The organism is Dissulfuribacter thermophilus (assembly GCF_001687335.1).
In the GTDB taxonomy this organism is placed as follows: Bacteria; Desulfobacterota; Dissulfuribacteria; order Dissulfuribacterales; family Dissulfuribacteraceae; genus Dissulfuribacter; species Dissulfuribacter thermophilus.
The window spans coordinates 1-57,671 of sequence record NZ_MAGO01000011.1 but is presented as its reverse complement, the minus strand read 5'-3'; the positions used below and the strand labels follow the sequence as shown (position 1 = coordinate 57,671).

General features: G+C 44.2%; 48 protein-coding genes, 2 tRNA genes, 1 pseudogene and 1 CRISPR repeat array (1 of these 52 running past the window's edge). Of the genes and pseudogenes, 26 read left to right on the top strand and 25 right to left on the bottom strand.

The annotated features are described in order from the left end of the window. From DBT_RS09740 to DBT_RS12240, 3 genes are all read right to left on the bottom strand, one after another. Nucleotides 1-509, bottom strand: the 5' end (the start) of a protein-coding gene (locus DBT_RS09740) for an Rne/Rng family ribonuclease (RefSeq protein WP_067619856.1). It extends 1,012 nt beyond the left edge of the window; the window shows 509 of its 1,521 coding nt (coding positions 1-509); its start codon is at nt 507-509; its stop codon lies beyond the left edge, outside the window. A gap of 106 nt (nt 510-615) precedes the next feature. After that, nucleotides 616-2,772 carry a DNA translocase FtsK gene (locus DBT_RS09735; protein WP_067619853.1) on the bottom strand — a complete coding sequence of 719 codons (2,157 nt, stop codon included), beginning with the start codon at nt 2,770-2,772 and terminating at the stop codon, nt 616-618. Then, nucleotides 2,759-3,112, bottom strand: a complete 354-nt coding sequence (locus DBT_RS12240) for a hypothetical protein (protein WP_161939960.1) — start codon at nt 3,110-3,112, stop codon at nt 2,759-2,761. The genes DBT_RS09735 and DBT_RS12240 overlap by 14 nt, the downstream gene beginning before the upstream one ends. A 315-nt stretch (nt 3,113-3,427) precedes the next feature. Here DBT_RS12240 and DBT_RS09725 point away from each other — a divergent pair, with 315 nt between their 5' ends. Next, a complete protein-coding gene (locus DBT_RS09725) occupies nt 3,428-4,180 on the top strand; it encodes an ATP-binding protein (RefSeq protein ID WP_067619847.1) in 753 nt (250 codons plus the stop codon). A gap of 34 nt (nt 4,181-4,214) precedes the next feature. Further along, nucleotides 4,215-5,012, top strand: a complete 798-nt coding sequence (folE2, locus tag DBT_RS09720) for a GTP cyclohydrolase FolE2 (protein ID WP_067619844.1) — start codon at nt 4,215-4,217, stop codon at nt 5,010-5,012. Between the two features lie 74 nt (nt 5,013-5,086). Here the strand turns inward: folE2 and cobT are convergent, their stop codons facing one another. Beyond that, nucleotides 5,087-6,151, bottom strand: coding sequence for a nicotinate-nucleotide--dimethylbenzimidazole phosphoribosyltransferase (cobT, locus tag DBT_RS09715; RefSeq protein WP_083186754.1), 1,065 nt, complete (start codon nt 6,149-6,151; stop codon nt 5,087-5,089). Between the two features lies 1 nt (nt 6,152). Next, nucleotides 6,153-6,689: a bifunctional adenosylcobinamide kinase/adenosylcobinamide-phosphate guanylyltransferase gene (cobU, locus tag DBT_RS09710; RefSeq protein ID WP_067619841.1), complete on the bottom strand. Its 537-nt coding sequence runs from the start codon at nt 6,687-6,689 to the stop codon at nt 6,153-6,155. A 202-nt stretch (nt 6,690-6,891) separates the two neighbouring features. Between cobU and DBT_RS09705 the strand changes: the two genes are divergently transcribed. From DBT_RS09705 to pheA, 10 genes are all read left to right on the top strand, one after another. Beyond that, nucleotides 6,892-6,966, top strand: a tRNA-Val gene (locus DBT_RS09705). A gap of 129 nt (nt 6,967-7,095) precedes the next feature. Next, the gene (thrS, locus tag DBT_RS09700) at nt 7,096-9,054 is read left to right on the top strand and encodes a threonine--tRNA ligase (RefSeq protein ID WP_083186753.1); all 1,959 of its coding nucleotides are present in this window, start codon (nt 7,096-7,098) and stop codon (nt 9,052-9,054) included. A 50-nt stretch (nt 9,055-9,104) separates the two neighbouring features. Next, the gene (gene infC / locus DBT_RS09695; RefSeq protein WP_279614886.1) at nt 9,105-9,608 is read left to right on the top strand and encodes a translation initiation factor IF-3; all 504 of its coding nucleotides are present in this window, start codon (nt 9,105-9,107) and stop codon (nt 9,606-9,608) included. 36 nt (nt 9,609-9,644) lie between these two features. Further along, on the top strand, nt 9,645-9,839 hold the full coding sequence (rpmI, locus tag DBT_RS09690; protein ID WP_067619835.1) for a 50S ribosomal protein L35: 195 nt from the start codon (nt 9,645-9,647) through the stop codon (nt 9,837-9,839). Between the two features lie 41 nt (nt 9,840-9,880). Beyond that, nucleotides 9,881-10,231, top strand: coding sequence for a 50S ribosomal protein L20 (gene rplT / locus DBT_RS09685; protein WP_067619832.1), 351 nt, complete (start codon nt 9,881-9,883; stop codon nt 10,229-10,231). 15 nt (nt 10,232-10,246) lie between these two features. After that, nucleotides 10,247-11,257 (top strand): phenylalanine--tRNA ligase subunit alpha, encoded by a 1,011-nt coding sequence (gene pheS / locus DBT_RS09680; protein WP_067619829.1) that lies wholly within the window; start codon nt 10,247-10,249, stop codon nt 11,255-11,257. 1 nt (nt 11,258) lies between these two features. Further along, a complete protein-coding gene (gene pheT / locus DBT_RS09675; protein ID WP_067619826.1) occupies nt 11,259-13,700 on the top strand; it encodes a phenylalanine--tRNA ligase subunit beta in 2,442 nt (813 codons plus the stop codon). 5 nt (nt 13,701-13,705) lie between these two features. Continuing rightward, nucleotides 13,706-13,981 carry an HU family DNA-binding protein gene (locus DBT_RS09670; protein WP_067619823.1) on the top strand — a complete coding sequence of 92 codons (276 nt, stop codon included), beginning with the start codon at nt 13,706-13,708 and terminating at the stop codon, nt 13,979-13,981. Beyond that, nucleotides 13,953-14,258 carry a MerR family transcriptional regulator gene (locus DBT_RS09665; RefSeq protein WP_067619820.1) on the top strand — a complete coding sequence of 102 codons (306 nt, stop codon included), beginning with the start codon at nt 13,953-13,955 and terminating at the stop codon, nt 14,256-14,258. Before DBT_RS09670 ends, DBT_RS09665 begins: the two co-directional genes overlap by 29 nt. 147 nt (nt 14,259-14,405) lie before the next feature. Beyond that, the gene (gene pheA / locus DBT_RS09660) at nt 14,406-15,494 is read left to right on the top strand and encodes a prephenate dehydratase (RefSeq protein ID WP_067619817.1); all 1,089 of its coding nucleotides are present in this window, start codon (nt 14,406-14,408) and stop codon (nt 15,492-15,494) included. A gap of 112 nt (nt 15,495-15,606) precedes the next feature. Here the strand turns inward: pheA and DBT_RS09655 are convergent, their stop codons facing one another. Then, on the bottom strand, nt 15,607-16,329 hold the full coding sequence (locus DBT_RS09655; RefSeq protein ID WP_067619814.1) for a tetratricopeptide repeat protein: 723 nt from the start codon (nt 16,327-16,329) through the stop codon (nt 15,607-15,609). Nucleotides 16,330-16,352: 23 nt separating this feature from the next. Then, entirely contained in the window at nt 16,353-16,820 is a 468-nt protein-coding gene (locus DBT_RS09650; RefSeq protein ID WP_067619811.1) for a flavin reductase family protein, read from the bottom strand. Nucleotides 16,821-17,105: 285 nt separating this feature from the next. Between DBT_RS09650 and DBT_RS09645 the strand changes: the two genes are divergently transcribed. The 3 genes from DBT_RS09645 to queA all read left to right on the top strand — a co-directional run bounded on the left by DBT_RS09645 (nt 17,106) and on the right by queA (nt 18,929). Further along, nucleotides 17,106-17,182: transfer RNA gene (locus DBT_RS09645), tRNA-Met, on the top strand. Between the two features lie 485 nt (nt 17,183-17,667). Continuing rightward, nucleotides 17,668-17,868, top strand: a complete 201-nt coding sequence (locus DBT_RS09640) for a DUF2065 domain-containing protein (protein WP_067619808.1) — start codon at nt 17,668-17,670, stop codon at nt 17,866-17,868. Continuing rightward, entirely contained in the window at nt 17,868-18,929 is a 1,062-nt protein-coding gene (queA, locus tag DBT_RS09635; protein ID WP_244155350.1) for a tRNA preQ1(34) S-adenosylmethionine ribosyltransferase-isomerase QueA, read from the top strand. Before DBT_RS09640 ends, queA begins: the two co-directional genes overlap by 1 nt. A gap of 7 nt (nt 18,930-18,936) precedes the next feature. Here the strand turns inward: queA and DBT_RS09630 are convergent, their stop codons facing one another. Beyond that, nucleotides 18,937-19,512, bottom strand: coding sequence for a DUF6657 family protein (locus tag DBT_RS09630; RefSeq protein ID WP_067619802.1), 576 nt, complete (start codon nt 19,510-19,512; stop codon nt 18,937-18,939). Between the two features lie 456 nt (nt 19,513-19,968). Between DBT_RS09630 and DBT_RS09625 the strand changes: the two genes are divergently transcribed. Then, nucleotides 19,969-21,582 (top strand): bifunctional aminoglycoside phosphotransferase/ATP-binding protein, encoded by a 1,614-nt coding sequence (locus DBT_RS09625; protein WP_067619799.1) that lies wholly within the window; start codon nt 19,969-19,971, stop codon nt 21,580-21,582. Here the strand turns inward: DBT_RS09625 and DBT_RS09620 are convergent. The 3 genes from DBT_RS09620 to DBT_RS09610 all read right to left on the bottom strand — a co-directional run bounded on the left by DBT_RS09620 (nt 21,538) and on the right by DBT_RS09610 (nt 25,741). Continuing rightward, complete coding sequence (locus tag DBT_RS09620) at nt 21,538-23,736, bottom strand: heavy metal translocating P-type ATPase (RefSeq protein ID WP_067619796.1); 2,199 nt, start codon at nt 23,734-23,736, stop codon at nt 21,538-21,540. The genes DBT_RS09625 and DBT_RS09620 overlap by 45 nt on opposite strands. A gap of 136 nt (nt 23,737-23,872) precedes the next feature. Further along, nucleotides 23,873-24,073, bottom strand: coding sequence for a heavy-metal-associated domain-containing protein (locus tag DBT_RS09615; RefSeq protein WP_067619793.1), 201 nt, complete (start codon nt 24,071-24,073; stop codon nt 23,873-23,875). 87 nt (nt 24,074-24,160) lie between these two features. Then, the gene (locus tag DBT_RS09610) at nt 24,161-25,741 is read right to left on the bottom strand and encodes a glycogen synthase (protein WP_244155349.1); all 1,581 of its coding nucleotides are present in this window, start codon (nt 25,739-25,741) and stop codon (nt 24,161-24,163) included. Between the two features lie 404 nt (nt 25,742-26,145). Here DBT_RS09610 and DBT_RS09605 point away from each other — a divergent pair, with 404 nt between their 5' ends. Then, nucleotides 26,146-26,751: a class I SAM-dependent methyltransferase gene (locus tag DBT_RS09605; protein ID WP_067619789.1), complete on the top strand. Its 606-nt coding sequence runs from the start codon at nt 26,146-26,148 to the stop codon at nt 26,749-26,751. Here DBT_RS09605 and DBT_RS09600 read toward each other — a convergent pair. Beyond that, nucleotides 26,735-27,397, bottom strand: coding sequence for a nitroreductase (locus tag DBT_RS09600; protein ID WP_067619788.1), 663 nt, complete (start codon nt 27,395-27,397; stop codon nt 26,735-26,737). The two genes, DBT_RS09605 and DBT_RS09600, sit on opposite strands and share 17 nt — an antisense overlap. A 584-nt stretch (nt 27,398-27,981) precedes the next feature. Here DBT_RS09600 and DBT_RS09595 point away from each other — a divergent pair. The 9 genes from DBT_RS09595 to csm6 all read left to right on the top strand — a co-directional run bounded on the left by DBT_RS09595 (nt 27,982) and on the right by csm6 (nt 41,732). After that, on the top strand, nt 27,982-31,050 hold the full coding sequence (locus DBT_RS09595; RefSeq protein ID WP_067619785.1) for a CoB--CoM heterodisulfide reductase iron-sulfur subunit A family protein: 3,069 nt from the start codon (nt 27,982-27,984) through the stop codon (nt 31,048-31,050). Further along, entirely contained in the window at nt 31,043-31,657 is a 615-nt protein-coding gene (locus DBT_RS09590; protein WP_067619782.1) for a hydrogenase iron-sulfur subunit, read from the top strand. The genes DBT_RS09595 and DBT_RS09590 overlap by 8 nt, the downstream gene beginning before the upstream one ends. Beyond that, nucleotides 31,657-35,775 (top strand): formate dehydrogenase subunit alpha, encoded by a 4,119-nt coding sequence (gene fdhF, locus DBT_RS09585; protein ID WP_083186752.1) that lies wholly within the window; start codon nt 31,657-31,659, stop codon nt 35,773-35,775. The genes DBT_RS09590 and fdhF overlap by 1 nt, the downstream gene beginning before the upstream one ends. A gap of 127 nt (nt 35,776-35,902) precedes the next feature. Then, nucleotides 35,903-37,888, top strand: coding sequence for a selenocysteine-specific translation elongation factor (gene selB / locus DBT_RS09580; RefSeq protein WP_067619779.1), 1,986 nt, complete (start codon nt 35,903-35,905; stop codon nt 37,886-37,888). A 196-nt stretch (nt 37,889-38,084) separates the two neighbouring features. Next, nucleotides 38,085-38,249 (top strand): hypothetical protein, encoded by a 165-nt coding sequence (locus tag DBT_RS12135; RefSeq protein WP_153304064.1) that lies wholly within the window; start codon nt 38,085-38,087, stop codon nt 38,247-38,249. Nucleotides 38,250-38,353: 104 nt separating this feature from the next. Continuing rightward, on the top strand, nt 38,354-38,929 hold the full coding sequence (locus DBT_RS09575; protein WP_067619775.1) for a hypothetical protein: 576 nt from the start codon (nt 38,354-38,356) through the stop codon (nt 38,927-38,929). Nucleotides 38,930-39,074: 145 nt separating this feature from the next. Continuing rightward, nucleotides 39,075-39,224, top strand: a complete 150-nt coding sequence (locus DBT_RS12130) for a hypothetical protein (protein ID WP_153304063.1) — start codon at nt 39,075-39,077, stop codon at nt 39,222-39,224. A 2-nt stretch (nt 39,225-39,226) separates the two neighbouring features. Next, nucleotides 39,227-40,351: a putative CRISPR-associated protein gene (locus DBT_RS09570; RefSeq protein ID WP_067619772.1), complete on the top strand. Its 1,125-nt coding sequence runs from the start codon at nt 39,227-39,229 to the stop codon at nt 40,349-40,351. 244 nt (nt 40,352-40,595) lie between these two features. Further along, nucleotides 40,596-41,732, top strand: a complete 1,137-nt coding sequence (gene csm6 / locus DBT_RS09565; protein ID WP_067619768.1) for a CRISPR-associated ring nuclease Csm6 — start codon at nt 40,596-40,598, stop codon at nt 41,730-41,732. A gap of 326 nt (nt 41,733-42,058) precedes the next feature. Further along, nucleotides 42,059-43,165: a CRISPR direct-repeat array (repeat unit 36 nt; unit sequence GTGCTCAACGCCTTGCGGCATCGGAGATCAAATCAG). Between the two features lie 723 nt (nt 43,166-43,888). On the opposite strand, the gene cas2 is transcribed toward csm6, so the two are convergent. The 13 genes and pseudogenes from cas2 to DBT_RS09510 all read right to left on the bottom strand — a co-directional run. After that, on the bottom strand, nt 43,889-44,182 hold the full coding sequence (cas2, locus tag DBT_RS09560) for a CRISPR-associated endonuclease Cas2 (RefSeq protein WP_067619765.1): 294 nt from the start codon (nt 44,180-44,182) through the stop codon (nt 43,889-43,891). A gap of 19 nt (nt 44,183-44,201) precedes the next feature. Then, nucleotides 44,202-45,941 carry a type I-MYXAN CRISPR-associated endonuclease Cas1 gene (cas1, locus tag DBT_RS09555; protein WP_083186751.1) on the bottom strand — a complete coding sequence of 580 codons (1,740 nt, stop codon included), beginning with the start codon at nt 45,939-45,941 and terminating at the stop codon, nt 44,202-44,204. Nucleotides 45,942-45,952: 11 nt separating this feature from the next. Next, nucleotides 45,953-46,636 (bottom strand): type I-MYXAN CRISPR-associated protein Cas5/Cmx5/DevS, encoded by a 684-nt coding sequence (gene cas5 / locus DBT_RS09550; RefSeq protein ID WP_067619762.1) that lies wholly within the window; start codon nt 46,634-46,636, stop codon nt 45,953-45,955. A 2-nt stretch (nt 46,637-46,638) separates the two neighbouring features. Continuing rightward, the gene (locus tag DBT_RS09545; protein ID WP_067619760.1) at nt 46,639-47,577 is read right to left on the bottom strand and encodes a type I-B CRISPR-associated protein Cas7/Cst2/DevR; all 939 of its coding nucleotides are present in this window, start codon (nt 47,575-47,577) and stop codon (nt 46,639-46,641) included. Beyond that, entirely contained in the window at nt 47,578-49,266 is a 1,689-nt protein-coding gene (gene cmx8, locus DBT_RS09540) for a type I-MYXAN CRISPR-associated protein Cmx8 (RefSeq protein ID WP_067619757.1), read from the bottom strand. Further along, entirely contained in the window at nt 49,263-51,560 is a 2,298-nt protein-coding gene (locus DBT_RS09535; RefSeq protein WP_067619754.1) for a CRISPR-associated helicase/endonuclease Cas3, read from the bottom strand. Before DBT_RS09535 ends, cmx8 begins: the two co-directional genes overlap by 4 nt. After that, entirely contained in the window at nt 51,550-52,152 is a 603-nt protein-coding gene (cas6, locus tag DBT_RS09530) for a type I-MYXAN CRISPR-associated protein Cas6/Cmx6 (protein ID WP_067619751.1), read from the bottom strand. The genes DBT_RS09535 and cas6 overlap by 11 nt, the downstream gene beginning before the upstream one ends. Continuing rightward, a complete protein-coding gene (locus DBT_RS09525) occupies nt 52,118-52,531 on the bottom strand; it encodes a hypothetical protein (protein WP_141674276.1) in 414 nt (137 codons plus the stop codon). Before DBT_RS09525 ends, cas6 begins: the two co-directional genes overlap by 35 nt. Next, nucleotides 52,492-52,794 carry a hypothetical protein gene (locus DBT_RS11985; RefSeq protein WP_141674275.1) on the bottom strand — a complete coding sequence of 101 codons (303 nt, stop codon included), beginning with the start codon at nt 52,792-52,794 and terminating at the stop codon, nt 52,492-52,494. The genes DBT_RS09525 and DBT_RS11985 overlap by 40 nt, the downstream gene beginning before the upstream one ends. Before the next feature lie 31 nt (nt 52,795-52,825). Beyond that, complete coding sequence (csx2, locus tag DBT_RS09520) at nt 52,826-54,127, bottom strand: TIGR02221 family CRISPR-associated protein (protein WP_067619745.1); 1,302 nt, start codon at nt 54,125-54,127, stop codon at nt 52,826-52,828. 689 nt (nt 54,128-54,816) lie between these two features. Then, nucleotides 54,817-54,921 (bottom strand): annotated as a pseudogene (locus tag DBT_RS12540) (IS110 family transposase); the annotation flags it as partial. A gap of 362 nt (nt 54,922-55,283) precedes the next feature. Further along, the gene (locus tag DBT_RS09515) at nt 55,284-56,756 is read right to left on the bottom strand and encodes a response regulator (protein WP_083186749.1); all 1,473 of its coding nucleotides are present in this window, start codon (nt 56,754-56,756) and stop codon (nt 55,284-55,286) included. A gap of 19 nt (nt 56,757-56,775) precedes the next feature. Next, nucleotides 56,776-57,671 (bottom strand): sensor histidine kinase (locus DBT_RS09510; protein ID WP_244155348.1); only part of this gene is annotated, 896 nt, incomplete at its 5' end.

Sequence of the window (57,671 nt, the reverse complement as noted above, 5' to 3'; positions counted from 1 at the left end):
AGACGTTTTCGTTCTTTTTCATCCTTGATACGCCTAGACACACCCACATGGTTCATTGTAGGCATGAGTACCAGGTAGCGACCAGGCAAGGAAATGTGAGATGTCACCCTAGCCCCTTTGGTGCCTAGAGGGCCTTTTGAGACCTGTACGAGTATTTCCTGGCCATTGTGGAGGAGGTCTTCGATTCTGAAGGGCGGGGCTTCGTAATGAAGAGGGTGCTCTTCGTCTTCTGCTTCAAAGTCGTAGTCCGTGCGCCCAAGCATCATCTCAAATTCTGGGAGGTGATCGTAGATATCTGTAACATAAAGGAATGCAGTACGCTGAAGGCCGATTTCTACAAAGGCAGCCTGCATCCCTGGTAGCACTCTTACAACCTTTCCCTTGTAAATATTTCCGACAAATCCCCTTTCTGCCTCACGCTCAACATGAAACTCTACTACTGTGCCATTTTCCAATAGTGCGACTCTGGTCTCCCAGGGCTCAACATTTATTATAAGTTCACTTGCCATTACTTCTTAGCACTCCGTACCATGAAATTCCAAATCCAAAATCACTGACAATTTTTAAAGCGCGATCTTAAACAATTTTCACAATAGGATAATTGTCTGATTGTACTCAATCTTCATAGCCCCTAACCAGCACCTGTCGTCTTCCCATTGAGTCTGCCGGGCTTACTATGCCATCCCTTTCCATCTGTTCGATCATCCTGGCGGCCCTATTGTAGCCCACTCTGAGTCTCCTTTGTATCATGGAGATTGAGGCTTGACCAGACTGCGTAACCAAATCGATTGCCTGGTCGTAGAGTTCGTCGGAATAATCGCTATTTGAGGAATTTTTCCCACTGGTGGATTCTTCGTCTTCAATTTGGGTAACACTCATATCGTATTCAGGACTGCCCTGTTTCCTCCAAAAATCCGTTATCTCCTTGATTTCAGACTCTGAGCAGAATGCACCATGTATCCTTTCAAGGGTGGAGGTAGCTGGAGGCAAGAACAGCATGTCTCCCATTCCAAGCAGTCGTTCAGCACCTGTTGTATCGAGGATAGTCCTTGAATCCACCTTGGACGAGACCTTGAAGGAAAGGCGTGCGGGGAAATTGGCCTTAATTAATCCTGTTAAAACGTCCACACTGGGCCTTTGGGTAGCCACAATCAGATGTATTCCAGCTGCCCTGGCCATCTGGGCAAGGCGGGCAATGGCAGACTCTACCTCTTTAGAGGATACCATCATGAGGTCTGCAAGCTCATCTATTATGATGACCAGATAGGGGAGGGGCTGAGGGCCTTCTTCAGAGTCATTCGCTTTTATCTTTGAGTTGTAGTTTTCTATATTTCTAGCCCCAAGGGACTCCAGGAGCCCATACCTACGTTCCATTTCCTGTACTGCCCAACGAAGGGCCTTGGTGGCCTCTTTGGGTTCGCTGACAACTGGGTGAAGGAGGTGTGGGATACCGTCATAAAGTGATAACTCTATCCTTTTGGGATCTATCATGAGGAGTCTGAGTTTTTGGGGGACGTGTTTATAGAGAAGACTACAGATCATGGAATTTAGCCCCACGCTTTTTCCAGTGCCTGTTGCCCCTGCAATCAAAAGGTGAGGCATTTTCGCAAGGTCTGTCAGGACTGGTTCGCCCACCACGTCCTTTCCCAGGGCAAGGGGGAGCTTCCATGTTTTGCGCCTAAATAGATCAGTATCCAATATTTCTTTTAAGTACACCACCTGTCTTTTTTGATTGGCAAGTTCGATCCCTATAACTGACTTTCCTGGTATTGGAGCTACAATGCGAACGCTGTGAGACTTTAGGGCAAGGGCGATATCGTCTTGAAGCGAGGTAACCTTGTTTATCTTGACCCCTGGTGCAGGGCTATATTCATACATGGTAACCACTGGGCCAGGGCATATTTCAACTACTTTGCCTGCCACTCCAAAATCCAAGAGTTTCTGTTCAAGGGCCTGTGCATTCTGGTAATAGGATTCTTCGTCAACCTTTACCTCATATTCTGGCGGGTCCTGTAAAAGGTCGAGTGGTGGAAGGGAATACGTCCCCTCAACTTTAGGCTGTATTTCGAAATCAATTGCCTTGTTTTTCTCATCCTCTTTTTTCGTCTTCTTTTTCGTCAAGGATCGTGGTTCTGCTATCTTGGGCAATTCCGCTTTTGTTTGAGACTGAGCCAAGCTATTTGCTTCTTTGGAGTTAGTGCGTCTTGCCCCTGTCCTGGTTGGTTTCAAGTCAAGGACAGCATCCCTTTTTCTTTTTAAGAGCGCAGGGATCATTGATAGATCTAGGTTGGTCCCAAGCATAATACCCGATAAAATCAGTACCAGCGCTATGAGGATGACGCCTCCGATGCCGAACCACTGCAATACGATTTTCTGGCAATAGAATCCAAATAGGCCGCCAGCTCCTGTGCTCCCTGATCCGAAGAAAGTTAAAATCATGGACAGACCTAAAATGACAAGGGCCGTTCCAATGCCCAAATAAATCTTTGATGGGAAAAGTTTTTGAAAAAAGCTATATTCACTCAGGGCAACGAAACATAATAAAACGGGAACCAGCCAGGCAACGCCTCCAAAAAAAGTCAATAAAAAATCTGCAATATTGGCACCCACTGGTCCCATGATATTTTTTGATGGGCCAAGGGGATAGCTTACTAAGACTGGATCTGTGGGGGAATAGGTCCCTAATGATAGCCCAATAAATATAGAAAGAGATATGAGGAAAAGGGTTACTAATCCCCTTTTGGTTGGGTTTTCTTGATTATTTTTGGGCATTTATTTGTTTTTCAAAGCATGACCAATTAAATTTTTGGGCCACCTCAAGAAGTTCATCTGCATTCATATTGGTCCCAAGGAAACTGAGAATGGCCCCTGGAAGTTCCTTTTTTTCGGGTTTTAGGGCAATGCTAACTGTACTCTCGTTGGCGACTTTGTCGTCAATAATAGTCACGGTCTTCCCGTTGATGTTCTTGACCTTGATTGAGCTTTCCTTGGTTTCCATCTGGAATTTTCCGTTTATGTCCATATCCTTTTGGGTCCCGGCAATTCCGCCAAGCATAAAGCTCACCTGGATCTGTCTTCCTTTTTGGGCATATATTCTAGTGGCAGTCACCATATTAAGCCCTCCAAAATTCATGCTCATGCCTTCAATTTTGTCGGGTTCCCAGCCAGGCAAGGGTCTAAAACACTTTTTGTAATGTTCGAGATCTTGGCAAAAAACGCTAGGTGTCCACACGAGATTCAAAAAGGAGACAATAGAAAAAACTATGCATATGTATTTCCAGGTGCTGGACTTGATAATTTTCTCAAAGTTAATCATAGTGTTCACCTCAAGGGTAATTATTATTATGAATGGGATATGATTAAATAATTTATCGTCTGAGGCCCTTTTCGTAAAGGGATACAATTTTTCTTTTAGGAGCAAAAAAATATGAAGATCGCCATTTCTGGTAAAGGTGGTGTAGGCAAGAGTACAATTAGTTCAATTATAATTGAGACTTTTGCTGAGATGGGGAAAAAGGTCCTTGCCATAGATTCGGATCCAAGTCCACATTTGGCTAGGCTACTAGGTTTTGAGCACACTGAACGCATAACCCCTATAGCTGAGATGAACGAGCTTTTGGCCGAACGGAGCGAACGCCAAGGGGCATTTTATAATCTGAATCCCAAAGTAGACGATCTCCCAGAGAAGTTCATGCTGGAACGCGATAACATAAAACTCATGGTTGTCGGGGCCATACAAAAAGGTGGTGGGGGATGTGCCTGTGCAGAGAACGCAGTATTGAGAAATTTAGTAAATTCGCTCTTACTCAATCCGCAAGAGGTTATTGTGATGGATATGGAGGCTGGGGTCGAACACCTTGGAAGGGGAACCATACAGAGCGTGGATCACCTGTTGACAGTAGTTCAGCCCTACAAGGGAAGCATTGAAACAGCACGGAAGATAAAGAAACTCGCAGATGATCTTGGGATAAAGACGCTAAAGGTTATAGGGAATCAGGTTGCAGGCAGAGAAGATGAAGACTTTATTGAGCAGGAACTTGGAATGAGGCCTTTTTTTAGTATTCCCTTTTCACCAGAGATTAGGTCGGCTGAGCGCAAGGGGTTAAGAGTCTATTCCTACGTGCCTGATACGATAAAGAACATAATAAAGAATGCCTTAAGCACATTGCAGAAAAGCTAATGTACAAAGATTGATCATTATTTGGGTAGACAGAATGGAAGACAAATTTTTGGAACTAAAAGACGTACAGAGCCTACCAGATTTTAGGAATATTCCCTTGAACAGGGTGGGTATTAAAAACATCCGTTACCCCATAACGGTACTCGATAAACAAAAGGGGCGCCAACAGACAGTGGCCAACATAAATATGTACGTTAATCTGCCTCATCAATTCAAAGGCACCCACATGAGCAGGTTTGTAGAGATTCTGAATGAATACAGGGGAAATATCAGCGTCAAGACGTTTCACAAGATATTAAATGAAATGAAGAGGCGTCTTTCAAGTGATGAGGCCCATCTTGAAGTAGAATTTCCTTATTTTATTGAAAAACGCGCCCCAGTAACCGGAACACCTGGGCTTATGGAATATTGGTGTGGGCTTCATGGTACCCTTACCGAACACCTAGACATGGTACTTGTAGCCAAGGTACCCGTAACTACTGTATGCCCTTGTTCCAAGGAGATCTCAGAATTTGGGGCACATAATCAGCGTGGAGAGGTTAGGGTATGGGTGAGATTTAATGAATTCTTATGGCTTGAAGATCTCATCCAATGTGTAGAAAAATCCGCCTCTTGCCAGGTCTTTTCAATTCTAAAAAGGCCTGATGAAAAGTACGTTACAGAATACGCCTATACAAATCCAATGTTTGTAGAAGACGTAGTTAGAAACGTATATATAGGGCTCAAGGAGTTGAATGGAGTGTCTTGGTTTCACATAGAGGCGGAAAATTTTGAATCAATCCACAATCATTCAGCCTACGCCTGCACTACGTATTCGAGTACTGAAGATTGAAAACGGTTGGTATGGACCACAATGGCGGCGGCCGCCCTCATGGTGAATGAGAGCGGCTCCGCTCAAGTTTTCCCCTAGACTTCGTTCCCTGGGCTTACCTTTGCCCCTGAGAATGTGGCCATTTCAGTGTAAATCTTTATAGCGGCATCGATGATGGTCATTGCAAGGGCAGCACCTGTCCCCTCTCCAAGCCTGAGGTCCATATCGAGTAACGGTTTTAGTCCCAGGTGCTCTAATTGTATTCTGTGTCCCTGCTCCACTGACATGTGGGAGGCAAACATGTATTGAACACTTGTGGGGCAGAGGGTGTGAGCTATTAAGGCCCCTGCAGTGCTGATAAAGCCATCTACGACAACTGGCACTTTTTTAGCTGCGCATCCAAGGATGAGACCTGCGATACCTGCAATTTCATGCCCTCCAACCTTTGAAAGGACATCTATCCCATCGCATGGATTAGGTTGATTGATATTTATGGCCTGTTCAATGATCTGGATCTTCTTGTTCAGCGCATCGGAATCGATGCCAGTTCCTCTTCCGGTCACACAAGCAGGGCTCTTGCCAGTTATGACAGCAGTAATGGCACTAGCCGGGGTCGTATTGCCAATGCCCATTTCGCCTGTGGCAAGGAGTCCGTAGCCCCTTTGAATGGCGTCAAAGGCGATCTCTATCCCGTTTAAGATGCCCTCTACAGCCTGTTGTCGTGTCATTGCAGGGCCTTTGATCATATTTTTTGTGCCGTAATCCACCTTTTTTATAATGAGGTCCTGGTTTTTCTCAAAATCATAATCCACGCCCGCATCAACAACGTGGACGTTTGCCCCTGCATGTCTTGCGAGTACGTTTATACCAGCGCCTCCCCTGAGAAAGTTGTATACCATCTGATATGTGACCTCTTTGGGAAAGGCACTAATTCCTTCCTCTGTAACCCCATGATCCCCTGCAAACACAAAAACCGCCTTTTGGGGGATCTTTGGCCATGAAGCACCTGTTATGAGAATGTATTTTTGGGCAAGCTCTTCAAGCCTTCCAAGGCTTCCCTTTGGTTTGGTTAGGTCGTCCAGATGGGCCTGAATTTCTGCTTCCCTTTTGGTATCAACTGGCTCTATTGTATCCAAAATGACTTTAAGCCTGTTTTCCAACTTACTCTCCTCCTTTGAGTTTCATGCTAAGTCCTGCTATAACGACGTAGACTTCATCTGCTATTTTTGCAATACCTTGATTTAATCTTCCAAGGAGTTCTCTATATTTTCTGGCAACTGAGTTGCCTGGGACTATACCAAGACCTACTTCATTAGTGACGATCACTACATTTTGTTGGGCATCTCTAAGCCATTTATACAGCTCATTGAAATATTCTTCCTCTTTTCCACCGCGCCTTTCTATTAGGTTTGAGGTCCAAAGCGTAAGGCAATCTATGAGGACTACACCATAGTTTTTGTCCAACTTTTGGAGTTTCGTTACGATTTCTACAGGTTCTTCCAGGGTGTCCCAGTTGTCTCCCCTTTCTGCCTGGTGAAGTTTGATTTTTTGGGCCATTTCGTCATCGCGCGCTTCACCAGTGGCAACGTAGAGGCCTTGGGCGTTTTGCATCAACGACCTTCCGATGTCCAGGGAAAATGCAGTTTTTCCGCTTCTTGCTCCGCCTATTATTAAGATTTTTTTGTTCGTAATAGTCATGAGAAGGCTTTTACACTAATTGAGGATTAGGGGCAATAGGGGGCTCAAAAGAGTTTTGAGTGTTGAGTTTTGAGTTTTGAGTTGAAGGAACAAAAGAGTTTTGAGCGTCACTCATCACTCAAAACTCAAAACTCTTAATTTGCTCCTCTTGACAAATAAAACTAATCCTGTTATCAACAGGTCTCTACAAAAAACACGGTGTAGGCGCGTAGCTCAGGGGGAGAGCGCTACCTTGACGCGGTAGAAGTCGGCGGTTCGATCCCGCCCGCGCCTACCAGTTTAGAATTTGAGGATTGGAATCATTAAATGACAATAATCCATAAGGCAATAAAAAAGGATTATTATTCAGACGGAGTCCAGCGCCCTTTCTTTGTCCTTAGGGCAAAAGTCTCTTAATATTCCCAAGATGGAAAAATCGTATATTTCAGTTCAAGTTAATGGAGAAGAGCCGAAGAGTTTAAGTGTTGCCAAGGGTACAAGTGCCTTTGAGTGTCTTGTTGAGGCAATTGGAAAGTCAAAGGCCAAAAAGGCCCTGTTTGTGGAGATTGATGGTGAGCTTCGAGATCTTTCCTCGCCCATAGAGGAGGATGTTGAGCTCGAGCCCGTATTTTATGGAGATGAACGGGCCCTAGAGCACTTTAGACATTCGTGTGCTCATCTTTTGGCTCAGGCAGTAAAAGAGCTTTTCCCTGATGCAAAGCTTGCCATTGGTCCTGCCACTGATTCCGGGTTTTATTACGACTTTGACTGTGAAAGGGCCTTTACCCCAGAGGATTTAAAAGAGATTGAAAAGCGCATGAAGGCCCTGGCAAAAAGGGCCATTGTCATCAATCGCAAGGTATTGGGGATCGACGAAGCGATTGAATTTTTTAAGGACCGTGGAGAGGATTACAAGGTTGAGCTCCTTCAGGAATTGAAAGAGCAGGGTGAGAGTCAGGTTTCGATTTATGAGCAGAATGAGTTTGTAGACCTCTGTCGTGGTCCCCACGTTCCTCACACTGGTCATATCAAGGTGTTCAAGCTCACAAGTCTGGCCGGTGCCTATTGGCGTGGTGATGAGAAAAATCCAATGCTGCAGAGGGTCTATGGCACTGCCTTTTTCTCTAAAGAAGAATTAAAGGAATATCTAGATAGGCTGGAAGAGGCCAAGAAGAGAGATCACAGGAAGCTTGGAAAGGAGTTGGAGCTCTTTTCTATCTCCGACGAGATTGGTCCTGGCTTAATTCTGTGGCACCCAAAGGGTGCACTGATGAGAAAGCTTATTGAGGATTTTTGGAGAAACGAGCACCTATCTAGAGGCTATGAGCTCCTCTTTACTCCTCACATCGCCCGTAGAGACCTTTGGAAGACCAGTGGACACCTGGATTTCTATGCAGAAAACATGTATTCGCCCATGGAAATTGATGGGGTGACCTACCAGATTAAACCCATGAATTGTCCATTTCATATTGCCTTGTACAACTCGAGGCGAAGAAGTTACAGGGAGTTCCCAATCAGGTGGTGTGAACTGGGTACAGTATATAGATATGAACGAACGGGTACTTTGCATGGTCTCATGCGGGTGAGAGGTTTTACCCAGGATGATGCCCATCTATTTATACGCCCTGATCAATTAGACGAGGAAATAAAGGCAGTCCTTGATATGACTCTCTATATGCTTAGGGTGTTTGGTTTTAATAAATATGATGTCTATCTTTCTACAAGGCCTGAAAAATTTGTTGGCACAGAAGAGAATTGGGAGCGTGCCACCAGTGCCTTGGAAAACGCCCTGAAAGACATGGGACTTCCGTATGAAGAGGACCCAGGAGAAGGGGTTTTTTACGGTCCCAAGATAGATATTAAGATTAGAGATTGTCTTGATAGGTCGTGGCAGTGTTCGACCATTCAGGTTGATTTTAATCTTCCTGAAAGATTTAATGTGAAGTATATTGGAGAAGATGGGGCGCCTCATACCCCTATCATGGTGCATAGGGCCTTATTGGGGTCGCTGGAGCGCTTTTTTGGTGTTCTGATCGAGCATTATGGAGGGGCCTTTCCAGTCTGGCTTTCACCTGTCCAGGCAATCGTGCTTACCGTCACAGAAAGGCACAATCCATGGGCTGAGGAGGTTAAGGAGGCGCTTACCAAAGCGGGGATTAGGGCCGAGGCAGACCTCAGAAATGAAAAACTAGGGAAAAAGATTCGCGAGGCCCAATTGAGAAAGATCCCCTATATGTTGATTGTGGGAGATAAGGAGGTAGAATCCAAGACCGTCAGTCCAAGGACTAGGGATGGGGTCGAGCACGATCCGAGTGATCTCGATAGCCTGGTCAAGCTTATCAAAGAGGAGGAGCAAAGGCCTTTTAAAGAGGCGATTTTACAATAAAAATAATACTGCAGGGATAAGGGAGGTGCAGTATCGCTAAGCAACAACATATAAATGTCAATGAGGCCATCAGGGCGTCTGAGGTAAGGCTTATTGATGAAGATGGAAAGCAGTTAGGGATTGTGCCATTGAGAGAGGCGCTCCAAAGGGCTCAAGACGTAGGGCTCGATTTAGTGGAGGTTGCCCCCCAGGCAAAGCCCCCTGTCTGCCGCATAATGGATTATGGAAAGTATAAGTACGAACAGAGTAAAAAGGCGCAGGAGGCTCGAAAGAAGCAGTCGTACATACAGGTAAAAGAGGTGAAGATGCGTCCGCGGACGGACGTACATGACCTCGAAGTCAAGAAGAAGCAGATTAGAAAGTTTATCAGTGAAGGCAATAAGGTTAAGGTCACGGTGAGATTCAGGGGCAGAGAGATTGTTCATTCAGATATGGGAGTAGAACTTTTAAAACGCGTTGCAGAGGAAATGGCAGAGATTGCTGTTGTAGAGCAAATGTCAAAATTTGAGGGACGCACAGTGAATATGGTCCTTGCGCCGAAAAAGGAAAAATAATAAAAAATTGCGGTATAGAGAGGAGAAAAACGAATCATGCCAAAGATAAAGACAAAGAGGGCTGCAGCAAAGAGGTTTAAAAAGACAGGCACAGGAAAGTTTGTGCACTTTAAACCCTGTAAAAGTCACCTTCTGACTCACAAGACCAGAAAAAGGAAGAGAAATTTGAGGAAAGATAAGGTGGCAAGTGAGGCTATGGAACGTCAAATTAGGAGAATGCTACCTAATTAAATGCTGATAACTACTAATTATTTTTATGGAGGAGACCTAGAATGCCAAGGGTAAAGAGAGGATTTAAGGCAAGACGCCGTAGAAAGAAGATACTGAAGCTAGCAAAAGGATACTGGGGTGCACGTTCTCGTTGTTACAAACAGGCCAGGGCAGCTGTAGAAAAGGGTTTGACCTATGCCTACAGAGATAGGAAGGTCAAAAAGAGACTCTATAGACGCCTTTGGATACAGAGGATCAATGCAGCTGTGAGGCTTCATGGGCTGAGCTATAGCAAGTTCATGAATGGGCTTTCAAAGGCTGGAATTGCCATTAACAGAAAGATGTTGGCAGACCTTGCTGTTACAGAGCCAAAGGCATTCAGTGCATTGGTAGAACGTGTTAAGGGGGCATAAGGGGGCCTGGATTCAATGCAGGAACGCCTGAATGAAATCAGGAAAGAGGCGGCTAGCCTCATAGACGAGGCAGAAGACGAAGAGGCCCTTAATGCCATACGAGTCAAATATCTCGGTAGAAAAGGTACTCTCACCCAGATTCTAAAGGGGGTCGGAAAACTTCCTCCAGAAGAACGCCCCCTTGTCGGAAAATTAGCCAATCAATACAAAAAAGAGATAGAACAGGCCTTAAAGGCAAGGAAAGAGGCCCTTTTACAAAAGACAAAGGGGAGACGGAGGGGGCTAGTTGACCTCACCCTCCCTGGAAGGGCCTTGTCTCAAGCATCGCCACACCCCATCACCCAGGTGATGCGAGAAATCATTGATTGTTTCACGCGAATGGGCTTTTCTGTGGCCACTGGCCCTGAGATAGAGCTGGATTTCTTTAATTTTGAGGCCCTCAACATCCCTCCTGAGCACCCTGCACGGGATATGCAGGATACCTTTTACATTTCAGACGATACGCTCTTGAGGACCCACACCTCTCCTATTCAGATCCGCACAATGAAGGCAAATGAGCCACCACTTAGGATAATTGCTCCTGGAAAGGTCTATAGGTGTGATTCTGATGTTACGCATACCCCTATGTTTCACCAGGTAGAGGGCCTACTTGTAGACGAAAATGTTTCTTTTGCCCATTTGAAGGGTATACTTACCACCTTTGCCCAGAGCATCTTTCATCCCGATACAAAATTGCGCTTTAGGCCAAGTTTTTTCCCTTTCACTGAGCCGAGTGCCGAGGTGGATATCCAGTGTGTAATATGCAGAGGATCAGGATGCAGGGTGTGTTCTGATACAGGATGGATTGAGGTCCTTGGCTGTGGACTGGTTCATCCCCAGGTGTTTAGGAACGTCGGCTATGATACCGAGAGATTTACTGGGTTTGCGTTCGGTTTAGGGGTAGAAAGGATCACAATGCTCAAATACGGCATAAATGATTTGAGACTCTTTTTTGAGAATGATATTCGCTTCTTGAGGCAGTTCTGATATGCTTTGCTTGGGTTCATGGTTAAAGGAATTTGTGTCATTAAACCAAGGCGTAAGCTACCAGGAGGTGGCAGACGCCCTTACAATGGCGGGGCTTGAGGTCGAGGGTTTATATGAGGCCTTTGGGGATCTCAAAAGAGGTGTAATTTCCTGTGTTGTCGAAGAGGTAAGCGAGCTAAAAGGGAGTAGAAAGCTCAAACTTACAAGGTGCTTCGACGGTAAAGAAAAGAGAACCGTCGTCTGCGGTGCTCCAAATGTCAAACCTGGCATGATTGCTCCCCTGGTCCTACCAGGTACTGCGCTACCAAATGGTATCGTTATAGAAGAAAAGGAGATAATGGGAGTCACGTCCCAGGGGATGCTTGCCTCAATGCAGGAACTACTCCTTGGCGAGGATGGATCAGGGATTTGGGATCTAAGCTCTCTAGGGGTGGATACTGCCGGAGTACCCTTGGGAGAATTTTACGACCTTGATGACTGGGTCCTGGAGATAGGCATAACTCCAAATAGGGCAGATTGTCTGAGTGTCCTTGGTATCTCCAGAGAGGTAAGTGCACTATTTTCATCCCCATTAAATGTGGCCCCAATTATGGAGAGTGCTGAGCGGGGCAGGGGAAAACACATAGATTTTCCAGTGACTATCGAGTCTCCAGAGTTTTGCATGCGCTATATGGCAACAGTTATTCGTGGGGTCAAGGTCCAGGAATCTCCTGCATGGCTGAAATTTAAGCTGCTCTCCATGGGGATTCGCCCCATTAATAATGTCGTTGATTGTACAAACCTGTGCCTTCTTGAACTTGGGCAGCCTCTGCATGCCTTTGATTTGAATCTTTTAAAAGGGCCAGAGATCAGGGTGAGAAGGGCAGGGGATGGAGAGACAATCGAGACCCTGGACCACAAGGTACGCACACTCACCTCAGATATGCTCGTCATTGCAGACAGGGACCGGGCAGTAGCTGTAGCTGGAATCATGGGTGGGGCCAATTCTGAGGTTTCAGAAAATACCCAAGACGTGCTCCTCGAAAGCGCATGGTTTGAACCCAACCAGATAAGACGTACAAGGAAGGCCCTAAAGCTGAACACAGAGGCCAGCTATAGGTTTGAGCGCTGGGTTGACCCAAAAAACGTGGAAATTGCCCTTAGGCGTTGCGCTGATCTCATTACCATGATAGCCGGGGGCGAGATCCAGGGAGAGGTGGACTCATATCCACGTCCATATCGCGACAGAACAGTTAGATTCAGACCTGAGAGGATTAGAAGACTTTCTGGTATTGAGGTCGACGATCAGGAACAGATAGATCTATTGGACCGAGTTGGTTTTAAACAGGTAGAAGGACCCAAGGAAGATGGCGTAGTTGAGGTCAGTGTTCCTTCCTTTCGTTTTGATGTCTCTGAAGAGATAGATATTGTGGAAGAAATAGCGCGTCTCAAGGGCTTTTCAGAGATACCTACACTTTCTCCCAGGGGTGATCTTGTTCAGTCTTCGGTACAGGCCCCTATGATAGATTTTATTAGGACAATTAAGGACATCTTCATTGAGCAGGGTGTCTTTGAGATAATCTCTTACAGTTTTTGTAGTAGGCGCGAACTAGATGCTCTGGGTTTCCCAGAGGGTCACGAGATTAGAGAGCCAATATCCATCTTAAATCCCCTTACGGAAGAGCATTCTGTCATGAGGACCAGCCTTGTCCCATCGCTCTTACAGGCAGTCCGTAGAAATATTTCCAGGAAAAACTTGAATCTCAGGCTCTTTGAGCAGGGACGTTGTTTTTTCAAGGACGAGTCCTCACCAACAGGTGTCAGGGAAGAAGAACGCCTTATGTGCGTGCTCACTGGGAAGCGTTTCCCAGAACATTGGGCCTGGCAAGACAATGACGTTGACGTATATGACGTCAAGGGGCTGGCTGAAAACTGTCTTAGGAAATTGAGGATAAAAGACTGGTCCTTTAAAGTGGCTGAAGCCCCACTTCCGTACTATTCAGACGATTGTTTTGCCTATTGCGTGACCGATGATGGATCTATAATCGGATGTATTGGGAGGATTTCTCCTAAATGCCTTTCTTTTTGGGATATAGAAGTCCCGGTATACGCATTGGAACTGAATCTCGAGACCCTTATAAAGGCCCCAAGAGTACCCAAAAACATGGAGCCGCTTCCCAAATTCCCCGCATCCGAAAGGGACATTGCAGTAGTCCTCGACGATGCAATAACATATGGGGAGTTGGAACAGTTTATAAGCGAGCTAGACGTGGATTATCTTGAAGACTTCTTCATTTTTGACTTGTACAAAGGCAAACCCATTCCAAAAGGAAAGAAGAGCGTTGCCATTCGATTCATTTATAGGGCAAAGGACAGGACTTTAACAGACGAAGAAGTCTCGATGACTCACCGAACATTGGTTGACTCCATTTTGAAAAGATTTGAAGCAGAACTTAGGGCTTAAGGACTATGGCTACTTTGACGAAGAAGGATCTTGCAGTCCATATCAGTGAAGAAATGGGTTTTTCAGTCCGGGAGAGTAAACGGCTTGTAGATGCCTTTTTTCAATCAGTGAAGGAGTTTTTAAAAGAAGGCGAAGATGTCAAGATCGTCCGCTTCGGGACCTTTTCAAAGATTGAACGTGCCAGTAAATTTAAAGAGGGTACAAAGGAGACTGTGGGCTTTCATCCAAGTCGCTGGCTAAAGGGGCGCCTTAATGGCGGAAAAAAGGTATTACAGGATTAGCGAGGTAAGCAGAATAACAGGTGTTGAGCCACATGTACTTCGTTATTGGGAAAAAGAGTTTAGACAGATTCGCCCACGGCGCATAAAAAATCAACGCCTATATACCAAAAAGGACTTGGAGATAATAAAAGAGATAAAGCGTCTCGTTCATATTGAAGGTTTTACTATTTCTGGGGCAAAAAAGAGGCTTGAAGGCCAAGAGTCGAATTCTTCACCTTTGAGCCAGATAAAAAGAGACTTATTGGAGTTATATAATTTCCTTGCTGAGGGAAGATAGTAGGCCTTCACATAGTACTGCTTTGAACCTCGCCTTGTATTTTGCAGCACCACGTGAAGGTCTTAAAAAAGAGTGATAGTAGCATCATGGCTTTGATGTAGGAATATGGCCATTTAGAGTTGCTGGACCAAGTGAGGGTTTACAGAAATGAAGGACAATGAGGTTAAAAGGCTCCTTGAACTTAGAAAAAAGATCGATGAGATAGACAAGGAACTCGTTTCCCTACTACAAAAGCGTCTTAAAGTGGCTAAGGAGATTGGCGCTGAAAAGGCCAAATTTTCATCTCAACCCCTTGACGTTACACGGGAAAGGGAAGTTTTAAAAAATATCCTCGACATCAATGGTGGCGTCTTTCCTGATGATGGCCTAAAGGTGATATTTTCAGAAATCATCTCTGCGTGCAGAAATGCTCAGAGGCCAGCCAAGATAGGTTACCTCGGACCTGCCACAACCTTTACCCATATGGCTGCCTGTAAATTCTTTGGGCACAGTCCTGAATTCATTCCGCAAAGAAATATCACCGAGGTCTTTGAAGAGGTAGAGAGGGGCCGTACAGATTTTGGGGTCGTTCCCCTTGAGAATTCAGTAGAAGGTACAGTGGCCCTCACCCTAGACGGCCTTCACGATTTCAAGGTTAAGGTAGTTGGAGAGGTCTATCTCCCCATATCCCATGATCTAATGAACAAGAGCGGTAGGATTGATCAAATTAAACGCATACTTTCTCATCCTCATGCCCTTGCCCAGTGCAAGGGATGGTTACAGCGCAATCTACCGGCAGTCCCCACAGAAGAGGTGGTGAGCACTGCCCAGGCAGCAAGGTGGGCAGCGGTGGACCCTGAGGTGGCAGCCATTGCAAGCCCACTTGCGGCACGAACCTATGACCTCCAGATAGTTGCAAAGAGTATAGAGGATTTTGCAGGCAATACCACTAGGTTCTTGGTATTGGGACATTATTGCCCGAGGCCAAGTGGAAGAGATAAGACGAGTCTACTCCTAAGTCTGGAAGACAGGCCAGGATCTCTGTTTAAGCTCTTAAAACCCCTGGCAGAAAAGGGTATAAATCTTACTAAAATTCAATCAAGGCCAGTAAAGGACGAACCCTGGCGCTATCTCTTCTATGTGGATATTGCTGGCCACATTGAGGACCCTGTGGTCAAGGAGGGCGTGGAGGCCATTAAAAAGGGTTGCACCTTTTTAGTGTGGTTGGGGAGTTACCCCATGGGCCTACCCATTTAGGTAGACGTAAGTCTATATCTACAACGAAAAATAGACCCTTATGGAATGCCGGGCATTTAATGAATGCCCGGCATTTTTTGTCTTATAAATTCGCTAGTTGTATTTGCTGAGTTTAAGATGATTTGGAATTTTTTGGTGTCTCATCAGAATGTGCAGTCCTTTTGAGTTCCAGTATCTCAAATTTTACAAATTCCAGGTCTTGTGAACTGGGGTTTTCACTCAAAAAGGTATTGAGTGCCTCTAGGGCCAGATCCTTTTTTCCTACCTCTTTGGCCACCCTTGCCTTGTCTAGCAGGGCAATTCGTTCGATTCCCTGTGCGGACTTTACTGCTTCATCGAATTTTTGAAGGGCCTTTTCAAGTTCACCCTTATCCTCCAATATGTATCCCTGTCCCAGTACTGATGTCTGATAGATTATTGTATTTTTAGAGGTCTTTTTCTCTGATTCTTCAAAGTATTTTAGGGCATTTTCTTTATCCCCGCGGTCTAGATACGCCCTGGCTAATATGGGAAGGGCTATTTTTGAGGCATCGGTGGAGCCATGTTCATTTATGACCTTTTTGAGAACATCAATTCTCTTGTCTGGATCTTTCTCGTAAAGGGCAGTACCTAGGAGGGTAGCAGCCTCTTTCTCTTGATTTTCAGAGTATGCTGAATAACCTGAATAAAGTACGACTCCTAGCACTACCACAATTACACACGATAGGATCTCTCTAGAGTACTGGATTACATATTCTCGAGCCTTAGGAGGAAGAAGGGTCAGTAACTGGCTGAAAAAATATTTAAAATCCTCCTGATTCTCTTCTGCAGGGTTTTTTCTTGGCTCTTCGGTCATCTGTCCTCCTTATACAGAAACTCCTAATTTTTTCCAAAAAAGTCGTTCCACTTAAAGATCAGTGGATTTGCATCCTTATTGAGTTCCGCTGCATCTATTATTGATCCAACGAAGAATATATGATCACCTGCCTCAAATTCGTTTTCTACCTTGCATTCTAAATAGGCGTAAGCATCCTTTAAAACAGGAGATCCATTTTGGGCATAAGTAAATGGGATTCCCTCGAACTTATCTACTTTTCTACCGCTTTTAAAGCCAAAGTGCTTTGCCAATTCAATCGTCCCTTCGGGGAGCGCGTTTAGGCAGAACGTTCCAGCTTCTTTAATGAGTGAATAGGTATGTCTCTGAGGTGCAATGGCTACTCCCACAAGGGCTGGTTTGAATGAGACTTGAGTGACCCAGGCAGCGGTCATCCCGTTTATTTTATCTCCTGCCTTGACTGTTACGACGTAGACACCGGTTGGTGTTGCTCTTGCGATCAATGTTTGCATGTTGCACCTCCTTATACAAAAATTTATACAATAATTAGGGGAGCTTGCCAAGGATTGAATGATCTTAAATTATGAACTTCACAAGATTGGTTGAAGATACAGGGCTGAAGGTGTGCCGAAATAGTACTACAAGGTATTCAAATACCCTCATAACGTAAAAGATGTGGTAAAAATGCGAGTCTTTGATAGGTTCAAATGTCGAGCGAAATTGAGAGTAATTTGTATTTGTCCAACATGTTTCTCTTGACATAATCTGAAAACTTGTTAATAGGTACCTCGCGAAGTGGCGGTGTAGCTCAGCTGGTCAGAGCATGCGGCTCATATCCGCAGTGTCCGGGGTTCAAGTCCCTGCACCGCCACCATTTTTTTTGTCTTCAGTCATTTCAAACACTATCTTTTTCAAAGAAAAACAGCACTTTACTATTTTGCTCTTTTTATTGAATCTCAAATAGTCTCTTGTCATATCGAAATAAAGTGAAGTATCGAAGTGGGGTACATTTTAGATCCTCAATAATATTGCGTTCTCCTTTTCAAAGACTAAGGACATCATTAAGATGTATGTTTAACGCCATTCTGATTTCAGGAGGCACTACTGCCTAGTACCTGCTTCCCAGTTTTCTACTTATATGGTCGTCATAGATATTTGTTATAGATTTCAGAAAACTATGCCAAGAATGAATTTCAATTATTCTCTTTTCCAGGATAGGGGCGATTTTGAAACAAAAAAAACAAAGTTGCAACTGATTGAATTCTATGATATTTAAAAAACATTAAGTGGTATATTCACTGCTTTGGCGTGGAATTATTTGGGTTGGGGTCTCGTTACCAATCACTAGGGAAAAATTAAATGAAATATTTCTTCACCGCATTTGGATTGATGCTTATTTTTGAAGGATTGATATATTTTGCCATTCCAGAGCACATGATCAGATTTTTAAAAGAAATAGAAACTTGGCCCCCAGAAAGACTGAAACTATTTGGTCTGTTCTCCATTTTGACAGGTCTTTTCATCTGTTTCTTGGCTACTAAATCCCAGATCCTAGGCTAGTGAAAGCCGTTATGACCTTCCGTCTTGAAGACTATAATTTTGAACTCCCTGATCGACTAATTGCTAAGTATCCTTTGAGTGAGCGCCATGATTCGAAATTGATGGTGCTTCATAGAGGTCAAGGCAGATGGGAACATCGCAGATTTTGCGACTTACCCGATCTCTTGTCAGAGACTGATGTCCTAATATTGAATGATACCAAGGTATTTCCAGCAAGGTTATTTGGTAAGAAGCCCACTGGTGGAAGGGTTGAGGTAGTTTTACTCAATTTCCCTAGGGTAGAAGAGGAGGGCAGAGCAACTTCAGAGGCGCTACTCAGGTCTTCTAAGCCCCTTAGACCAGGCCAAAGAATCATTGTGGGAACTGATCTTGAAATCGAGATCATGGAGGGGGCAGACGACTGGATAAAAAAAATTTCTCTAATGTATGACGGTGAGCTCTTAAAGGTCCTCGAGACCCACGGTCACGTCCCCCTTCCCCCCTACATCAGAAGGCAAGATGAGGATCTGGACAAAAAAAGATATCAGACAATATTTGCAAGGAATATTGGCTCAGTTGCGGCACCAACTGCCGGACTCCACTTTTCTAATGCCCTCTTGGAGCGATTAAAAGACATTGGCGTCAAGATAGGCTATATAACCCTGCATGTTGGATATGGTACCTTTGCTCCGGTTCGAACAGAAGACATCAGGGAACACAAGATTCATTCTGAATGGATAGACGTTCCATCGAGTGCTCTCCAACTGGTTAGGAGTGCAAAGGCCAATGGTTCCAGGATAATATGCGTTGGTACTACCACGGTAAGGGCCCTAGAGTATGTTTTTAAAGAACATGAAAAAGCTGATTCCTACAGTGGCCCTTGCGACCTGTATATTTATCCAGGATTCACATTTAGGGCCACTGATGCCATCATAACAAATTTTCATCTACCCAAGTCTTCGCTTCTCATAATGGTATCTGCTTTTGCTGGAAGGGAACTAATTCTGTCTGCATATAATGAGGCTGTAAAAGCTCAATACAGATTTTACAGCTATGGGGATTCAATGCTAATCTTACCCTGAGACGCGGTTAGCGTAGAAAACTTTTCATCTGTTCCAGTTGTTGTTCGAACTGAGAGTCTATTTCACCCTTTATCTTTGACCATTCCTGCTGAAACTCTGGAATAGCCTCAACGTCTATGTTTGCAGCAACCTCTGCCCCGTACTGTTGGGCTATTGCCTGTTGGTATCCCCCTAGTTTGGCCTGGAATTGCATCTTCACCTGTTCCTGATACTGATTAATTGAGTGTTCGTACATTTTCAACAGCTCTATTATACGGTCTGTCACCTGTCTGATGGTGCTTCCTTTGAGTTCTATGATGCCTTCAATTGCCTTGTTGATATTGGCCCATTGGTACTTATCCCTTGGAAGGATGATGTTTCTTATAAGGACATCTGTGGCGCCTTCAATGGCCTTATTGATGTTTTCTGGGGGGATTTCCCCGAATCCATCTTTGATCCCCTTAAGTTCACCGTTTATAAAGCGTGCTGCAATCTTTTTGCCTGCATTAATCCACTTTTCCTGTTCGATCTCGTCTTTACTAGCCTTTCCAATCTTCTCTGCCCTTTCTAATGCGATCTCAAGGGCACTTTTAATCTCTCCCATTTTTGATGCGCTCCTTAATTAAAAGATTTTTGTAATATTTTTCTCAGATGTTATTGATTTTTTGTTTTTCTGTAAACCTTTATGCCGGCAAAAAAGCCCTTTAACCCAAATTATGCACTGCGAAAGGGGGCAAAAATGATTGCGGCCCTTCGGGATTGGCGATTTTGCCCAGGTCTCTTTGTTGCTCGGGGCTCGAAGTACCTAAGTACGTCTTCGCCCCTCGCGCCTCGCATCTTGGGCAAACTCGCCAATAGCATAATTTGGGTTTAAGTCCCTGATGATAAAATGTGTGAGTGCCACACTCACACTGTATTTTAAAGAAAAATCCTGCAAATGCCCGGTTTAGTGAATCTCTCACATTAGGCGTGCAGGATTTATGTTTCGTGTTATGCTTCAACCGGTAGAATAATCACGAGCGTAATCTTTATCAACATCCAAAATTAAGGAGTAGACGCAATGGGAACAGTTCCTGAATGGCTTTCAAAGATGAATGATCCAAGTTTCTATCCTCATGCTCCAAGTGATGTAGAGATGGTTCAGACCCATATTTCATGGGTATTTTTAGCAGGAGACAAGGTATATAAAATAAAGAAACCCGTTGATTTTGGCTTTCTCAACTTTACTACCCTTGATAAAAGAGAGCACTTTATCCGTGAAGAGCTTCGTCTAAACAGGCGTCTTTGTCCTGAAATATATCAGCAAGTACTTCCCATAGTGAAAAGATCTGATGGCAGCCTTTGTCTTGGCGATGACGAGGGTGAGGTGGTCGAATGGGTGCTCATGATGAAGAGAATGCCAGAGACTGGCATGATGAAACGGTTAATCACTCAGGAAGAGTTGGAAATAAGACACATTGATATGCTCGTTAGCCGCCTGGTGCCATTTTATGCAAACGCCGAGACCGGAGGCTGGGTAGACGAATATGGGGCTATAGATAAGATAAAATTTAATATTGATGAGAATTTTGAACAAACGAAAGATTTTTTGGATACTCTGTTGGATAGAAGACAATATGATGAAATAATTAGATATAACGAAGAATTTTTTCAAAAAAATGCATCGCTTTTTGAAGGGCGTTTGCGTGAAGGACGAATTAGAGAGGGGCATGGAGATCTTTATTCAGCAAATATTTGCTTTGATGAGGACGAAGGCAAGGTCTATTGTTTTGATTGCATAGAGTTTAATAAGAGGTTTCGCTGTGGTGATGTGGCCTGTGACCTGGCCTTCCTCGCAATGGATCTTGATTTTCATGGCCTCCCCTGGCTGGAGAGGCATCTGGTCAGCGAGTTCTCCAGGCTTTCCAATGACGCAGAGCTCTTGTGTCTCATGGATTTTTACAAGTGTTACAGGGCCTACGTTCGGGCAAAAATAGGCTGTTTCATGGCAAATGACCCTGGCCTAACTAAAGAGGCAAGGGAGCAGGCCGCAAGGGATGCAAGGGACTATATGGCCCTTGCATGGCGCTATGCTGGCGGGACATCAGGGGAAAAAACTACGCTTTTTTGCTTCATGGGCCTTTCAGGTACGGGAAAGTCCACTTTGGCCAAGGCATTTTCAGAGCGAATGGGCCTTGAGGTCTACAACTCAGACGTAATAAGAAAGGAACTCATCTGTGGAATATCCAGTGATGAAAAGAGGATCGAACCCTTTGGGGAGGGTATCTACAGCAAGGAGTTTTCCAGGCGAACCTATAGTTCCCTTAGGCGCCATGCAGCCAAAAATCTCCTGCTTGGAAGGTCTGTGTGCCTTGATGCAACCTATTTGGACGCATCTTACAGATTGGCCCTAATTGAGCTAGAGGACTACATAGACTGTAAGGTCGTCTTCATTTTGTGCGAGCTTGAAGACGAACTAGTAAGGGAAAGACTAAAGTTCAGGGAGATGGAAGGCACTAGTCCCTCTGATGGACGATATGAGATTTATCTCAAACAAAAGGAGGCATTTGTCCCATTTGGTCCAGAGGAGGAAGACAGGGTCATAAGGGTAAATACCAAATCAGACCTTGAGACCAATTTAAACGTCCTGTTAGGCCTTCTTGAGTCTAAGGGAATTGGTCACCACGGTAACTGAACTCATGGCCATTGCAAGTGCTGCCCACATTGGGGAAAGCCTTATGCCGAAATCGGGATAGAGGACCCCTGCAGCAATGGGGATGGCAAGGGTGTTGTAGGCAAAGGCCCAAAAGAGGTTTTGTTTAATGACCCGTATGGTCTTTCTCAATAACTTCATAGCCCTGGGGACAAGCCTAAGATCATTTCTCATGATCCCGATTGAAGCAGCATCCATTGCGATGTCCGTACCGCTCGATAGCGCTATGCCGAGGTCTGATTCTATCAGGGCAGGGGCATCGTTTACGCCATCTCCAACCATGGCCACCCTGAGGCCTTTGGCAGTCATTTCCCTTAATTTAAAGGCCTTTTCATGGGGGAGCACATTGGCCCAATAGCCCTCTAGGGGAAGTGTCCTTCGAATTGTCTCTGCAGCCTCTTTTGTGTCCCCGGTGATCATATATAGCCTGTAACCCATTTGTTTAAGGGCAGTGAGGGCGTCCTGCGCCTCATCCTTTAAAGTGTCCTGGAGCAGGATGTATCCAAGCGGGCCTTTGGACTCCGTACCTATGAAGACAACAGTACCAATTTGAGGCGAGTCCATAATATATTGATATTTTTCAGGAAACAGGCTCAGCTTTCCAGCAAGGAAGGTCTCGTTTTCCCACTTTCCAACTATGCCCTTTCCAGGTACTTCATGGACAGATTCAAATTTACGGGGCTCAATACCCTCTTTGGAGGCCCACTCTCTAATTGCCTTTCCCACGGGATGATCGGAATAGAGTTCGAGACTAAATGCTATCTCTATGAGATCCTTATCTTTTGACCCTTCAAATGTCTTTACTTCAGTTACCTTGAGATTGCCTTTGGTCAGCGTGCCCGTCTTGTCAAAGCAAATGGTGTCTACGTTTGCCCCCTGTTCAATAGCAATGGCGTTTTTGATTAGTATGCCTAGCTCTGCTCCCCTGCCGGTAGCCACCATGACTGCAGCGGGGGTTGCAAGTCCCATGGCGCAGGGGCAGGCTATAACCAGTACTGAAACAAGGGAGAGGAGGGAGTTGGTGATTTTAGGTTCTGGCCCAAAGAAAAACCATATTGCAGCAGAAGCTATTGCCGAAGCAATGACAAAGGGCACAAAATAGGATGCCACCTTATCTGATAGCCTTTGTATATTTGCCTTGGAGCCCTGGGCCTCTTGTACCACCTTTATTATCTGGGAAAGTAGGGTGTCTTGCCCAATTTTTTGGGCCACCATCTTAAAGGTGCCATGGAGATTTGTTGTGCCGCCGATTACCTGGTCTTGGCGAGCCTTTTCAACTGGGATTGCCTCTCCGGTAATCACGGATTCATCTACAGTGGTATTGCCTTCTAGTATTGTCCCATCTACAGGTATGCGCTGAGATGGCTTTACAATGACGATGTCTCCCTGTTTGATCTGGCCAATTGGCACTTCTTTTCTCTGGCCATTTGGCAATTCCACAAGGGCGGTCTTGGGGATGAGGCTGAGGAGTTTGGTCATGGAGGAGGCGGCCTTGGTCTTGGCCCGTTCCTCTAGGAATTTTCCAAATAGCACAAACACGATGATCATGCAGGAAGAATCAAAATATAGATGAGGAGTGGCTCCTGCCCTTATGAGGACCTGGGGAAAGGTCATAGCGAATACAGAATACCAGTAGGCCGATAGACTCCCAAGGCTTACAAGGGTATTCATGTCCGGGGTCTTGTGTTTGAGTGCAGACACGGCCCCTTTTAAAAAGGGATAGCCCACCCAAAACTGTACAGGGGTAGCGAGGGCAAAGATGAGAATTTTTCTAAGCTCTTGAGGGATCTTTGAAACCCACGGAAACAGCCCTTCCATAGAGAGGATGAAGCAGCCAAGGCCAAGCACTGCCCCTATTATCAGTCTAAGGAGGAGTTGTTGCTCCTGGTCCTTGCCCTGTTCCTCCAGTTCTGTGGGAAAGAGCTCTAAGGGCTCTGCACCATAGCCCTCTTTTTCGATGCTACCAATAAGGGTGTGTTCAGACACCTTTGATGGGTCGTACTTGACCTTTGCAAGCCCAGCAGCGAGGTTGACGCTTGCCTCTAGCACTCCATCCATATTTTTTAAGGTCTTTTCCACACGGGATGCGCAAACAGCGCAGCTCATCCCGGTTACCTTGAGTTCTACTTCCTTCATTTGTAAAAAATCACTGTAGTAATAGCCAAAAAGCCATAATACGGACTAACAGACCACGGCTATTGGAAATGTTCAAAGGAGGCCGCTTATATCCTGTAGTTTATACGAAAATACGGTATCTATCAGAGTTTTGATATTATGTTATTGAATAGCCTGCTTCTCTAACAGCCTCTTTTACCTTTTCTTCCAGGCCTTCAGCGCTTGCCTCTACCTTTACAGTGCCTGTTTTTAGGTCTACTTCGCAGCTACTGACGCCATTTATTTCCAATATTGCCTTCTTTACCCTGGCTACGCAGTGCTCACAGCTCATTCCGCTTACTTTTATTGTAAATTCCATTGTATTTTACCTTCCTTATCAATTGGATTCGAAGCTTAAAATAAGCTTTAGCATTCAAAAATTCAATACCCCAAAAAATGAACAGGCTTAGAAAAGCTTAAACCTGAGCGACTCCTTATAAAGTTCGAGATATTTGTCTGCTACCTTATCCCAAGTGTAGTTTTCATATATTTCAAAAATGGCGTTTTGTCGAATCTCTTGGAGCATGTCAGGCCGGCTTTTAAAAAAGGATATTGCCTTTATGATGGTATTGCATAGGGCATGAGGGGTGTGTTCTTCATACGAAAAGCCATTAAAACAGTCTCTTACCTTCACTAGCCCCCCTGTTTTCCTGACAATAGGGATGTTTCCAAGGAGCTGGGCTATGAAGTCCGTGAGCCCGCAAGGTTCATACAGGGAAGGGATTAAAAAGAAGTCTCCTGATGCATAAACGAGGTTTCCGATTTTATCGCTATAGCCAAGGAGGACGCACAATTTACCCTTGAGGTTTGAAACTTGAGCCATGGCCTTTAGTCTTTCTTCGATGTGGTGCTCCCCAGTCCCCAGTATTACACATTGAAATTCAGGCTCTTTTGTGGCCAATATTGTCAATGCATCGCATAGTTGATCAATGCCTTTTTGTTGAGTAAGCCTTCCAATGGAAGTGAGAAGGGGCCTTTTAAAATCAGTGGCTAACTCACCAATGATCTGTATCCCATCGGCCTTCTTCTCTCGAATCAAAGAATAGAGAAGTGATCTTGCTTCTCTTTTTCCATCGAGGTCTCCTGTCATTGGGTCAAAGGCCTTGGGGAGCCCTAGTTCTTCGGGCCTTTTGGGATCATAGGCACTCGGGTCTATACCATTGGTTATACCTTTTAGGACGATGCCCCTTTCCTTTAGGGCGTGGCCTAGCCAGCCGGTTAGGGCATCGAGGTCTGTTTCTTGGAGTTCCTTTGCATAGTTTTCGCTAACAGTATTCATGCACGAATAGGGAGAACACGCCAAAAAAGGATCAAAAGATCCGTTCAAAAGGGAGCTATAGATTACCTTCCATGGAAGACCAGTGATAGCCTTTGCAAATGGCAAATCGAGCACGTCTTGGTGATATCCTATACCTGCGTTGTGTATGGTTACGAGTGCTCCGGTATTCTTAAAAAAGTACCTATAGCCTTCGAGTTCCCTCATAAGGGGTGGTATCAGGGCAGTATGACCATCGTGGCAATGGATACAGTCAGGTGTTTGGCCTGAGTGAGCCGCATAGGCAAGGACAGCCTTTTCCAAGAGGACATTGGTGGCAAAGTAGTCAAAGTGACCCTCTCCCTTTTTCTTTCCTGGATCGAGCCGTTCTTCATACTCAGTATAGGTATAGACACCAAACTTTTCTGAAAAACGCTGGCTCTCCACCATGACGATATCCACTCCATAGAGGCAATTTTTCCAGAATGAGACCTGTTCTCTCCTTTCCTCTGAGGCGTAGTTCATATCCACAATGAGTGAGGGCCCGATATTTTTGAATCCATGGTCTTCTGGGTTGATAAAGCCGTATCGTGGTAAGAATACCTTGACTTTTACCCCCTTGTTATGTAAGGCCTCGGAAAGGTAGCGGCATACATCCTTTATACCGCCTACACCTGCAAGGCCTTCATATTCTCTGGTCACCATCCATACTTTGCAAATATTGTCCCGCATAAACCGAGCCCCCTTTGTGTTTGGAAAAAGCTTATTACCAAAATTGCCCCGCTAGCCCTCTACCTCTAGGCTGACCTTTACCCACTCCTGACACCGTTGTTTTCTGTATATCTCCATATTCAATAACAATGCTCTCAAATAAGAAGTTTTGAGTGTTGAGTTTTGAGTTTTAAGTTGAAGGAATAGGGATATAAAAGGCTTTTTCCTTGAACTTAACACTTAAAACTCAAAACTCAACACTTACAGATTGGCCTTTTGCCATGAAATTGGTTGTTTCTCAATAAAAGGTGAGTTTTTTAATTGGCTAGTCTACAGTTTCAATAAAGGCATTGAGAAGTGAAAAGGATTGCGTTAAATAATCTGGATCAGAATACGTCCCAAAAAATGGAGGGAATAGAGATATTATGGCCAACGGACTACGTCTAGCTGGTAAAAAAGACGAAAAGATAATATTCTTTCAGCAATTTTTAAAACACCCTTTGCAGATAGGGTCAGTTATCCCGAGTTCACCATATTTGGAAAGACGCGTACTTGATATGGCAGAGGTGCGCACTTGTAAGACTGTGGTGGAGCTTGGTTCAGGAACAGGAGGTACTACCAAGGCAATCCTTTCGTGTTTGCCTAGAGATGCAAAACTCCTTAGTATTGAGATCAATCCACAGTTTCATAGTTTTGTTAAGACAATTGATGATCCAAGATTGATTGCGCACTTGGGGAGTGCAGCGGATCTCGGGAAGATTTTGGCCCAATACAACCTGCCAAACCCTGATGCAATCATATCTGGTATCCCATTTTCCACAATGCCAGAAGAGCTTGGAAAGCGCATAATCCAAGAGATTGCCAGGTGCCTTGCCCATGGTGGTAGGTTTGTGGCCTACCAGTTCAGCAGCAAGGTGTCTCACCTGTGCAATCCCGTACTTGGACCATGCAAAAAATCAATGGAAATCCTGAATATCCCACCTATGAGGGTATATAGGTGGGAGAAAAACGGCTTTAAGCCACAAACGTAAGGATTTCCTCAACTGGTACCCTGTCTGTCCTCAATTGATTATGTGGTGCCTCCATGTTGGGGTATCCTATTGAAAGGCCCAGAACCAGGCGTTTGGACTCAGGGATACCTAAGAATTCCTTTGTTTCCTTTGCATAATCAGTTGTGAAGGCCTGGGGTACTGTGCCGAGTCCCTTAGCATGTGCAGCAAGCATGAGGTTCTGGGCAAAGAGTCCTATATCAAACAGTGACCAAAGAGGAAGGTCCTTGTCTTGATATAGATAAATCGCGTGGGGTGCCCCGTAGAAATTAAAATTTGCCTTTTTCGCCTTTTTTATCACTTCTGGGTCTGCCAGATTTATTCCAGTTGCCTTGGCCCTCTGGGAATAGAGGTGATTTATCCTGGCCTGTTGGGTTTCGGGCCATACTGTGGGCTCAGGTATATCGGGGGTGGGCGGTGCCCCTTTTTCCAAGAGATCTACGAGCATCTTGCTCAGGGCCTGTTTTTTCTCTCCTGAGATGATCATAACCTCCCAGGGCTGGGTATTCTTATATGAAGGACTCCATGAGGCTATCTCGACCACCTCTCTCAACAGCTCTTCGGGTACTGGATCAGGAAGATAAGCTCTTATGCTCTGTCTGGTCTTGATACAAGTGATAGCGTCCATAATATTTTCCTCCCTAAGTTTTAATTTCCAATGATAGGGTAGTATGCCTTGTTTTTCTCTAATTTTAAAGGGTTAAATACAGTCTAACTAACTATAGATTGACTCCATTTTTAAAAGCTGTTTTTTAACGATAGTACTGGTTCCTAAATGACGTTGCATCATGTTCAATTGTAATATCAGAAAGTTAGCTCTCATCTAGATTTAAGCTCACGCCGTCTTTTAATAAATTGTGAAATGTCTGACTTTGAGGCAGCAGTTATGCGGAGTTAAAAGAAAGTTGACAGTATATCATTTTATGATACGTTCCTCTTTCTATAAAAAGCGAAATCTTATAGTCGCTGTAATCCCTTAAAAGGAGTAAAGACAGATGGTTTATAAGTATTATCAGCCTGTTGAATGAGCCTTAGCTCAAAATTCAACAGGTCTGGTTCAGACCACTATACAACCTATTGGCGTTTTCAGCCGTCCTTCCACGTTTTCCCACCTGTAATCAAATCCTGACATAAAACCTCTCAGGCGTGGCGAGGCCGGTTGAATCGCCATGCTAACAGATGCAGGTCTTCTGCATCCATGGGAGGTGTCATATGAAATGCAATAATAGTTCTAATACTCCTGTAACCGGGAGCGTCCTGGTTATTGGAGGCGGTGTTGCAGGGGTGCAGGCATCCCTTGACCTTACAGAATTGGGGTACAAGGTCTATCTTCTCGAAAAAACGGCATCCATAGGGGGTGCCATGGCAAGACTCGATAAGACGTTCCCCACCAACGACTGTTCCCTTTGTATCCTGGCGCCAAAACTGGTGGAGGCAGGACGAAATCCAAACATTGAAATCATCACGAATGCCGAACTTATTTCCCTAAATGGCAAACCAGGTTCTTTTACTGCAAAGGTACTTGTAAAGCCGAGATTCATAGACGAAACCGCCTGTACCGGATGCGGGCAGTGTTCACTTTACTGTCCTAGAATCATAGCAGACCAATACAATGAACGTTTGGAACTGGCCCGCTGCGCGCACATAGATTATCCCCAGGCAGTACCAACAAGTTACTATATAGATGCAAAGGCCTGTTTACGCGTCAATTATGACTCCTGTGGGCTATGTGCCTCTCTATGCCAGAAAAAGGCAATAGACTTTGATCAATCCGAAGGGATACGAGAACTCAATGTGGGAGCTGCTATTGTCGCTCCTGGCTTTGGCCGCATAAAGGAAGAGTTCTTAGAAAAATTCGGCTGGGGTCTCTATGAAGATGTTTTGACTGCCTTTGAATTCGAGCGTCTAATGTGCGCAAGTGGCCCCACCAATGGAGAGATCGTTCGAATTTCAGACGGACGGCATCCAAAACGTATTGCGTTTCTCCAGTGTATCGGTTCTCGAGATGAACGTTGCGGCAACAATTACTGTTCCTCTGTATGCTGTATGTACGCCATAAAAGAGGCGACCATGGCCAAGGAACATGACCCAGATGTGCAAATCACCCTCTTTTATATGGATGTACGTACCCACGGTAAGGGGTTTGATGCAGCTAGAGAGCGTGCCATCAGAGAACACGACCTGAGGATTGTCTATGCCCGTCCTGCGAGGGTTGAACAAATAGATGGACAGCTTCTGCTCACCTATGTGGCAGAAAATGGAAGGAATTTTCATGAATTCTACGACATGGTTGTCCTGACTAATGGACTGGAGGCTGTCGAGGATGCTGAAAAACTCTCAGAATCCACAGGAATATCTCTCAATTCCTACAATTTTGCCTACACAGGTATCTGGTCGCCACTCAGCTCCGATAGAGAGGGTGTATTCGTAGCAGGGGCATTCCAGGGCCCGAAAGACATACCCGACAGTGTAACCCAGGCGAGCGGAGCCGCCTCACTCTGTGCAGGTCTGCTCAAGGAAGCTAGGGATACAGAGACACTATCAATCACCTATCCTGAAGAACGCGACGTTTCCAATGAAGAACCGCGGATAGGGGTGTTTGTGTGTAGCTGTGGGATCAATATAGGAGGCGTGGTAGATGTCAAGAAAGTCCAGGAATACGCCCGTACACTTCCCGGAGTAGTGTATGCCACTGACAATCTGTACACCTGTTCCCAGGATACCCAACGACACATTACCGAAATAATAAGAGAATACAATCTCAATAGGGTAGTAGTGGCGGCATGTACCCCAAGAACCCACGAACCTCTCTTTCAGGCGACACTGAGGGCCGCTGGGCTTAACCGGTCTCTTTTTGAGATGGCCAATATAAGAGACCAGTGTTCCTGGGTCCACATGAACGAACCGCAAGCCGCCACGGAAAAGGCAAAAGATCTCGTTAGGATGGCCGTGGCAAAGGCCCAACATCTCGCTCCCCTACCAGAGCAGGAACTTCCGGTGGTCAAATCCGCCTTGGTAATCGGCGGCGGAGTGGCTGGTCTCACGGCAGCCCTCACCATAGCAGAACAGGGCTATTACTGCACCCTAGTGGAACGGGAACACAGGCTTGGAGGCAGGGCCCTTGCTCTCACAGCAGACAGGCTGGGAAATGACCCCAGACAGGAGGTTTCAATGCTCATAGAAAAGGTCAAATCCCATCCTAAGATTAGGGTCTGTACAGGGGCTGTATTGTCTTCAGTCTCGGGTTATGTGGGGGATTTCCGTTCCACAATCTCAATCGGTTCCAAGACCGAGGAGATCAGTCACGGCGTCATAGTCCTTGCCACCGGGGGCCGACCCTATATACCCAAGGGAAAATTTTTCTATGGTGAGTCATCCAGAGTCATTACGCAAATTGAACTGGAGGAAAGACTCGCCTCACGTCGTCCCTTACTTCCGGGAACGAAGCACATAGTAATGATACAGTGTGTGGGTTCCAGGGGGAATGACCTTTCATACTGTAGCCGTGTCTGTTGCGGTCAGGCACTGAAAAACGCCCTCCGGATAAAGAAGCTGGCCCCGGATATTCAAGTAGTCATTCTGTACAGAGACATGAGGGCCTATGGATTTATAGAGGATGACTATCGTGAGGCGAGGCGCAAGGGAGTGATATTCCAGCGTTATAGCCTGGAAAATCCGCCAAGGGCATCTCTGCAAAAAGATGAAAAGAGTCCGCTTGCTGTCTTGGTCTGGGACTCTCTCCTTAATAGGGAAATCGAGTGGAAGGCTGATCTATTGGTCCTCTCAACCGGAATTGTGCCGGAAGATGTACAGGACATCTCAAAAATACTCAAGGTACCTACGACAGAAGACGGGTTCTTCCTCGAGGCCCATGTGAAGTTGAGGCCTGTGGATCTGGCAGTGGATGGGGTCTATGTATGTGGCCTTGCACACTCTCCACGCTCCATCGATGAAAGTATTGCCCAGGCGCAGGCAGCGGCTGCAAGGGCCTGTCTGCCTCTGGCGAGGGGAAAGGTGGAACCAGAACCAATTGTTTCCATGGTTGACAAGGAAAAATGTATCGGCTGTGGCGCATGCGAGCAGTTTTGTCCGTACAACGCGATTCGCATCTACAAGGAAGGAAAGAGACGAAAGGCCTCAACCCTTGCCGCATCCTGTAAAGGTTGCGGCATATGTGCCGCTCGTTGTCCTGTGTTGGCCATAGAAATGGGCCGTTTCACTTACCATGGAATCATGGCGCAGATCCACGCTTTCTCAGGAAAGGAGATAGAAAATGAATAAACAGAGACAGGAACCCAGAATTCTCGGTTTTCTGTGCAATTGGTGTTGCTATACTGCTGCGGACTCAGCCGGAGTCGGCCGGTACCAGTATCCACCCAATCTCAGAGTCATTCGCATTATGTGCACAGGGAGACTTGATCCCTCTTTCCCTCTGGAGGCATTGGCAGTCGGTGCTGATGGAGTTTTTGTTGGAGGCTGTCATCCAGGGGAATGTCATTACCAATCAGGAAATTATCATGCCCTAATAAGCGGTTCTCTGGCCCATGAGGCCATGAGACGTATAGGGGTCAGGCAGGAGCGCCTTCTCATTGAGTGGGCATCCGCAGCAGAAGGCCCCAGGTTTGTCAACATAATCACCGAATTTACCAAGAGGATTGCCGAACTAGGTCCTCTTGGACAGGCCGAAGGCGTAAAGGAAGAGCGGTTGAGGCAACGGCTTCTCGAGGCAGCCAACGCCGCTCGAGATGTAAAGTTGCGGACAGGACTCATAAATGCTGCCAAGGATCTCCTTAGGTCCGGCGATTTTAGCAGAAAAAATATAGCCTCTATAGTGAGAGCCAGGTGTGAAAGGACTCTTTCAGCCAATTTTGGAACCGGAGGGACATAATGAATGTTACAGATAAAGTGATAAACCTCTTGATAGATGGGAGAGAGGTCACTGCCCGACAGGGCATGAGCGTCCTTGAAGCGGCAAGAGATGCAGGGATCGAGATTCCGCACCTGTGTCACCTCCCTGGTAAGGATGATTCCAAGAGGCCATGTCTTCTGTGTCTTGTGGAGATTGATGGTGAATATGTTAGGGCATGCCGCACTGAGGCAACAGATGGAATGGTTGTGGTAACCAAAGATCCTAAAATTTTGGAGCAAAGAAGACGTAATCTGGAAAAACTGATTTCTCATCACTATGGAGACTGCAAGGCCCCCTGCAATCTCACATGTCCTGGTGGCATCAACGTTCAGGGATACATTAATCTCATCGCAAGAGGCGAATATGAGGCAGCACTGAGGCTCATTAAGGAGAAGAATCCCCTGCCGCTCTCTGTGGGGAGGGTGTGCCCGAGATTTTGTGAGACTAGGTGTAGGCGTGTCCTGTTGGATGAGCCCATTAGCATAAATCATCTCAAGAGGTTCGTGGCAGATTACGTTCAGGCCAAAGGTGGTTTGAAAGAACGGCCAGGGGAATCTACAGGCAAACGTGCAGCCATTATTGGTGGTGGACCCGCTGGTCTTAGCTGCGCTTATTTTTTGAGAAAGCTCGGCCATGACGTAACCATCTTCGAGGCAGAAAAGGAACTCGGTGGGCTCCTGAGATACGGGATTCCAAACTACAAGCTCCCCACCAAGGTAGTGGAACAAGAGGTACAGAATATCTTGGATCTGGGGGTGCATGTAAAGGTTGGAAGGCGATGGGGAGATGATTTTACCTTAAGTGACCTCAAAGATCAGGGTTTTGATTCTATATTTATTGCGGTTGGGCTCTCGAAGCAAAGATCCCTTTCGATCAAGGGCGGAGAGTTTGCCGTAGATGGCCTTGAGCTCTTGAAAAAGATCAATCTCGGCAGGCAAATCTCTCTCGGTTCAAAGGTCCTCGTAATCGGTGGTGGAGATGTGGCAGTGGATGCCGCGCGTTCAGCAAGGCGTCTTGGTGTAAGGGATGTTACTGTTGTGTACGAGAGGAGCCGAGTGGAGATGCCGGCCCAGCAGCGCGATGTGGAAGAGGCAGAAAAGGAGGGGGTACAGCTATTCCTCATGGCCACGCCTCTGTCTATTGAGCGCATGGACAATGGTAAGGTGAAGGTCATAATGGCCAGGACGGTCCTTGGAGAGCCAGATGAGAGGGGCAGACGTTTCCCTGTTCCCATGCCAGGCTCCAGGCTCGTGTGGGAAGGGGATGCAGTGATCTCAGCACTGGGTCAGGAGGGTGACGACACCATTTCCACCTTTGGTGACCTGGAAGCAAAATTGAAATTGAGCCCCAAAAAGACAATAAAGTCCAATCCCAGCACCATGGCTACGAATATCCCAGGGATTTTTGCCGGGGGTGACTGTGCAAGCGGGCCAAGGACTGTTATTCAGGCGGTTGCAGCAGGAAGGCGCGCTGCAGAGGCCATGCATGAGTACATGGTTGGGGAAAAGACAGGTATATCTGAGCCGAGATTTAATTTTACCAAGGGTAAGCGCTTTGAAGACGTCGATATGCACAACTATGATGGTTTTACAGTGAGCCTTGCCCAATCCATGCCTGAACGTCCGCCTGAAAGGCGCATTTGTGACTTTTTTGAGGTTGAACTCGGCCTTACCGAGGAGATGGCCAGGCGTGAGGCAGCGAGATGCCTTCAGTGTGGCTGTCTGGGGCTTTCAAAATGTACCTTCCGTACACTATGCGCCGATCACGATCTTGGGGTAAAAAAGGCCCTGAAACGGCTTCATTATCCCCTGGACAAGACCCATCCAGCCATTTTGATAGATCCAAACAAGTGTGTGTTATGTCACAGATGTGAGCAGACCTGTGAATCAGATGCCCTGCGGCTGGACTATATTGAGGAAGATGGCTGCGTCAGGGATAAGTCCATAGTGATAAACTCCAACTGCGTCTCGTGCGGAGCCTGTGTCGATACATGTCCCACAGGTGCCCTTACGAAAAAGGATCTTGGTGTCCCCTTACTACCAGGTGAAGCCGATGTCACAAAGAGCGTATGTACTTACTGTGGAACAGGCTGCAAGATAGAGATCCATTCAAAATGTGGTGTAATTGTGGAGATAAAATCCGATCCTAGGGATGCTCCAAATTATGGTGACCTGTGCGTAAAAGGTAGGTTCGGCTTTGATTTCTATCGTCATCCAGACCGTCTGACAAGGCCGATGATACGTGAAAGCCGTGAGGATAAGTTCAGAAAGGTCTCTTGGGAAGAGGCAATAGACTTTGCGGCTAAACGCCTTATGGAAATCAGGCAAAAATACGGGCCCAATGCAATTGGAGTAGTTTCATCCTCAAGGTGTGAAAATGAAGTCAATTATCTGGCGCAGAAGTTTGCCAGGGCGGTAATTGGCACAAACAATATAGACAACTGTGCCAGGGTCTGCCATGCACCGTCTGTGACTGGTCTCAGGATAGCCCTGGGGAGTGGTGCTGCCACAAATTCTCTTAGGGACATTATGGAGGCAGAAGTCCTGATAGTATGCGGATCTAATACAAGCGAGGCCCATCCCGTGGTAGGGATGATGATACGTAGGGCTGTAGCCAATGGAACAAGACTCATAGTCATAGATCCAAGGCGCACTGATCTGGTCTCAATTGCAGATTATTGGCTCAGGCTGAGGCCCGGCACCAATGTCTCGCTTTTCAACTCCATGCTCCATGTCATATTTGACGAACACCTAGAAGACAGCGAATTCATCGCAGAACGCACTGAAGGATTCGAAAAGGTCAGGCAACATGTAAAGATGTTTCCTCCTGAGATGACGGATGCCATAACCGGTGTTTCGGCTGAACTGCTGAGAGAGGCCACCAGGTGCTATGCAGGGACACGTAAAGGCATGATCCTTTATGGCCTTGGAGTGACGGAACACCGTGATGGAACAAACAGTGTGATGGGGCTCGCCAATCTGGCCCTGGCCACTGGCAATGTCGGTAGACCAGGCGCTGGCATACTGCCTCTCCGAGGTCAGAATAACGTCCAGGGCGCGTGCGATATGGGAGCGCTTCCCATGGTATATCCCGGCTACCAGGACGTGGATGATGTACAGACGAGGGAAAAGTTCGCCAAGGAGTGGGGTACAAGTGTCCCCGAGGGCCCTGGACTTACCGAACATGAAATGTATCAGGCTGCAAGAGAGGGGATGTTTAAGGCGCTCTACTGTATCGGCGACGACCCCATGCACACCCAGGCAAATATCTCCGCTGTCCGCACCGCATTGGCCAGCATGGAGCTAGTAATAGTCCAGGATATTTTCCCTACAGAGACCATGAAAATGGCGCACGTTGTCTTTCCTGCTGCCTGTTTTTACGAAAAAGACGGTACCTTTACAAATGCCGAAAGAAGGATTCAAAGGATCAGAAAGGCTGTCGAGCCACCGGGTGAGGCCCTGCCAGACTGGAAGATAGTATGCCTTCTTGCTCAGAAAATGGGATATTCAATGTCTTATACAGATCCGGCAGAAATAATGGAGGAAATCGCTAAGGTAACACCAGTGATGGCCGGTGTTCATTACTGGCGCCTCGAAGGGGATGGACTTGTCTGGCCATGTCCCCACGACACTCATCCAGGGACGCCCCTTTTACACAGCAATGCCTTTACAAGGGGCAAGGGGCTTTTTTCAGTACTGTTTCACTCTGGTAGCATGGAACAACCTGACAGTGAATATCCTCTTGTCTTGATCACAGGGCGTCGTCTTCCACATTACAATAACGGCTCTATGACCAGACGTTCAAGAGTACTCAATACGATTTCTCCGGAGGAATACGTAGAGATTCATCCTGAGGACGCAAGGCGTTTCGGTATAATGGATGGCGCGATGACATGGGTGGAATCGAGACGTGGAAAGGTAGCGGTGAGGGCAAGGCTCACCGCAAAAAGCAGGCCCGGAACCGTGTTTATGGCATTTCATTTCCAAGATGTGCTAACCAATCTTCTTACGAGCCCAGCATATGACGAGATCTCTCTCACTCCCGAATACAAGGCCTGCGCAGTCAAAATTTACATGGCAGAGACTGATAAGACATAGGATGTAATCCAAATGGGGGCGATGGTACCGGTGTGCCCCACGGGCTGCAAACCCGTTGGCCCTGTCTAATAAACAGGGAGGAGGTTCGACTCCCCTCGCCCCCTTTTGTACCTGAAACGGAGGGTATATGACCAGGTCTCTGATAGTCGGTGTTGCGGGTCATGTTGACCACGGCAAGACTTCTCTTGTAAAGGCACTTACAGGTGTCGATCTTGATAGGGAGCCAGAAGAGAAAAGAAGAGGGCTTACGATAAATGTCGGGCATACTACCCTTGACCTGGATTCAGGTACGATCTTCTTTGTCGATGTCCCAGGGCATCAGGCCTATCTTCACAACACCGTCCGGGGGCTGTGGGGAATCGAGGCAGCGATCCTTGTAATAGCGGCTGACGAGGGCGTAATGCCTCAGACCCTGGAACACCTGTCCGTAATTGAAGCCATAGGTGTTTCAAAAGGGATCGTTGTGATAACCAAGGTCGACTTGGTAGATGAAGAAATCCTGCCTCTGGCGGAGGAAGAGGCAAGAAGACTTGTAAAGGACACGTTTTTAAATGATGCTCCCATTATACATTTTTCCTCCAGCACAGGAACTGGCAGGCTTGAACTCACGAGGGCCTTGGAATCTATATTGTCAGGCAATTCTCCCAGTCATGAAGACAGGCCGTTCATGATGCCAGTGGACGGAGTTTTCCCAGTAGCCGGTTATGGAACAGTGGTCACTGGCTCTATAGCCTCTGGAAGGATCTGCACTGATTCGGAAATAGAGATATATCCCTGCCATGTACTTGACAAGGTCCGGTGTATACAAACAGGCAGGAGGTGGACTGATTCTGTTAAAGCTGGCATGCGGGCTGGAATCAATCTAAGACGCATCAGTCACACCCAGATAAAAAAAGGAATGGTGCTCGGACAGCCAGGTCGTCTCGCACAGGGAAGGTTTTTCAACGCAGAAATAAGGTTGAGAGACTATGTAAAACAACCCTTGAAGAATTACTCCACAATACGCGTATTCTGCGGTTCTTCCCATAAGTTGGCAAGGCTCGTTCTAATGGATAGAGAGGTCCTTATGCCAGGAGACAGGGGATTTTGTCAGTTGAGGTTTAAAGATGAAGTTGCTGCCCTTTCTTTTTTCCCTCTGGTAATAGCGAGCCTTTCTCCTGTCCGCATCTTGGGTGGAGGCCTTATATTGGAGGTATCAAGACGCAAGTGGCGGACCAGAGACCAAGAAAGAGTGGACTATCTGAGACTTCTGTCTCAGGGAGAAGCTCCTGACATCGTATTGACTATTCTTGAAGAGAGTTACACGACTCCCATTGAGCTGGAAAAAATTGCAATAACCTCCGGACGTTCCCTCCAGGAGACAAAAGATCTTATGATGCAACTCGTAAAAAAACACAAGGTCCTATGTATAGGGGAAAGGTTTTATTTAAGAAGGCATTTTGAGGCCCTAATTCAAACGGCCATAGACATGGTATCAGATTTTCACCAATCACACCCGGATCATCTGGGCATCTCTCTAGAGGAGATAAGAAACAGATTTTCTACACTGGACGGGCAACTGAAAGATGTGCTTCTTGAGACCCTCAGACAAGACAAAAAATTGGAACCAGTGGGAAGTGACCGGCTCAGACTAGCAGGATTTAGACCACACCTACCCAAAAATCTTCTGGAGATCTCCCATTACATTGTTTCCCTTCTGGAAAAGATGGAACCCAAACCCGTTACTCTTTCAAATATTTTGGAAAGATTAGGATCACCTAACGAGGCCGATGTGCGGCGAGTTTTATCGTTTCTGATCCGTACAGACAAGGTCGTCAGGATTTTTCACGCAAAAAAGGGAAACAGAGAGGAGTTTATAACAACAGAATACCTCGAAAGGATAAAAAGAGACGTAGAGAAACATATATGCAGCAATGGCAGACTTACCTTTGATGATACTGCAAAGGTAATCCCCATAGGCAGAGTGCGATTCAACATATTAGATTACCTCGACTCAATCGGATTCACCAGAAGATTAAACGACATGTCACGAGTTATGAATGAGCCCAAATCATTGTCAGGACGAGGTCCTCACCGATTCTCTGGAGAAAAAAAGGGTCATTCGTTACAGTAGAAATCGCAAAATTCCTAGTATATTCCAGACAAAAAAATTCAAAAGTCTAGCAGGGAAAATAGTATATTTTTTCTTTGAAGCAGTCACCCTATGCCCCCCTTGACTGTCGGAGGAATGGGATAAATATACTGATAAGAGACACATATGGGGTTGAGTTTGTCATAGTAAGTGGCCACCAGGGGATTTGGTGGCAAGAGTGGCAAAGTTTTCACACGGCTATGGAGCATTATCCCGGATTATAAGGGAAGCACTTTTGACAGGACTTCGGGACATAGGAATGAAGTGGAGAGGCTATGCCTTTAAGGGACGAGTCTCGAAATTGGGGCTAGCCTTCCCCAAGGCTACACTCTCATCCTGGTAGGGGTGGGGAACTCAAAACAACTATTGTGTGAGTTCTTTTATCACCAGAATCGTAGATTCAACTTGAATCTACGAAAATTACATGAAAGGAGTACCAGGTTTGAGATGGAGCTGATTGAAGGATTCGATGCCTTCTTTGTCGACGAGGTTGAGGCTGCAGAAAGGCGTTTAAACATAGAATTGAGGCCTCATGCAAAGCTCTATCTCCTTCACCTGTTGAAACGCCTTTCTGAAAATGACGACTTTTTCTATTCAGAGATAGTCCAGGACAGGCCTCTAGGAATCGTGCTCCTTGAGGCCCTTCATAAGAACCTCTTTGAAAAATTGCGGGACCTTAAGGCAGTAGGTGATCTTTCGCTTATATTCTCAGGGCTTTATCCCGAGCATCTTACCAGAAGACTCGTAGACATAGATTACTTCATTGAGATCGGCAAAAAATCCTACTACTTGCTTTCAGAGCTATATAGTCCTTATAAGAGTAAGCAGGAACTTTTTGTGCTCTATTCCCAGCTTGTTGCAGATTTTTTGTATCTTATTGAGATCCTAACAGATATTTCCGGAGAACTTAATTTTATTGACGAATTCGATGTTGGTAAGGCCTTTAAAAGGTGGCAACGGACCAGAATCTCAAAGTATAGAGAGATTTTACGCAGAGAAAACATCATTCCAATAGATGACTAGGGACACTCTCCTATAATGAGAGCTAAGTTCGCGTAATCCTTCCTATGCTGAGGATGTGAACAGGGCCTGTCAATCCCCTAAAACTTTGGCCCTAAAGGGCCAAAAGTGTAATTTCTCGCGAACTTCTAAGGAGGCAGAAACATTTATGCTTCTTAAAAACTTACACCCAGTGGATAATATAGTCACATCCACTCAGGTGGTTTTTCCAGACTCCGCTTTAAAGTTTTTCCCTCCTAGTAAAAGGCCTGGTGCAATGCCAGGCCCAAAGCTTGAAAATCTAAAGGGGTGTTATTAGAGATGACGAATAAAAGGAGTTTTATTCTTACAACGTGTGGGACAAGTCTTTTGACGAATTGCGCTTTGTCTGCCGAGGAAAGATATGTGACGTTAAAGCATGGAAATATAAAAGATTTTGATTCAATAACCGATGAAGAAGACAAAAGGCTCCTAAAGGCACTGGTCAAGAGGGCCAAACAGCGGTTGGCTCAGGCAAAGGATGAGGAGCTCCTTAAGATGAGCGCTGAACTGAATTCTCTCCTACAATATTATGGGGGAAGTATTCCGGAAAAATCAATGGACGTTCACTGCCTTCTCTGCTCAGATACCCTCCTTGGCAGGACTACAGGCAGTGCCCTAAAGGAGTGGCTCGAAGCCAAAGGTCTTGCAGTTATGATGCACGTCCAAAAGGACCTCCAGACAGTGGAGCTTATATCATTTCAATACGCCCTCGCTGAACTTGCCAGATTCGTACACGACCTTGTGCCTGGCTATAGAGACAAGGGCTATTCTATCATCTTTAATCTCACAGGCGGGTTTAAGGGAGTCCAAGGATTCTTGCAGACAGTGGCATCTTTCTACGCTGATGAAGCCCTATACATCTTTCAGACTGGCAAGGAACTTCTCAGAATACCTAGGCTACCTGTAAGGATGGATGGTGAGGGAATAATCCAGGAACATCTAGAGTTTTTCCGAAAGGTCTCAAATGGCCTAGCTGTGGAGCAGGTACCTAATAGTCTTCCTGAGACCATGATTCTCAAGATGGATGGGGAAGTTGCCCTGTCCCCATGGGGAGAACTTTTGTGGAACCAGTGTAAAAAGGCCATTTACAGAAGGGAGGTGCTTTGCCCACCATCAAACCTTGTGAGGTTCGGACACAGATTCTCCCAAAGCATTAAGGGGCTTGGACCAGAGCGAACAGCCATTTTGAATGAGAGGATTGATGACCTTTCAAAATTCATGGAAGAACGAAAAAGGGGAGGGCGCTACAATCCAAGGCGCCTTGATTTCAAGGAGTTAATGGGTAAACCCGTATTGGAGTCCACCCATGAATGTGATGCATGGGCAGACCAGGATGCCAAGAGGCTTTTCTGTCATTTTGAGGGGGAAGTGTTGGTAGTTGATGAGCTTGGGGAACACCTTTAACCCCAAACTCTCATGACGAACGAATTCGTCTCCCCCGTATAAAAGTTTTGAATTTTGAGTTTTGAGTTTTGAGTTGAAGGAAGAGAACTTTGAACCTTGCCCTCCAGCCTCAGGCTATTGTACAGGCAGGGCTTGCTTCTACCTTCTACCTTCTTCCTTCTACCTGTTATTACGGGTATTTTCGGGGTAAATTATTTTTGACCCCTAGTGTAGTGCAATAATTTGGCTTAACTGGAGCTTTTAAATGGCAACTAAAAATATTCTATTGGCAGTAAGTGGGCTAAATCCACAGGTCATTACAGAGGCTCTCTATGCCTTTATAATGGAAGAGAGGCCCATACATGAAATTCACGTGATAACCACACGTTCTGGAAAGGATGCCATTCATGCAGGTCTTTTGGCCTCAGGTACAGGGGCTCTCTATAGGCTTTTAGATGAATATGAGATCTCCAGGGAAATGGTGCATTTTCCTCCTGAAAATATCCATGTCCTAAAAGACAGTCAGGGAAACGAATTAGACGACATCCTAAGCCCTGAACACAACGCCATACTCGTTGAAACCTGTATGAGACTGTCCTGGAAGCTTACAAAAGACCCTGATACCGCAGTATATTTTCTAATAGCAGGTGGCAGGAAGACCATGAGCGCGTGCCTCGCGCTATCTGCTCAATTTTACGGACGCCCTCAAGACAGGATTTATCATGTGTTGGTCTCCCCTGAATTTGAGTCCTCTAGAGAATTTTATTATCCACCACGCATAAATACAAAGATAAGGCTAAAGGATGACAAGGACGAATATTATTTCAAGGACTCAAAATATGCCAAGATCTGGCTAGTTCCAATGCCATTTGTGTCTGTTCGATCATGGCTGTCTGAAAAAGATCTTGAGGGCCCTGAACGGCCGGAAGACCTGCTTATGTCTGTGGTGTGCGATGCACCAGCAAAACTCAGAGTAGATATCTCACGAGGAAAGCTGGCCTATTGCGGAAGAGAGGTGGATTTGAGCCCGGCATTGATTGCAGTATATGCCTTTTTTGCCATGCGCAGAAAAGATTGCAGGTGTTCAAAAGAGGAGGACGTCTGTGAATACTGTTTTCCCACTCTTTCTGAAGTGGAAAAAGATGAATGCAGGCACTTAATCTGTGGATTTTTTGAAACAGCAGCCCAAAACTCTCCAACTCTTCCCAGAAGATCCCTGTCTGAGGGTGGAATCCAAAGCATCGAAATCGAGAATCTCAGACAATACCGAACAAAGATAAATGCCAAGATTGATTCTTATTTTGGCCACATTGCCCACTGTCTTCGTATAGAGTCAGTTGGTCGTCGAGGAGAAAAGAGATATGGAATACGATTTTTGCCGCAACTAATCGAAATTGAATGATTCGATTTATTCAAATGGCATCCATGTAAACACCCTAAAAGCTCCTGCAGGACTTCGGGCCTTTTTGCCTCCAAATGGCGGCTTCGTCCAAATAGTTTTTTAGGGGAGCACGACCCTATTGGCCTCATACTGTTCTGTGTCTTATCTTGCAGTTTTTTGAGTTCGAAACATGGATAAGGTACAAGATTGCGTCTAGGGTGCACCTTAGAGGCCTCTATAATTATTTATTGTCTAACTAAGTGAGGATTTTTAAGTCCCCTAAACTGGGGAAATTAAAATGACCTTAACAGTGAGGTAACGATGGATGACATTGTAGATGTCAACGCGTGATCAACGCCTTGCGGCATCGGAGATCAAATCAGTCCTCCTTTTAATTAAACCGCCAGCGCATAACCAAGTGCTCAACGCCTTGCGGCATCGGAGATCAAATCAGGCAGACCAGCTCTGGTAAGAGCATTGTTTGAAATGTGCTCAACGCCTTGCGGCATCGGAGATCAAATCAGGGATACCCCCAAGAAAAAGTGTAGTCAATTGTAGTGTGCTCAACGCCTTGCGGCATCGGAGATCAAATCAGCACCAGTTGAAGCATCTGTCCATCCTGTTATATCAGGTGCTCAACGCCTTGCGGCATCGGAGATCAAATCAGGGCGTTGTTAAGGCTAGTGTAAGGAACACCATCAACGTGCTCAACGCCTTGCGGCATCGGAGATCAAATCAGCTCTTGTGTACGTTGTGGCCGCTGGCCCTACTTCGTGCTCAACGCCTTGCGGCATCGGAGATCAAATCAGATGACGGGACCTTCGTGGACCTCTGGGGCGATAAGTGCTCAACGCCTTGCGGCATCGGCGATCAAATCAGTAGTGCAAGAACGGATAATGACTTTTGGTATCACGTGCTCAACGCCTTGCGGCATCGGAGATCAAATCAGGCCACTATCTTTCCTGGCGGACTCAATCTGCTCTGAGTGCTCAACGCCTTGCGGCATCGGAGATCAAATCAGACTGTACGGGATAGGCTACGGTCTAGGAGATCATGCAAGTGCTCAACGCCTTGCGGCATCGGAGATCAAATCAGACATAGTGGTTCTTATCTATAGGAGCCACGCCCGGTGCTCAACGCCTTGCGGCATCGGAGATCAAATCAGTTACCAAAGGTGGCGATTTTATATTCCTCTTTGGCTTGTGCTCAACGCCTTGCGGCATCGGAGATCAAATCAGTGCGTAAGGGTTGTTCTGGAGAGAACCAGAAGCAAGTGCTCAACGCCTTGCGGCATCGGAGATCAAATCAGTCAGGGGTGGGGAATAGCTGTCACCATCCAAGTTTCGCGTGCTCAACGCCTTGCGGCATCGGAGATCAAATCAGAGGATTCAGTATACAGGATTCAGCAGGATTAGTACGTGCTCAACGCCTTGCGGCATCGGAGATCAAATCAGCCTATCTCTTATAATATTGCAGTTTTCTATTGTCTGGTGAAATTTTTCAAGCACCTTTATCAACATTATCTTTTTACCTAGAATATGATAAAGCACATCAGCCTTCTTCTATTTAATTTATTGAAATAATATATTTTTTTAATTTCAAGTACCTATATCGTTAATGATATATTTAAACTATCTAGTCTTACTAGCTTTTTTTTATTTACCGTTAGTTATGTATTCAAAAAAAAGACACATCCTTGATAAAAAAATAGTTTTCTCATTGTTTGCATGATTCTTGCTGCTCAACCTGCATAGGCCCCCGTGTTTAGGTATTAGGTGGCTCAGAGCTGGAAAATTTTTCAGCCTTGCCAGCGGCAAGGCAAAACTTTATTGAGTCGGTATGGAGGGAGGTAGCCATCCCCTATTATAAATTCTTAATAGCCAATATTTTAAATTAATTTAATTTATAATTAAATATTTTATTATAGTGCGTAACGGCTCTAAGATTCTTTATAATCTTAGAGAGCATCATGGGTATTTTTATTCACAATTATAATTAATTTTCTCCTAAAAGAGAAAACATTATTTATTTTCTTGCTCAAAAGAATTAACTGCACTATCTTGAAGAAGTTTTATAATAATATATTTAACAAACTCCATTTATCATACTCAGTTATATAAAACTTGATTTGACACACTACGAAAAAAACTGATTAGAATCTTAACTATAAAGTCCCTTTAAAATACTTCGAAAGAAGGTACATCTTGCTTCCATTTAGCCCCATCTCTGCTGTCAATAATCCTTTTGGCACAGGTTGGACACAATTTCACAATCATTAAATCATCTTCTACATCCATTATGCTAGTTAGTTGCCATCGCAACTTTTCCAGTTGTTTCTTGGTCATTCGTATCCTAAAAATAGAATATTGTAGATGTTCGCCATATCCTTTGATTATTTTAAAAACTTTTGCCCAGCGTTTTTGATCTCTTATGTCATAACAAAATAGGTACCAGTGCTTATCTGTATTCATAAATTATCCTAAACCATTTTTATCTAAGCCTAAGTCTGGCAAACAAACCAGGACTGCCTGTCCATTCTTTTTCCAGCAATCTTGCTTCAAGTTCTATTGTGCGAGCATAACTTAAAGAATATTTTAAAACAGGGTGTTTCCATTTTTCCTTTTTGCGATTTTCATACAAAATAATAGCTTTTTTTCGCCCTTCTTTATTTAACCATACCTGCTTACCTGTAATTTCAAAGTCCTGTTTACGCCATTGCTTGCGGTTGACAGAAGCTATAAGTGGCATGTCCCACATTATCACTCTAAATAATTCCATCAAATCCAGAGCCAGAGGATAGGCAGTAGAACGTGGGGTATGGAAAAAACCAAAACAGGGATCAAGCCCTACGGCCTGAATAGCAGCTACACAATCTTTATAAAGCAACGCATAACCAAAAGACAGTAAAGCATTAAATGGGTCTCTAGGTGGGCGCCGATTACGGCCATCAAAATACAAAAAGCTATCTTTTTCTAAATTTAATATACAGGCTAGTGCCTTAAAATATTCTCTCCCCGCTCTGCCTTCGTGCCCTCGCATTTCCCCAGTTAATTTATCATATTCTACAATATCTCCATCATCAGCTTTACTTAGGGTTTTTTCTATTCTAGCTATAGCCTTTATTTCGTGGCGAATAGCATTTATAGTTGCCTCTAATGTTTTCTTGTTTTGTACTGGTGTAGAACGTTTTGCCCTTGCCAGCCGCAAAATATATTTTAACTGGTTTTCTACTTTGGCCTGACAAAGCCTGGCAATAAGCAGCGTTGTAAAAAAAGGCTTACAAAACGCATCATATTGACGATGATGCCGCTGAACAAAACCAGCACCCCTTTGCAAGGCCGCGACATAATGTCCACCATAGGACAACCAATGAATTCCTATTTCATTAGCTGCACAAAAATGAATGGTCTGAGTTGATATTTGAACATTTCCATGTAAAACTAGAGAAGAAATATGAGCAGTGCTAATTGCTTTTTTTTCGCCATCCGGCAAATGTATGATTATTTGATAACCATCTTTGCTAATGAAAGCCCCCTGTTCAAGTATGTGAATTACCCTACGTTCATCTTCAGCAGGAAACAATCTGACTGGTTTTTCTTTTCCCTCTGCTGCAAAATGTTCTTCCTCTGGTAAACACACTGGCGCAAGAGAACAGGTGCGACAGAGATTTTCTGGTACATTAACAGGAGGTCTTTGAAGACATGAACGCAGTTCTCTGGCTCTCTTTACTGCTTTCAAAATTTCATTTTTTGCCTTATTTAGATCGAATGGAATTACAATGGTTTTGTTATCCGCATGATAACGAATACGTAGCTCTTTTACCGGACGATTAAAATGTTCTGAAACAAGAAGACCATAAGTTGTTGTTTGAAGATAATCACTGGGCCAGGCTTGATTGCCTTTGTTTGAACGGCCTTTTTTATGCTCGTAAATGATAAGTTCTCCGGCATTTGTGCAAATATAGTCAACTTTGCCACGGATACCGAGTTCCTGGCTGGCAAGCTCTAAGGTATATTTTTTGCTTCCTTTGTCCAGTCCTTCATGCAGTCTGCGGCCAGCATATATATTGGCATCTGCCACTCTTATTTCTTCCACTTCTTCCAGATAAAAAAGCCGCTCACAATAAGCTAATGCATGCAGAGCCATCACTCGAATGAGCGGATTATCTCTCGTTTTTTCTGCCAGAAAGTGGGAGTTGAAAAAGCCTTCGTTTGTTATGTTGATAGACATGACAATTTACTTTAATATTTAACAGTTACCCAGGCCTTTTGCGGTATATCTTTTACAGGCCTTTTTGTTGGCACAAACAGAGCTGACCTAGTTTTACTCATTTGGGCCCTGTCAATGGTAATGGTTAATCTGGTGATGTACTCATTATACTCAATTTCATTGTCTGCCTTTATAGGAATATACCAGTGGGCAGGTTCTGGTTCTGTTATTACCTCCAACCTGTCTATTAAAAAATTATTGTCTCCCAAAAAAGGCAGCCCGTATTTTCTCCGAATTTTCCCTTGAAGACCACTTTGTATTTTTTCTTCTAGTTTATGATTATCTTTTAACGCTATCAACGCCTTGATATTGGATAAAAAAGCCCTCCGGGCAGGAACGATATTATATTTGCCTCCTTTAGTTATATCCTTTCGTTTTTTCCCAGTATTACCTACAGGATAATTGTGAATTTGCTGATATAGACTATGTGCCTTAGGAAATTTAAGGGCTGCCAGAGCAATAGAACATTCAGGCAACCCGGTATCAATTTTTGTCATTACAGATTTGCCGTCATCATAACGCATCTCTATGCCTGCCACATTCAATAGCAACCCATAAGCAGCAGAAGGAGTAATAAAACTTGCAGTTGGTCTAAAGCTTCCAGCAGTAAAAGTGCGAAAAGAGGCAAAAGGAGCCTGTAATTTTAAAATAAGCATAATTATTCTCCTGATGCGAACATTTTTTCTGCAACAATATCAATCAATTTTTGAGGATTTCTTTCAAGAGTGGCTCCTTTTTCTTTGAGAGAATTTAGTTGTGGTTCATCCATATCTTTGACAATTTTACCCCCAAAATAAAATTCAGAACCAGGATAATCATTCTGTAAAATACCTTCTATAACTTCTGGAAACAGATGTTTGCCATCTTTGATTTCAAAACCATAGGTTGAGTAACCAGCCACTAACAAATTAGTTAAACGAATGATTATACTTGCAGGCGCCATTTCAAAATAACTGCGCGCATGATTGCCTGCTACCCCATTTAACTGGCCAATGGCTTTGAGCAAGATCTTTGTCCAATCCTTTTTTTGTTCACACTCATTTAAGTTCAGAGCAAAAGGGTATTGAAAGGGAGTATATGTGACTTCCCTATGCAGAAGCTGTGAATTTTCTGCATTTTTATATGATTTTATTTCGTTTGGAGTTACATCCTGGGGAGACTGGGTAAAAATAGAGTCATAACGATATGGCTCAAGCGCAACAGCCAGATTCATCCGTAAAATGGAATCTCTTTTAAAAGAAAACGCTTCTGGATTGCGTCCTCTCTCTTTTAATTCTTTTAAGATCTTTTTTCTGTCTTTGCTTCCAGCAGCAATAAGCCAACCCATAAAAAAATCATCTGCGAATCTATCGGGATCAGGATAATCCTGAAATTTCACCGCTAGTTGTTCTTCATCATTTAATCTCTCTCGATTGCAGGGAAGACCAAGTTCTCTCAATGTGTCTCTTAAGGCGTTTCTTATAGCTTCTGGAGAAATAATAGGATATTCAAACCTGCCCTGGGTTATTTTTTGAAGTACACTTCTATTTTCAGCAGATTCGCCACGATAGTTTGCACTTGGGGCAGCATATGTTAATATAGTGCCAAAGATGTTCATTTAATCTTCCTCCTTGTGTTGGTTATTCTTAGCTAAATAAGATGCAGCAGAAATTGCCAGCAGAGATAAGGATTTTACCTTTTCCCATCCCCCCTGCACCAGGGCATCAGAAAGGAGAAGATATTCTTTTTGAGGCAAGAATTGTGGCACAGCACAAATAGTGCCGGTAAAATATTCTACAAAATCCTCTTCCTTTCGCCCACGCATAGCCAAAAAGGCATCCATACTCACCTTTTCAATGGCGTCCCTGTATTCTTTTTGTTCAAAGGGATAAATAGTCTGGTCTTTTTTATCAGTTATAGTAGATAATCCAGATTTGTTTAATGCCTTAAGCAAAATGTAATGCCTGACCATTCTGTAAATAATTTTTGCCAGAAACATTTCTTTACTTTCTTCATGCACCTCTTTGACCTCCTTTATTTTTAAATATTCTATTATTTGTTTAAATATTTTATTACAGTTAATTCCAAAAAAATTGAAATTTGACTGTTCAGGAGTTTTTCCATTTTTCCAGATAAATATTTCAGCAGGAAACTTATTGATATATTTTTCGCTACCTGAATACCATGGATTTTGTGCAAGAATATTTTGTAAATAAAATCTTTTAAAAATAGGATTCATATTTGACTGTCGCATGCGTTCATATTCTTCAAAAACTCTTCTATCAGGGATTATTCTTGATGCTCCCAGCATACGCACTTTCTTGTTCTGTTTTTGCATATGGTAAACTTCCAGACCAGAAATTGAGTCAAAGAACCCACCCATTTTACAGCTTTTATTAATCACAAGAAAATGCAAGTATTCTAAAGCACTTTCCTCAAAAAGATTAACTTTTCCTGAGGCTGGTGTATAATTTTGTTGTTCAACTGGTAAATCGGAGAGCATCGCAATTATATCTTCCTTGAATACATCAATCGCAGAAGGTTCAGGTATGACTATAGCATAGCCAAGGTCATTCCAGTGAACGTTAATTTTTCTTTCCTGATTTTTTTTGATTTCCACGAATTGCACTTCAAAAACAAGGCTGACAATATACCAGAAGTGAAGCAAAAAGTTTTCCTGTGGGAGTCCCTTAAAGGGCACCAACTCTGCATTTTTTTCCTGTGCGCCAATAAATACAGAACCAGCAAAACTTTCCTCTTTCTGTTTTTTGGCTTTCATGGCTTTGTTTAAAGAGCCCCAAACCTTTGAAGCTTCAGGAGAGGGGTTACCTTTTGCCCTTTCTATATAAACTCCACGGGTTTTTGGCTGGGCACGCAAGACATTCCGGAGCATCTGTCTCCATAAGGTTAACCAATTCTCACAACCAGCTGGATAAAATGTTGTAAAAAAACTGCCTTTGGCCTGAAATTCGTCGTAAATAAAATATTTGACCTTTTTTTTCTTGCCGTTTTCTATAATTTCCTCCTCTTCAATTCTTTTTGGCTTTTTATCTTTCCATTTACTTTTTGATTTTACCTCCACAAATTCAGCATCATACAGATCATCAAACAACACCTGCATACTTTCTCTGGTAAAAGAAATAATCACACTCGATGAAGTCATCTCTTCTACTTTTGGAAGTGGAGACATTTTTCGTCTTTGCATAGATTCAATTAAAACCAGAAGACCTGCTAATCCTGCCTTATGTTGGGCAGTTGGCAACTCAAACAAATTATAAGTTAAAGTAATTTTGTCTTCTTTTTTCATATAATTATCTCCCAAGGCGTTTTAGCCAAACCGAATCGTGGATGATAGTAGTCTGCGGAAACAATTAAAGGAAATCCCCCTATTTTTGAGGAGTGCCTTACAGGAATATTCCTGGGTACAGGTACAATAAGTCCATCAAAAGGTTGTTTTTTATTTTTTAAGTCAAAAAACCTTTCAATATCGCTATCCAGTATGGCCTGAACAAATTGGTTATTATACTCTGCAATGTCACGCGTCTTTGCCCAGGGTCCATCTCCCAAAAAGGCATTGTATTTCTCTATTTCTATCATATTGGCAGTCAAAGCTTCCAGAAGATGTTCCAGTTCCAGTTGGTTTAATTTTCTCTGATTTATCTTTTTCACAAATTCTCTTACGCCTTGCAGGTCATCTTCTTTATAAGGTGCGTTAGCCTGTGAAAAATATAAGTAAATTTCACCACAATCATGCTTTAAATGTCGATTGCATCTTCCCATTCTTTGAATAAGGCTGGTAATAGGTGCGGTTTCGGTAATTAGAACGTGGGCATCCAGATCAAGACTCATTTCACACACTTGAGTGGTTATAGCCAGCACTGGTTTATCGTTTTTAAAGTTTTCAACTACTTCTTGGTGAATTTTGAGCCTATCTTCCAGTTTAAAACGGCTATGATAGCACAAAATATTTGTATAAGTATTTAGATCTTGAGATAGTTGTTGGCAGCGATCCACAGTATTGACCACCCAGAGTACCTTTTTGCCCTGTTCCAAAGCATCTAATGCTATATCTTTTGCCCTTTCTTTATCTTCAATGAGGTTTGCCTGATAACGGGGTATCTTTATCTTTTTGGCTAGGTCATCTAACTTTTCAGGATCATCAGGAAAAATTTTAAGGCCACACTCTTCTAATTTCTCGCGCCTGGAAGGTGTTATTGTGGCACTCATGCACAATACTGGCAGATCAAATTCCTCTAAAAATCTTTTTAAGGCTGAAAACAAGGAATTATCTAGGCTATGAACTTCGTCTACAACTACTATGCTATCTACTAATAAAGGCAAAAGGCAAATAGAACGATAAGAATACTGCATAACTCCTAAAAATTGATGGATTGTCGCGCTAAAAATACGCCTTTGCCAGTAAGCAAGGGCAAATAATCTGTCTTCGAGTTCAAAGTCAGTCTGATTGCGCTCATCAAAATTATCAAACATGTTTTGCAAATCAAAACGAGCAGAAGAATGAAGCAGGATTCCTTCAGGGGCCCAGGAGACATAGTCTCGAAAACCTTCACTAGCCGTTGCCCTGGTGGGATAAAGAAACATCACCCTGGCTGAGGGTTTTCTCTTTAACTGGGCTCTTATCCATCTCCAGGCAGCCATAGTTTTACCACTGCCACAGGCTGAAACAAGAACTGCCCTTTGTGGTAAACAATCGGCAAGAAGCTGAAAATCTTGCCACTTAAATGGCTTATGAGTTTTTTCTTCTATCTCTTTTTTTCTGGGATTTATAATCTTTGAAGTGATGGTTTTATCTGTAAGCAATTCATTTTCATCAAAGGCCTTTTTCAACCAGGAGAACAAATCTTTATTCTCCCTCCTAAGGCCAGATCCTGCACTGTCAGCTACAATCAAAGCTGTTTTTACAGCCAGTAAAAGTCTTCGAAATATTTTATCTTTTTTACATTTGCGATTTATCTTAATGAAAACTTTTTCTAATTTTTTTTTGTATTCATATTCTCCTTTTTCTAAATCCCAATTTTCAGGCAATGATAGACCGGTTACAGGAGGCAAATCTGTCTTTTGGGCTAGATAATTTATAATTTCTAAAATTTGTTTGACATAAATATTAAATACAAGAAAAGCTTGCCCTTTTTCTCCAGTAAGTAAATTTTGGTTGCGTGGTTCAAGTTTTAAATGATGGCAGGCTATTGCACTGATAATAATGTTGAAATCAGCGTGTTTCTTGTTTTCAACCCACTCTTTTATTTCAGGACATAACAGAAGCGTTGCACTTAATTGCTCATGGCGTATTTTTTGAGCCTCCTTTTTTTTTTCTATCATTTGCTGAAAACCGCTATTAGCTTTACCAAGGTCATGTAAAATACAGGCTAATTGAGAATTTATTTGGAAAATGGGATAATACTTTTTATCAAGACGGAAAAATTCTAACCATCTCTTCGCCAGCCTAGTAGGAAAATTGGCAGTTCCAAAAAGATTTATAAAAGCTTCTACCACTGCTTTTGTATGCCCCAAAAGCGTTGCCTGCTCCGGGGGATTATCAGGATCAGGGCAGCTTTTAGCCAGCAGGTATTTAAATTGCATTTTTGGGCCTCCACGGTTCAAAAAAACCACAGCCCATTTTGCGTCTGCCTCCCAGACCATGTTCTTGCAAAACAATGGATTCCTCAGCAGTTAATTCTGAAATAAGTAAAGAATATCCAACCACCTGTTTCCCATGCACTTTAAAAGTGCGTCTTTTACCAAGCTTGAATTTCCCTCTTACGTTCAGTCCCTTCATTTGCCTTACAATTTCCTGTTTAAATCTTTCCTCATTATGACCGTTTTTTGTGGTTACCAAATGGGCATAAAGTGCAGTTGCAGGGATAAGAGGCTTGGTTAGAGGGACACCTATATCCACTCTGTGTCCTGAAATATCCAGGCTTTTCCCTGAGAGTGATAAATATTCTGGAATAAGCGAACTTGGCATTCTGAGCACTAATTCTGATATTGGTTTGATGGAAAGAAGACCATTGCCCACGTACCGGCCCCTAATAAATCTTAAGCCAACACGTGTTTCTGAATGAAAATGAGGTAATATTTTACTTATGCTGCCAAATAGGGCAAATCCATGATCAACTGGCAATGTGTCTCCTTTGACTTTATAACAAAGATTGATTGTGTGTTCTGAATCCATTGTTCATCTCCATGAAATTTTTTTGTTCCACGCCTTCCACAAATACCCTCTTATTTTTTTGAAGAAGATCTGATTTGCTGATCTCTTTGGATATGCTCCAAGGCTTAACAGCGTGTTTTCTTATTGGATATGAAAGGTTGACGAGATATAGGGCCTTTTCTATCTTACTTTTAGATTTCTCAGGAAACTCCACATAAAGAGTTGCTGTCTTTGTGCAATTTATTGCGGGAGACGCCTTTATAACTGAACCTTGCCCTTTTTGGGGTGTTATTGGCCAATAGCCCAGGTTAGGGAGAGAGCCGATGCCCTGACGCTTTATCACCTCTGGATGGTGAACTGTCAAATCTTGTCCAAAGATGCCAAAGATACGTATCGCCATCTCTTCAACCTTAAACTGAAACGGCTTTTCATTGCCCATTGTTTTTTATTGCCGCTGCCATCTTCATACTTAAGCCAAGAATGACTAAAGAGTCTTCCCTCCTGTTCCGTTAGTTCGTTAACAATTTCTACAGAGTTGCTATTGGACTTTAAAAGTTCAGGGGCCTTTACCACTCTCCACCATTGGCGAAAAAGGGTCTTGTGAAAGGCATCGCCAATAAAGGCAGGCGTATTGAATTGAGCTTTGAGTTGATATCGGATCATTTTTCTCTCCGTTACCTAACCAGTTATGTTTTTAGGTTTCTTTTGCACTGCAAAACCGCTTCAAATTTTTTTCCAGACACTTTTTAAGTTTTTCAGGCGTCAATGAGTCATCTCTTTGTCCAGCATGGTTGATATCATTTCTAGGTTTATTGAGACTGCTGAAACACTTTTCAATCTCAGGATTTGAATCGAACCACTGGATCAAGGCTTCTACGGTTTCTGGTTCATCTGAAGATGGTTTCAGCCAATCTTTTTTAGGAATATCTTGCTTTTTTATGTTCAATGCCTGTGTAACCAGTGTTCGTTTTGTTTGGTCATGAAAGTCTCCAATATGCGCTGACCTGATTACGTAACTCACCAAGGTTTCAAGAAAAATGGTTATTCCCTGCTGTATAAGCCCGTGATTAATGCACCATCTTGTTGCGGTTATGCCATCTAGTATTTCATCTCCGGAAAAATCCCTTATCTTTTCTTCTATTTTTTCCAAAAGCGGTTGAAGTGGCTTTATCTTCTGCTGGCCCTTCGCCTTTTCATATGCCTTTTTAAGGGCAAGGGACTTTTGTGGAATCTCCCGGCTTCTACATGTTGCAATGGAATCAGAAAGATCCTTCATTGCCTTGACAAATAGCCTGATAGCAGCCGCATCTGCGTCTTTTCCCTTGGTTTGTGCCAGAATCGGTTTTACCGAATCTATTGCAATTTTATTTAGAAGGGATGCGTCCCCAGTTTCTACAAACCTGTCTATTGCGATGGACCAATCAAGGAGTTCGTCAAATGCAATCAGATCGAATACAGGTACATTTCTGTCTTCCCTGGACATGTTTTTCACTTTAAAGGCTGGGCCAAGTGCCTCCATAGCGCCATATGCAATGGCCTTAACACTGATATGCTTCATGACCTTGGCGTAATTCAAGACAACCAATGAAAGTAATGGTAGAGAACGAAATGCATGTGTGATGTCAAGATAGAGTTGATCGTCTTCATCGATAACATCATAAATAATTTGAAATAGACGCCAAATTTCTTCGGTATCCTTGCCCAGAGGGATATTTATCTGTTTTATTTGAGCCTTGAGTTGTAAATCTTTTAAGGCACTTGAAAGTCCCTTATTGTCATTGTAGTTGTTGTCTTCTCCATCTTGCCAATTTTTGTAAAATGCTTCCTCTGTGGTGAAAATGACTATTTCATCATCTTTGTCCCAGTCCGAGCAGAACCAGCTGACTGTAGCCTCTTGAATGAAACGGATATCTCTCTTTGTAGGGAAACCTTCTAAGAAGTAATTACAGGTGATGTACTGATTTGTCCCCAAAAAGCTAAGGTATTTTCTATTCATTTCTAACCCCTTTTCTTACTCAGTTCAGAAAAGGCCTGCTTGAACCGATTTCCTGGCTCTTCCCTTAGGGGGCAAGACCAATAGGTTGGAAGCTTCGCACAGGAAATTACCAGACCCACCTCTTGCTTCTAAGACAATTAGATATCTTTTTATCGAGAAAAATCAATATGAATATCTCTTAAAGTCTGAAACCATGTGATCAAAGAAAAGGACCCTAGATGTAGGAAATATACAGAAGCAATTCGAATCTATAATATAGTTCATATCAGATTTTTATCTATTGCCATGAAAGAATATTGTCATTTTTCAGTATTTTTCTTGCCATTTTAAGAAAATCCTTTTATTTTTCCCTATGTCGGCTGTTCAGAGGCTGTTTTAGTGGTGGTTACTGGTTTTTCTTTGTGATTTCAGTAAGTTGAATCTGATATTAAGATTCTAATATTTAGCATAGATAGGAAATACGGAAATTGAATAGTAAATTCAAAAAGTTATTCTTTTTCAGAGACCTAAAAATAGCCAATTTTTAGGGCCAATTTTCTGAAAATTGGGAGATGGGCAAAAATGGCCTTGCAACATCCTGAAATTATGGAACTATAAAAGGTAAGAGTCTGAATGACTGGACCCGTTTGAGGGGATTGAGACTTTTGACCGTGATCTCGGTCACGACCTCACATAAAAGCGCCTAAATGACCAGTGAATCGACCACTATCTCTATTGAATTGGGGGATACATGTTAGAGCTGCTATCTCTTTACGGTTAAGTGTCCCAAGTTCCGGCAGAAAAGCTCCTAATGATGTTTACATTACAGATTTAGGTACGCTGATGGAATATTGTCCTGCTCTTTAAAACTGGCTACTTTTTCAATCAAGGTTAAAATATCTCGATCTATGGTTATGTGTACGCTCATTTATGGGCCTAAATATTTTTCAATCTGCTACTTCATTGAATCGTTTTATATTTATCACCATTTCCAGGATCAATGCTAAAATTATTCATATGCTGGATGACTTCATAAGAAACTAGATTCATTACTTATTTCATGAAATAAGGCAATGTTTTAAATTTATCTGTGCTATCTGTAGAGGTTGAATCTTTTGAAAGGAATCCCTAGAATGCGAGAACAACGTGGAATCTGATTGACATGAATAATGTGATATCAGCCAAGACTGAAACCTTTCTCAAATAGTGCCAGGCTGGCATCTACCACATCAGGATCATAGAGGATACCTTTGTTCCGGGAGATCTCCTCAAGAGCCTTCTCTATACCAAGAGCAGGCCGGTAGGGACGGTGAGAAGCCATGGCCTCGATCACGTCGGCAACTGCTATGATCCTGGCCTCCAGGAGGATATCATCACCTGAAAGTCTGGCCGGGTAACCGGAGCCATCTAGCCTTTCGTGGTGTTGAAGCACGATCTCGGCAATGGGCCAGCGAAATTCTATGTTTTTTATTATCTCATATCCTACCTGGCAGTGGGTCTTGATAAGACTGAATTCTATCTCGGTTATTCGGCCGGGTTTGACCAGGATCTCCGCAGGCACCGATATTTTCCCTATGTCGTGAATGACGGCAGATGTGTAGATTTCCTCAACCTTCTCATTCCCAAGGCCCATTTCTTCTGCGATTGCACGGGAAATCTTGGCTACCCGCCGCTGGTGGCCGGCGGTATATGGGTCTCTGGTCTCAACAGTTAAAGCCATGGCGTGGATGACTCCATCCATAATTTTTCGCAGTTCTTCCAGACTCTTTTTGAGTTCTTTGTTGATCCGTTTTTGGTCCGTGATATCTCTCAAGAAGGCCAATATGGAAGAAGTACCGTCTTTGTTTTTGATGAGACTGGCGTTGATATCCACGTAGATCGTCTCTCCGCCCTTGGATAGGACACGTGCTTCATAATTTTCAGGGCACCTTTCTCCGGCGAGCCTCTTTTTCATGGTTCCCAGGACTAGATTTCGGTCCTCCGGATGGACCAGATTGATTACCTGGAGATCTTTGAGTTCATTCCGCGAATAACCGGTGACTTCGAAGAACTTTGAATTGGCGAAACTGATATGCCCGGATTCTTCGATAACCACCACGCCATCATTGGCATTCTCGATCAGTTTTTTGTATAGTTCCTCAGATGCCTTTAAGGCCTTATTCGCCTTTTCCAGTTCAAGCATCTTGTCTTCTAGTTTTTTTACCAGCCGTTCATTGTACTCCTTGAGAAAAACGGACTCTTCCTTCACCAGCGAAGAGGTGGTGGAAGCCTCCGCGGAGCGCCCTTTTTCTGCGAACAGTTCTCTTATTGTCTCGATAAAGACCTCTGGTTCAGTCGGTTTTATGATGTATCTGTCGGCTCCTAGGCTTAACCCGAACTCTTTGTCCTTGCTATCCGTATAGGCGGCGGTATAAAAGACAAATGGGATCTTTTTGAGTCTGTCGTCCTTTTTTATTTCCCGGCAGAGCTGGAAGCCGTCCATACGCGGCATTAGGATGTCGGAAATAATCATATCGAAATCATCCTGTCTGGCCTTTTCCAGGGCCTTTTTGCCGTCGTCGGCCGTTTCTACTTCAAAACCTGATCCACGGAGAAGTGACTCCAGCATATAGAGATTGTCCTTGTTGTCATCTACAATAAGGATCTTCATTATCTTGCTCCTTTCTAATTCATTTCCTATTTTCAATAGGTATGGTAAAGGTGAACTTGGAACCTTTACCGTATTCGCTTTCGGCCCAGATCTCTCCCCCCAGCAAGGTTACCAACTTTTTGCAGAGAAAAAGTCCCAGGCCACTACCTTCAAATTTTCGCCGTATGCCAGCATCGACCTGATGAAAGGGCTCAAAGATGTGGTCTATATCCTCTTTCTTGATCCCAATGCCTGTGTCCGCAACACCTATTTCTAGGCTAGAGTCGTCAAACCTGCAGGTAATCCTGATTTCACCTTCATCGGTGAATTTCACAGCGTTATTGACAAGGTTCAGGAGGATCTGAAAGATCCTTTTCGGATCGCTGGAGACCTCCGGGATTTCTTCCGGAATATCCTTGATGAGCCGCAGACCCTTTTGAGATATTGCCTGGGATAGGGTTCCTTCAACCTGCCGGACAATATCCTTGATATCTATTTTGTCCACCACGATCTCCATTTTTCCTGATTCTATCCGAGAGACATCCAGGATGTCGTTTATCAGCATCAAAAGATGCTTTGCCGATCTGTAGACTACGGTAAGCTGTTTTTTTTGATCTTCATTGATCTTGCCGGACATGCCCTTTAGGATCATGCCAACAAAGCCGATTATGGAGTTGAGCGGGGTCCTGAGTTCGTGGCTCATTGTGGCGATGAATTCGGATTTGAGACGGTCCAACTCCTTGAGTCTGGCATTGGCCTCAGTCAGTTCCCTGGTTCGCTCTGCAACCTTGAGCTCCAGTTCGTCTCTGGCTCTGCGTACCTCTGCCTCTGCCTGCCGGCGTTTTTCCTCTTCTTCAATGGCGTGCAGGGCAAAGCCGACATCAGAGCCGATCTCCTGCAACAGATCCATCTCTTCGTCGCTCAATACTTCCCCAT

What these genes read in the sequence shown, in the direction of transcription:
- DBT_RS09620 (WP_067619796.1), bottom strand. Translation starts at nt 23,736, where the DNA reads ATGAAGGAAGTAGAACTCAAGGTAACCGGGATGAGCTGCGCTGTTTGC.
- csm6 (WP_067619768.1), top strand. Translation starts at nt 40,596, where the DNA reads ATGGCAACTAAAAATATTCTATTGGCAGTAAGTGGGCTAAATCCACAG.
- cmx8 (WP_067619757.1), bottom strand. Translation starts at nt 49,266, where the DNA reads ATGAAAAAAGAAGACAAAATTACTTTAACTTATAATTTGTTTGAGTTG.
- rplT (WP_067619832.1), top strand. Translation starts at nt 9,881, where the DNA reads ATGCCAAGGGTAAAGAGAGGATTTAAGGCAAGACGCCGTAGAAAGAAG.
- DBT_RS09610 (WP_244155349.1), bottom strand. Translation starts at nt 25,741, where the DNA reads ATGCGGGACAATATTTGCAAAGTATGGATGGTGACCAGAGAATATGAA.
- DBT_RS09545 (WP_067619760.1), bottom strand. Translation starts at nt 47,577, where the DNA reads ATGAACATCTTTGGCACTATATTAACATATGCTGCCCCAAGTGCAAAC.
- cas5 (WP_067619762.1), bottom strand. Translation starts at nt 46,636, where the DNA reads ATGCTTATTTTAAAATTACAGGCTCCTTTTGCCTCTTTTCGCACTTTT.
- pheS (WP_067619829.1), top strand. Translation starts at nt 10,247, where the DNA reads ATGCAGGAACGCCTGAATGAAATCAGGAAAGAGGCGGCTAGCCTCATA.
- cas1 (WP_083186751.1), bottom strand. Translation starts at nt 45,941, where the DNA reads ATGTCTATCAACATAACAAACGAAGGCTTTTTCAACTCCCACTTTCTG.
- DBT_RS09515 (WP_083186749.1), bottom strand. Translation starts at nt 56,756, where the DNA reads ATGAAGATCCTTATTGTAGATGACAACAAGGACAATCTCTATATGCTG.
- DBT_RS09670 (WP_067619823.1), top strand. Translation starts at nt 13,706, where the DNA reads ATGGCTACTTTGACGAAGAAGGATCTTGCAGTCCATATCAGTGAAGAA.
- csx2 (WP_067619745.1), bottom strand. Translation starts at nt 54,127, where the DNA reads ATGAATAGAAAATACCTTAGCTTTTTGGGGACAAATCAGTACATCACC.
- DBT_RS09525 (WP_141674276.1), bottom strand. Translation starts at nt 52,531, where the DNA reads ATGGCGATACGTATCTTTGGCATCTTTGGACAAGATTTGACAGTTCAC.
- DBT_RS09735 (WP_067619853.1), bottom strand. Translation starts at nt 2,772, where the DNA reads ATGCCCAAAAATAATCAAGAAAACCCAACCAAAAGGGGATTAGTAACC.
- pheA (WP_067619817.1), top strand. Translation starts at nt 14,406, where the DNA reads ATGAAGGACAATGAGGTTAAAAGGCTCCTTGAACTTAGAAAAAAGATC.
- DBT_RS09655 (WP_067619814.1), bottom strand. Translation starts at nt 16,329, where the DNA reads ATGACCGAAGAGCCAAGAAAAAACCCTGCAGAAGAGAATCAGGAGGAT.
- cobU (WP_067619841.1), bottom strand. Translation starts at nt 6,689, where the DNA reads ATGACTATTACGAACAAAAAAATCTTAATAATAGGCGGAGCAAGAAGC.
- DBT_RS09625 (WP_067619799.1), top strand. Translation starts at nt 19,969, where the DNA reads ATGGGAACAGTTCCTGAATGGCTTTCAAAGATGAATGATCCAAGTTTC.
- DBT_RS09725 (WP_067619847.1), top strand. Translation starts at nt 3,428, where the DNA reads ATGAAGATCGCCATTTCTGGTAAAGGTGGTGTAGGCAAGAGTACAATT.
- thrS (WP_083186753.1), top strand. Translation starts at nt 7,096, where the DNA reads ATGGAAAAATCGTATATTTCAGTTCAAGTTAATGGAGAAGAGCCGAAG.
- DBT_RS09575 (WP_067619775.1), top strand. Translation starts at nt 38,354, where the DNA reads ATGGAGCTGATTGAAGGATTCGATGCCTTCTTTGTCGACGAGGTTGAG.
- DBT_RS09630 (WP_067619802.1), bottom strand. Translation starts at nt 19,512, where the DNA reads ATGGGAGAGATTAAAAGTGCCCTTGAGATCGCATTAGAAAGGGCAGAG.
- fdhF (WP_083186752.1), top strand. Translation starts at nt 31,657, where the DNA reads ATGAATGTTACAGATAAAGTGATAAACCTCTTGATAGATGGGAGAGAG.
- DBT_RS09570 (WP_067619772.1), top strand. Translation starts at nt 39,227, where the DNA reads ATGACGAATAAAAGGAGTTTTATTCTTACAACGTGTGGGACAAGTCTT.
- DBT_RS09640 (WP_067619808.1), top strand. Translation starts at nt 17,668, where the DNA reads ATGAAATATTTCTTCACCGCATTTGGATTGATGCTTATTTTTGAAGGA.
- DBT_RS12130 (WP_153304063.1), top strand. Translation starts at nt 39,075, where the DNA reads ATGCTTCTTAAAAACTTACACCCAGTGGATAATATAGTCACATCCACT.
- cas2 (WP_067619765.1), bottom strand. Translation starts at nt 44,182, where the DNA reads ATGAATACAGATAAGCACTGGTACCTATTTTGTTATGACATAAGAGAT.
- DBT_RS09615 (WP_067619793.1), bottom strand. Translation starts at nt 24,073, where the DNA reads ATGGAATTTACAATAAAAGTAAGCGGAATGAGCTGTGAGCACTGCGTA.
- selB (WP_067619779.1), top strand. Translation starts at nt 35,903, where the DNA reads ATGACCAGGTCTCTGATAGTCGGTGTTGCGGGTCATGTTGACCACGGC.
- DBT_RS09665 (WP_067619820.1), top strand. Translation starts at nt 13,953, where the DNA reads ATGGCGGAAAAAAGGTATTACAGGATTAGCGAGGTAAGCAGAATAACA.
- DBT_RS09605 (WP_067619789.1), top strand. Translation starts at nt 26,146, where the DNA reads ATGGCCAACGGACTACGTCTAGCTGGTAAAAAAGACGAAAAGATAATA.
- rpmI (WP_067619835.1), top strand. Translation starts at nt 9,645, where the DNA reads ATGCCAAAGATAAAGACAAAGAGGGCTGCAGCAAAGAGGTTTAAAAAG.
- cas6 (WP_067619751.1), bottom strand. Translation starts at nt 52,152, where the DNA reads ATGGATTCAGAACACACAATCAATCTTTGTTATAAAGTCAAAGGAGAC.
- DBT_RS11985 (WP_141674275.1), bottom strand. Translation starts at nt 52,794, where the DNA reads ATGATCCGATATCAACTCAAAGCTCAATTCAATACGCCTGCCTTTATT.
- DBT_RS09650 (WP_067619811.1), bottom strand. Translation starts at nt 16,820, where the DNA reads ATGCAAACATTGATCGCAAGAGCAACACCAACCGGTGTCTACGTCGTA.
- folE2 (WP_067619844.1), top strand. Translation starts at nt 4,215, where the DNA reads ATGGAAGACAAATTTTTGGAACTAAAAGACGTACAGAGCCTACCAGAT.
- DBT_RS09535 (WP_067619754.1), bottom strand. Translation starts at nt 51,560, where the DNA reads ATGCAATTTAAATACCTGCTGGCTAAAAGCTGCCCTGATCCTGATAAT.
- pheT (WP_067619826.1), top strand. Translation starts at nt 11,259, where the DNA reads ATGCTTTGCTTGGGTTCATGGTTAAAGGAATTTGTGTCATTAAACCAA.
- DBT_RS09590 (WP_067619782.1), top strand. Translation starts at nt 31,043, where the DNA reads ATGAATAAACAGAGACAGGAACCCAGAATTCTCGGTTTTCTGTGCAAT.
- DBT_RS09600 (WP_067619788.1), bottom strand. Translation starts at nt 27,397, where the DNA reads ATGGACGCTATCACTTGTATCAAGACCAGACAGAGCATAAGAGCTTAT.
- DBT_RS09595 (WP_067619785.1), top strand. Translation starts at nt 27,982, where the DNA reads ATGAAATGCAATAATAGTTCTAATACTCCTGTAACCGGGAGCGTCCTG.
- DBT_RS12240 (WP_161939960.1), bottom strand. Translation starts at nt 3,112, where the DNA reads ATGGTGACTGCCACTAGAATATATGCCCAAAAAGGAAGACAGATCCAG.